This window comes from Streptomyces sp. NPDC048270, assembly GCF_040652335.1.
GTDB lineage: Bacteria > Actinomycetota > Actinomycetes > Streptomycetales > Streptomycetaceae > Streptomyces.
The window spans coordinates 1-55917 of record NZ_JBEZLV010000008.1; the positions used below are offsets into that span (position 1 = coordinate 1).

Genomic DNA, 55917 nt, shown 5'->3' on the forward strand with positions numbered 1-55917 from the left:
GCCGTGAGGCTGCTCCAGTGGGCGTCGCGGGCGAGGCCGACGAGGCTGGTGGCGGGCGGCAGCGGAAGCAGGGCGGGCGCCCACTGGCGGGTGGTCGGGGGCATCAGGTGCGCCTCCGGGTGGTCTGGCGGGAGATGGTCCGGGCGTCGAGGCCCGAGAGTCCGCGCACGGCGACGTACGCCTTCTCGTGCGGGGGCAGCGAGACGCGGCCGCGCAGGACCGCCTCCGGCTCCCGCTCGATGCGGTCGAGCAGGCGGCGGTAGATGCCGGCCATGGCGGCCACGCAGGCGCCGCTGCGCCGGTCGAGCATCGGCAGCAGCCGGTAGCCCTCGGCGAACAGCGCCCGGGCGCGCCGTACTTCGTGGTGGACGAGCCCGGCGAAGTCGGACCCCAGGGGGGCCCGGTCCGCGTGGAAGCCCTCGGAGCAGCCGAACTTGGCCAGGTCCTCGGCCGGCAGGTAGGTGCGCCCGTTGACGGCGTCCTCGCGAACGTCCCGCAGGATGTTGGTGAGTTGCAGGGCGAGGCCGAGCGTGTCGGCGTACTCGGCGGCGCGGGCTGCGTCCGCGACCCCCGGCGCGGTGCCGAACACGCCGAGCGAGAGCCGCCCGATGGCCCCGGCGACGCACCGGCAGTAGGCCTTGAGGTCGTCCCAGGTCTCGTACGTCTCGCCGCGCACGTCCATCAGGACGCCGTCGATGAGCTCGTCGAGGCCGCCGAGCGGGATGGGGAAGCGGCGCGCGGCGTGTGCGAGGGCGACGGCGACGGGGTCGGTGTCGTCCTCGTCGACCTGCTCGGCGCGGATCCGCCCGAGCAGGGCGCGGGTCTCCTCCAGCCGTACCAGCTTCGCCTCGGGCGCCAGCGCGCCGTCGCCGATGTCGTCGACCCGCCGGGAGAAGGCGTACAGCGCGGACATCGCCTGCCGCTTGTCGGTGGGCAGCAGCCGGATGCCGTACGCGAAGTTGCGCGCCTGCGATCCGGTGACGGCCTCGCAGTAGCCGTATGCCGCCAGGACCGGCGCGGACACGTGTGTGGGGCCCTCCACGGTCGGGCTCACCCCTTTCTCGGCGCAGTGCGCAGGACGGCGGCCACCTCGCGGATCAGGCCGCTCTTGGTGGGCTTGGGCGGGCCGGGCAGTACGTCGAAGCCGGCGGCGGTGACGGCTCTCAGGGCGGCACGTCCCCCTCCCACGAAGCCCGCGAGCAGCAGCCGGAGCCTGCCGTGCACGCTGCCCACGAGGGGGGTGCCCTCATCCAGCAGCTCCCGGGCGCGTTCGGTTTCGTAGGCGATCAGGGAGCGTACGGACGCGCCGGCGGACGGGGCCTTGAGGTCGGGCTCGGCGACGTGGAAGCGGCGCATGTCCTCGGCGGGCAGGTAGATCCGGTCCCGGGCGAGGTCCTCGGTGACGTCCTGGAGGTGCTCGGCGATCTGCAGGGCCGTGCAGACCGCGTCGGAGCGGCGGATCCGCTCGGGGGTGGAGGTGCCGGTGAGGGAGAGCACGAGGCGGCCCACCGGGTTGGCGGACAGCTCGCAGTAGGCGAGGAGGTCCCCGTACGTCCCGTAGCGCGCGATCCGCTGGTCCTGGCGGTTGGCCTCGATGAGCCCGAGGAACGGCTCGGGGGTGAGCCGGTGGGCGCGGACCACGGGCTGCAGGGCCCGCATCAGCGGGTGGCGCGGCGGGCCGTCGGGACCGCCGAAAACGCGCCACAGGTCGGCCTCGAAGGCGTCGAGCATGGCGAGCCGGTCGTCCACCGCGGCCGGGCCGAGGCCGAGGAGCACGGCGTCGCGTCCGCCGGGGACCAGGTCGCCGTCGCCGATGTCGTCGACGAGGCGGGCGTAGCCGTAGACCGCCGTCAGGCCGTCCCGCCAGGCGCGGGGCAGGAACGCGGGGGCCACGGGGAAGTTCTCCGCGGCGGCCTTTCCGAGGGTGGCGCGTGCGTGGACGGTGTCGGACAGGGGGCGGATGCCGTCCCCCGGGGTCACCGCCCGCCGCCCGGGGCGGGGACGGCCGTCGCGCCCGGGGGCCGGAGAATTCCCATAGCCATTGCCGTCACATCTCCCGTTCTACACTGCCGACCCAATACATCCTATTTCGGACACGCCGCCCGGGTTTCCCCGGGGTGCGCCAGGCCGTTCACCTGCGGGGAATCGTCCCCTCTTGCCGCGATTCAGGACTGCTTCAGCTTACGCTGTACAACGCCTCGAAGACCGCTGGGGTATTCACCGCGCCCTCGAATGTCGCCGCCGAATGTCACCACCCGATAGCGGCGGAAATTGCCGCGACACGCCGAGGCCCCCGCCGCGCTGAGCGGCGGGGGCCTCGGCGGTCCGGCCGGGGACCGCGGGCGGCGGTGATCAGCCGTTGGACGCCTTCTCGTATGCCGAGACGACTTCGTCCGTGGGCCCGTCCATCAGGAGCTCGCCCTTTTCCAGCCACAGCACCCGGTCACAGGTGTCGCGGATGGACTTGTTGTTGTGGCTCACCAGGAAGACGGTGCCGGCCTTCTCCCGCAGTTCGCGGATGCGGTTCTCGGAACGCACCTGGAAGCTGCGGTCACCGGTGGCCAGGGCCTCGTCGATCATCAGGACGTCGTGGTCCTTGGCCGCCGCGATGGAGAAGCGCAGGCGGGCCGCCATGCCGGAGGAGTAGGTGCGCATCGGCAGGGAGATGAAGTCGCCCTTCTCGTTGATCCCCGAGAAGTCGACGATGCCCTGGTAGCGCTCCTTGATCTGCTCGCGGCTCATGCCCATGGCGAGACCGCCGAGGACGATGTTGCGCTCGCCGGTCAGGTCGTTCATCAGGGCCGCGTTGACGCCCAGGAGCGAGGGCTGGCCGTCGGTGTAGACCTTGCCGGACTCGCAGGGCAGCAGGCCCGCGATGGCCCGCAGCAGGGTCGACTTGCCGGAGCCGTTCGAGCCGATGAGGCCGATCGCCTCGCCCCGGTACGCGGTGAAGGTGACCCCGCGCACGGCGTGGACCCGGCGCACGCCCGGAGCGTCGCCCTTGCCCCGGCGGATTATCTTGCTGAGCGCCGCGGTGGCGGCGCCCTTGCCGGCGCTGCCGGTGTTGACGCGGTAGACGATGTGGACATCGTCCGCGATCACGGTGGGGACGCGCCCCTGGGTACTGTCAGCCACGGCCGTAACGCTCCTCAGCCTTCCAGAAGTACACGAACCCGCCGATGCCGATCACCACGGCCCAGCCGACGGCGAAGAGCCAGACGTGCGGAGGCAGGTTGCTGCTGCCGTAGTCGTCGATCAGCGCGAACCGGATGAGGTCCATGTAGATCGCCACCGGGTTCCACAGCAGAACGTCGCTGATCCACTGCGGCTGGTCCTTGAGGTAGATCCCGATCGGGAACATGACGCCGGAGGCGTACATCCAGGTGCGCATCACGAACGGCATCAGCTGCGCCAGGTCCGGGGTCTTGGAGCCCATCCGCGCGAAGATCATGGCGAGGCCGGTGTTGAAGAGGAACTGCAGCGCCAGCGTCGGGATCACCAGCAGCCAGGAGAGGCGCGGGTAGTTGCCGAAGCTGACCGCGATGACGAAGACGACGACCATCGAGTAGAGCAGCTGCTGCAGCTGCTGCAGCGAGAAGGACACCGGGAGGGCGGCGCGCGGGAAGTGCAGGGCCCGCACCAGGCCGAGGTTGCCGGAGATCGCCCGGACGCCGGCCATCACCGAGCTCTGGGTGAAGGTGAAGACGAAGATGCCCATCATCAGGAACGGGACGTAGACGCCCTTGGGCATCTCCCGGCCCGCGCCGAGGATCAGGCCGAAGATCAGCCAGTAGACGGCCGCGTTCAGCAGTGGGGTCGCCACCTGCCAGACCTGGCCGAGCTTCGCCTGGCTGTACTGCGCGACCAGCCTGGCCCGCGAGAAGGCCAGGACGAAGTGGCGCCGGCCCCAGAGCTGCCGCACGTACTCGACCAGACCGGGCCGGGCGCCGCTGACGGAGAGGCCGTACTTCCTGGCGAGCTCCGCGGGGCTCAGCCCCGCGTCTTCGGACGGCGGCCTGCTCGTGGCGAGGGCGCCGTCGTGGGTTGTGTCACTCACAAGTTGAAACTTTCGTCTTCAAGATGCGGCAGGAGGGGCATCAGGCTGGTGGCGCGAAGCCCGTGATCGCGCCATGTTCCCAGACGCGGGCTCGTCAGATGACAGGAGGTCGGCCCAGCCGGGTCAACCGCCAGACCGTACGCCATCTCATGGGGCGGCGGGGACCGCAGGGAGTGGTCCACCCCTCCCTGAATCCGCCGAACCAGGCCTTGAGCGCGGGCGCGGACGGCCTGCGCAGGAGCGTCAGCAGGAGCCAGACGCCCAGGTAGACCGGGACCAGCGGAGCGGGCAGGTTGCGGCGGGCGAGCCACACCCGGTTACGAGCCACCATACGGTGGTAGACCGCGTGCCGGGAGGGGGCGGTGGTCGGGTGCAGCAGCACCATGTCCGCCCGGTAGTCGATCAGCCACCCTGCGTCGAGCGCCCGCCAGGCCAGGTCGGTCTCCTCGTGCGCGTAGAAGAACTCCCCGGGCAGCGGGCCCACCTGCTCGAACACCTTGGTGCGGACGGCGTTGGCGCCGCCCAGGAAGGTGGTCACCCGCGAGGAGCGCATCGGGTCCGAGGCGCGCAGCCGCGGCACGTGCCGGCGCTGCGTGATACCGGTCTCAGGGTCCGCGATCCGGAAGCTGACGATGCCGAGCTCCGGATCCTCCGCGAAGGCCTGCCGGCACAGCTCGGCGGTGTCGGTGCGCTCGAGCAGGCCGTCGTCGTCCAGGAAGAGCAGGGCGTCGACCTCGCTGCCGCCGGGGCCGAAGGCCTCGATCCCGACGTTGCGTCCGCCGGGGATGCCCAGGTTCTCGGGCAGGTCGACGGTACGGACGCCGGGCGGCAGGTCGGTGAGGCCCGTGACCTGCACGCCTTGGCCCACCACGACCACCTCGACGGGGTCGCCCTCCTGCCGGGCGACCGAGTCGAGCAGTGCCTTCAGCTCGTCCGGGCGGTTGCCCATGGTGATGATCACGGCGCCCAGCCGCATCGGCGTACTCACTTGAGCCTGCTGGAGGCCAGGATCGACACCAGGTGCAGCACGGTCTGGAGCAGTGCGATGGCGGCGAGGACGGCCACCCCGACCCGGGAGTAGAACAGGTCGCCGCGGATCTGGTCCACGACGGCCAGCGCCAGGATGAGCAGGGAGGCCTCGATGCCGAGGACGAGGCGGTGGAACTTGAGCGCGGCGGCGGCCCGGCGGGCGAGCGCCATGCCGGACGAGCGCGGCTCGGCGGCCGCGTCCTTGACCACGGGCTTGCCCGCCTGGTGGCGGGCGACGCCGACCAGGTCGGTCTCGGCCTTGATCAGGATCGCGCCGAGCGCGGCCAGGGTGCCCAGGAAGGCCCACAGCCAGTCGATCCGGCCGCCGCCCCACAGGTCCGCGGCGCGCAGGCCGAAGCCGACGAGCACCGCCGCGTCGCACAGGTACGCGCCGACCCGGTCGAGGTACACGCCGGACAGCGAGAACTGCTTCTTCCAGCGGGCGACCTCGCCGTCGACGCAGTCGAGCAGCAGGTAGAGCTGGACCGCGACCACGCCGAGGACGGCGCCCCAGACGCCCGGCACCAGCAGGGCCGGGGCGGCGAGGACGCCGGCGAGCGTCATCAGGTAGGTCAGCTGGTTCGGCGTGACCTTGGTGGTGACCAGGTAGCGGGTGATGCGCAGGGAGATCTCGCGCATGTAGAGGCGACCGCCCCAGTGCTCGCCGCTGACCCGGTCCTTCACGCCCGCCGGGTGAACGACGGGCCGGAGTTCAGCTACGGATGGTCTTGGCATAGTCGGCGTAAGCGTCCCTGATCTCGGCGGCGGACAGGTTGAGGTGCTCCAGGATCGTGAAGCGTCCCGGGCGGGTCTGCGGGGCGTACTCGACGGCCGTGACGAACTCGTCGATGCTGAAGCCGATCTCCTCGGGGGTCACCGGCAGGCCGTGCCGGCGCAGCACCTCGATGAAGAGCCCGGACAGCTCGCCGGCACCGCGCAGGTGCATCGCGAAGGCGGCGCCGATGCCGACCTGCTCGCCGTGGAGCGCGGAGCGCCCCGGGTAGAGCAGGTCGAAGGCGTGGCTGATCTCGTGGCAGGCGCCGGAGGCGGGGCGGGTGTCCCCGCTGATCGACATGGCGATACCGGTCAGGACCAGGCCCTCGGAGAGCACGGTGAGGAACTCGTCGTCGCCGCATCCGCCGGGGTGGCGCAGGACCGACTGGCCCGCGGTGCGGGCCATGGCGGCGGCCAGGCCGTCGACGGGCTCGCCGGTGATCTCGTGCGAGAGCTCCCAGTCGGCGATCGCCGAGATGTTGGAGATCGCGTCGCCGACGCCCGCGCGGATGAACCGCACCGGGGCTTCCTTGATCACGTCGAGGTCGATCACCATGGCGATCGGCGTGGGCACGCCGTAGGAGCCGCGGCCGTTGTCGTTGTCCAGGATGGACACCGGCGAGCAGATGCCGTCGTGCGAGAGGTTCGTGGCGACGGCCACCATGGGCAGCCCGACCCGCGCCGCGGCGTACTTCGCCACGTCGATGATCTTGCCGCCGCCCAGGCCCACGACGGCGTCGTAGCGGCGGCCCTTTATGTCGTCGGCCAGCTTGACCGCGGAGTCGATGGTGCCGTCGACGACGGCGTACCAGTCGGCGTGCGGCAGCACGGGCTCCAGCTTGGCGCGCAGCGCCACGCCCGAACCCCCGCTGATCGCGATCGCGAGCTTGCCGGAGGCGGAGATCCGCTGGTCGGCCAGCAGGCCGGCCAGGTCGTCCATCGCTCCGCTGGCGATGTCGACGACGACGGGCGAGGGGATGAGCCTCGTCAGTACTGGCATGCGATCGTCCGGCCCTTGGCGAGGTCGTCGTGGTTGTCGATCTCGACCCACTTGACGTCGCCGATGGGAGCCACGTCGATGGTGAAGCCGTCGTTCACGAGCTGCTGGTAGCCGTCCTCGTAGTAGAGGTCGGGGTCGCGCTCGAACGTGGTCTTCAGGGCCTCGGCCAGCTGCTCGGCGGCCTCGGCCTCGATCAGGGTGACACCGATGTACTCGCCCGTCGCGTCGGCCGGGTCCATCAGCTTGGTGATCTTGCGGACGCCCTGGCCCTCGGCGGTGACGACCTTCATCTCCTCGTCGGCCAGGCTCTTGACCGTGTCGAGGGCGAGGATGATCTTCCGGCCGTTGCCGCGGGCGGCGAGCAGGGTCTTCTCGACGGAGACCGGGTGGACGGTGTCGCCGTTGGCGAGGATCACGCCCTGCTTGAGGACGTCACGCGCGCACCACAGGGAGTAGGCGTTGTTCCACTCCTCGGCCTTGTCGTTGTCGATCAGCGTGATCTTGACGCCGTACTTGGCCTCCAGGGCCTCGCGGCGCTCGTAGACGGCCTCCTTGCGGTAGCCGACGACGACGGCGACCTCGGTGAGGCCGACCTCGGCGAAGTTGCCCAGGGTCAGGTCGAGGACGGTGAGGCTGTCCTCCTGCCCTTCGGGGCCGACGGGCACGAGGGCCTTGGGCAGGGTGTCGGTGTAGGGACGCAGACGGCGTCCGGCACCGGCAGCGAGTACAAGGCCGATCATGCTGGTTCTCCTTCGTCATGTACGGCGGGTGCTCCGGAGGAGACCCAGAAGCGGATGCTCTCCACGAGCACCACGAGTGCCACGGCCACGGCCATGGCCGTGAGCGCGACGGGGAAGTCCGAGGCGCGCGTCGCGAGGAGGGCGGCCAGCACCGTGGCCAGCAGGACCCGGCCCTCGTGGCCGCCGATCGTCCGCACCAGCCAGTGCGGCGGCGCGCCGGTGCCGCCGCGGATGCGGTACACCGTGTCGTAGTGATGGTAGGCGACCGCCGCGATCAGGCCGAATGCCGCGGGAAGGGCCCCGGGGACGTCCGCCTTGGCGGCGAGCACCAGGATCGTGACGTATTCGGCGGCCCGGAACAGGGGCGGGATCAGCCAGTCCAGGGCGCCCTTGAGGGGGCGGGAGACGGCCTCGCCGGCGGCCACGGCGTAGAGCACGGCGGCGGCGATCAGCGTCGGGTCTCCGAACGGGCGGCTCAGCGCGAAGCCGATCAGGGCGACGGCCGCGAAGGCGGCGATCCACACGGAGCTCGCGGCGGGCCGGCGGGCTCCCAGCAGCCGGCGCGGCAGCTCGGCGAGCGGGCCGGAGTCGGTGAGGTCGTACAGGGCCTGCGCGGCCCGGTCGGTACGCGTCGCCTTGCGGGTCAGGGAGCGCAGGACCCGGCCGGCGGTCGTGTAGAGCGCACCGAAGGCGCAGCCGACGAGCAGGGCGTAGAAGACGATCCGGGGAGTGGTGACGGCGGTCAGCACCGCGATCATCGCCCAGCGCTCCCCGATCGGCAGGATGATCATCCGGCGGACCCAGACGGTCCAGCCGACGCTGTCGAGCCGGTCGGAGAGGGCGGCCGTGGGGCTCGTGTTGGCCGTCGCGTCGTGGTTGGCCTCGTTGAAGGAGAAGTCCACCACGTGCCGGCAGGTCATGAGGATCATCGCGCCGAGGGCGAGCGCCCAGACGTCGTCGCCGTGGCGGGCCGCCCCGAGGGCGAGTCCCGCGTAGAAGGCGTACTCCTTGGCGCGGTCGAAGGTCGCGTCGAGCCAGGCGCCCATCGTCGAGTACTGGAGCGAGTAGCGGGCGAGCTGCCCGTCGGTGCAGTCCAGGACGAAGGAGAAGAGGAGCAGCACCCCGGCCGCGACGTAGCCCCAGCGGTCGCCGGTGGCGGCGCAGCCGGCCGCGATCAGAGCGGTGACCAGGGAGGCGGTGGTGACCTGGTTCGGGGTCAGGCCGCGGCGCGCGCACCAGCGGGCGATGTAGCGCGAGTACGGGCTGATGAGGAAGGTGGTGAAGAAGCCGTCGCGGGACTTCACGGCGGTCCGCAGGCGCACGGCCTCGTCGTCGACGGCGGCGACGGCGGCGACGGCCGCGTCGCGGTCCGCCGCGGTGGCGGGGACGGCGGCGACGAGGGTGCCGAGCTCGGGCCGCTGGACGGCCGTGCCGGCGGCCTCGACCGCGGCGGCGAGCCGGTCGGCGTAGGGGCCCGCGCCGTCGTCCGGGGCGGCGGCGGCCTTGTCGAGCGCCTCGCGGGCGCCGGGCTGGACGGCGAGGGCGCCGGTGACCGCGCAGGCGTCGAAGCGGGGGTCGGTCAGCGCGAGGCGCAGCGTGTGCACGTGCCCGACGAAGGCGCTGTCCACCACGGCCACGCGCTGGTCCGCGGGTACGGCGGCCAGGGCGGCGGCCGCGTCCTGGGGACCGGCGGCGGGGCGGACCTCGAACCCGAGGGAGCGCAGCTCGTCGGCGAGCGGTGATCCGGGGACCGGCAGGCCGGTGAGGATGACGGTCGGCAGACGAACTCACTCCTTGTAACGAAGTCCGGACTGGCTCCGGACGGGCGCCTCATGGGGCGGCGGCACGTCGGCAGAGGCTATCGGATGAATGGAAGCAGGGGTTCACCACCCGTTTACGCCCTGATAAGCCGCATACCCCCGGCCCCCGGGCCGGGGCGTGATCATCATTGACGATCACGCGCGGTACCACAAACGGCCCGGATGTTACGGTGGACACGCCCCTGATCGTGTCGAGTGGAAAGAGGTGGGTTGATGACCGTCGCAGTGGTCGCGGCCATGCGCAGCGAACTCCGGTGCATCCCCCATCTCCCCCGGGCGACCGGCCGGGCCTGATCACACACGCTGAACGGCCCCGTCGGCCGGTGCCCCCGTTTTCAAGGGTTCACGTTGACCGACAACACCAACACCTTCGAGCACGCCTTCTTCGCCCTGCACCACGGCCTGCCCCGGCAGGCTCCCGGTTCCGACGCGAGCACCCGGCGCCTGCTCTCCCTGTGCGGACCGCTGCCCGAGCGGCCGCGCGTCCTCGACCTGGGCTGCGGTCCGGGCCGCAGCGCCCTGCTGCTCGCCGCGGAAGCCGGTCGGCACGGCGCCGAGGTGACCGCCGTCGACCTGCACGCACCGTTCCTCGAGGAACTGCGCGCGGCCGCCGGGGCCCGCGGGCTCGGCGACCGGATCCGCACCGTCAGGGCGGACATCGGAGACCTCCCGCAGGAGGCCGCCGACGGCTCCGAGGGCTTCCCCGACGGCTCCTTCGACCTCGTCTGGGCGGAGGGCTCCGCCTACCTCATCGGCTTCGACACCGCGCTCGCGCGGTGGAAGCGGCTGCTCGCCCCCGGCGGCACCCTGGTGCTGACCGAGTGCCAGTGGACCGTCGGGGAGCCGTCCGCCGGCGCCCGCGCCTTCTGGGACGGGCAGTACCCGCTGCGCACCACCGCCGGCCATCTCGCGGCCGCCCAGGCCGCCGGGTACCGGGTGCTCGGCGTGCACGACCTGCCCGACTCGGACTGGGCCGAGTACTACGGCCCGCTCGCCGAGCGGGTCGCGGCCCACCCGGGCGGTGCCGGTCCCGCGATGGCGGCCGCCCTGGCCGGCGCCCGCGAGGAGCTCGCCCTGCGCGCCCGGCACGGGCACGAGTACGGGTACACGGGCTACGTCCTGCGCCCGGTGACCGCCGGGGACGGCGGCGCCTGGCCGGCCCGGCCGGAGGCCCCGGCCGACGCGGCCGCCGTACGGGCCGTCAACCTCGCGGCGTTCGAGACCCCGCTGGAGGCGGATCTCGTGGACGCGCTGCGCGCGGACGAGGCCTGGGTGCCCGGGCTGTCGTACGTGGCCGAGGCCCCGGACGGCTCGGTGGCGGCGCACGCGCTGCTCACCGTGTGCCGGGTGGACGGGGCACGGGCCCTCGCGCTCGCCCCGGTGGCCGCGGACCCGGCGCTCCAGCGCTCGGGCGCGGGCAGCTCGGTCGTCCGGGCCGTGCTGGCGGCGGCCAAGGAGCGCGGGGAGTCCCTGGTCCTGGTGCTGGGCCACCCGGAGTACTACCCGCGCTTCGGTTTCGTGCCGGCCTCGCGCTTCGGGATCCGGGCGCCCTTCGAGGTTCCGGACGAGGCCATGATGGCGCTGGTACTGGACGATTCCGTTCCGGTGCCTGCCGGCACGATCGGGTACCCGGCGCCTTTCGGGGTCTGACACCGCGGTCGCGGGTGGTGAAGTGATCTGCCCCTCGTCGCTTATCACGCGACGGGGGGCAGACATGCGCGGATCTCCGAAGTGGGGACAAGCCTCTTTTGTACGGCAGACTGAAGGCCGGAGTCCGAAGCGAAGGATGGGTATGCCGACACCACCAGCCACCGCCGCGAACAGCGCGACCAACGGCACCGGTACTCAAGAACCGATCATGCTCGAACTGGTCGACGAGTCCGGCAACACCATCGGCACGGCGGAGAAGCTCTCCGCTCATCAGGCACCCGGGCAGCTGCACCGGGCGTTCTCCGTGTTCCTCTTCGACGAGCAGGGCCGCCTGCTGCTCCAGCAGCGGGCCCTCGGGAAGTACCACTCCCCCGGCGTCTGGTCGAACACCTGCTGCGGTCACCCCTACCCCGGGGAGTCGCCGTTCGCGGCCGCGGCCCGGCGGACCCACGAGGAGCTGGGGCTGTCGCCCTCGCTGCTCGCGGAGGCGGGGACGGTCCGCTACAACCACCCGGACCCCGCGTCGGGTCTGGTGGAGCAGGAGTTCAACCACCTTTTCGTGGGACTGGCCCAGTCGGCCCTGCGGCCGGATCCGGAGGAGGTCGGGGACACCGTCTTCGTCACCGCCGGCGAACTGGCGAAGCGGCATGCCGAAGTGCCGTTCTCGGCGTGGTTCATGACGGTCCTGGACGCGGCACGGCCCGCGATCCGCGAGCTGACCGGCGACGCCGCGGGCTGGTAGCCGGCCCGGACGGTTCACGCGCCGAGGTTCACACGACGGGTGGCTCACACGACGGGAGTCGCGGGGTGGGGCGGGGCCGTGAGCGGCAGGGCCGCCCAGATGACCTTGCCGCCCGTGGACGTGTGCTCCACGTCGCAGACCCCGCCGGCCTCCAGCGTGATCTCCCGTACCAGGAGCAGCCCCCGGCCGCCGGTCTGGCCGAAATCGGCCTCCAGCGCCTTGGGGCGGTACGGGTGGTTGTCCTCGACGGCCACCCGTACCCACTCCCGGCCGATCGCGACCTCGACGGCCACTTCCGGAGAGAGCAGGGCGGCGTGCCGGACCGAGTTCGTCACCAGCTCGGAGACGATCAGCAGCAGCGAGTACACGAGGTCCTCCCGGCCCGCCACCCCCTGCCGCCCGAGCAGGTCCCGCACGGCGCGGCGCGCCTGCGGAACGGATTCTTCTACCGCGGGAGCCGTGAACCTCCACACTCCCTCGTACGCGAGGGGGTCGGCCGGAGCCTCTGGCTCCGCCTCCCGGGCTGGCGGGACATTCCCGCTGACATCCATCTTCCGTCCCCCGTCTTCGCGCTCGATCGTCTCCACGCGTCAAGAGTGGGGAACAGCCTGATCCGGGCCGCGCCGCTGACCATAAGTCAGCGCCTATCGGACACTTTCTGACCAATGGCGTATGACAGAGTCAGTTGTTCGACTGTTCCTGATCTTCTACGGGACGCTTCTCGGCCGCCGCTCCGGTCCTGTCCGCGGCGGCGGACCCCGGCTCGGCCGCGTCGTCGCTGACCAACCCCAGGATGCGCCGGGCTCCCATGCCCACGGCGATCAGGCTCAGGCCGTCGAACAGCAGGGCGAGGGAGAAGAACGCTCCGATCACGTAGCGGCTGCTGCCGGGCCAGCTCGACAGGATCAGGATGCCCAGCAGGACCCCGAAGGCGCCCTGGACGAGCGAGAGCCCGAAGTTCGCCCCCCGCACCACGAGGGCGCCCGCGAGCCGGAACAGCCCGCCGGTGAGGAAGAGCAGCGCGGCGAACATGGTCAGCGCCTCGGCGCTCGCCTCGGGCCGGCGCAGGATGACGAAGCCCGCCGCCAGATTGACGGCGGCGACGATGACCGCGAGCCAGAAGTAGTTGCTCTTGCGGGACTGGACCGCTTGCAGCAGCCCGACCAGACCGCCGATCAGCAGCAGCCAGCCGAAGAGGAACATCGAGGTCAGGGTGGCCACACCGGTGTAGACCAGACCCACCAGGCCGGCCAGCACGAGGATCACCCCGAGCGCGGCGAGCAGCCCGAAACTACGGCTGAGCTGCTTCTTCTCCCGCTGCGGCGCCCGGCCCCTGCCCTCGGTACGGTCTGCCTCCATGGACGTGCCACCTCCTCGCACCCCCCGGACGGACTCCCCTTGATCATAGGGAGGACACCCCGGGATAGCATCCGGCGCATGGACGCAGCCCCGGACGCAGCCCTCCGCCACACCATCGCCGACGGGGTCGCCACCGTCGTCATCTCGCACCCCGCCAAGCGCAACGCCATGACGGCCGCCATGTGGCGGGCCCTGCCGGAACTGCTGCCGGGGCTGGCGGCCGATCCGGCCGTCCGGGTGCTCGTCCTGACCGGGGCGGGAGCGACCTTCTGCGCGGGCGCGGACATCTCCTCGCTGACCGGGGACGAGGACCCGCAGGCGCTCGCCGTGGCGGCGGAGGAGGCGCTGGCCGCCTTCCCCAAGCCGACGCTGGCCGCGATCCGCGGGTTCTGCGTGGGCGGCGGCAGCCAGCTGGCGGGCGCCTGCGATCTGCGGTTCGCGGAGGAAGGGGCCTCCTTCGGCGTCACCCCGGCGAAGCTGGGCATCGTGTACCCGGCGTCCTCGACCCGGCGGCTGGCCCGGCTGGTCGGCCCGGCCGCCGCCAAGTACCTGCTCTTCTCCGCGGAGTTGGTCGACGCGGACCGGGCGCTGCGCACCGGCTTCCTGGACGAGCTGCTGCCGGCGGGCCAACTGGACAAGCGGGTGGCCGAGTTCACCCGGACCCTCGTCACGAGGTCGCAGCTGACACAGGCGGCGGCCAAGGAGTTCGCGGACGGGCGGACCGACCGGGACGCCCACTGGGCCGCGCAGGCGGCCGGGAGCGGCGACACCGCGGAGGGCGTCGCCGCGTTCCTCGAGCGCCGGGCGCCCGTCTTCCGCTGGCCTACAGCGGATTGACCGCCCGCAGCCGCGCGACGAGCTCGGCCGGAGCCTTGTCCGGGGAACCGGCGTCGTAGGGCGGCTGGGGGTCGTACTCCGTCATCAACTGGACGGTCTGGGCGAACTCGTCACCGGCGATCCTGCCGAGCAGCGTGAGGCCCATGTCGATCCCGGCGGAGACACCCGCCGCGGTGACGTACTTCCCGTCGAACACCACCCGCTCCCCGGTGGGCTCCGCCCCGAACCGCGGCAGCTGGTCCAGGTACAGCCAGTGGCCGGCGGCCCGCCGCCCGTCGAGCAGCCCGGCGGCGGCGAGCAGCAGGGACCCGGTGCAGACGGAGGTCGTCCAGGTGCTGGTCGCGTCGACGTCCCGCAGCCACTGCAGCACGGCGGGGTTCTCCATCTCCAGCTCGGGGTGCGGCCCACCGGGCACGAGGACGATGTCGGGCCGGGTCACCTCGTGGAGGGCCTTGTCGGCGACGAGCGCCAGGGACCCGTTGTCGGTCCGCACGGGCCCGGGGCGCTCGGACACGAACACCGTCTCGGCCTCCTGGAGCCGGCCGAGGGTGTCGAAGGGACCGATGGCATCGAGGGCGGTGAAGCGGTCGTAGAGCAGTACGGCGATCTGCATGGCTCCTCCGGAGCGTGGGGACGGTGCCGCTCCCTGCCGGGGCGGCTGGTCTGTACGGCGGTTCGGTGCGGGCCGGTCGCGGCCGTGGTCACGCGCCGAAGCGGCGGCGGTACTCGGCGGGGGGCCGGCCCAGGGTCCTGACGAAGGCGCGGCGCAGGGCCTCCGGCGTGCGGTAGCCGCAGGCGCGGGATACCCGGGCCACGCCCTCCCGGCTGTCCTCCAGCAGCCGCCGCGCGTGCTCCACCCGCACCCGCTCGACGTAGCGCCGGGCGTGACCCCCGTCTCCGCCTGGAAGGCGCGGGCGAAGTGGCGCGGTGAGAGCCGCGCCCGGGCGGCGAGGGCCTCGACGCCGAGGTCGCCGCCCGGGTGCTCCGTGATCCTTCCCCTGCCTTCGGCCGAGGTGGCGACCGGCCCGTCCCGCACGTAGATCGGGTCCGGCTCCACCACCACGTCCGGGTAGTCCTTGGCCATCTGCTCGCACCCGTACCAGTGCGTCGTCGCCCGCCGCCCGGCCAGCACCCCCGCCTCGGCCGGCAGCAGCCCGCCCGTGCAGACGGACACCAGCCGCTCCGCGCCACCCCCGTAGGCGCGCAGCCAGTCGGTGAGCCGCGGCTCGAAGTCGGCCGTGTACCGGCCGCCGGGCACGAGCAGGGTGGTCCCCCGGCCGGGCCGGGCGGCGTCCAGGTCCCCGTCCGGGACCAGCGTCAGCCCGCTGCTCGTACGGACCGGACCGCCGCCCGGGGACACGGTGCGGATCTCGTACGGGGGCCTCCCCGGGAACCGGGCCGCGGCGGCGAACACCTCGACCGGCCCGGTCACGTCCAGGCTCTGCACCCCGTCGTAGAGGACGAGCACGTGTGGCGACGACATGGCCTCATGGTGTGACGCCGCACCCGGTGGCCGCAATGACGCCCCTCCCACCTATCCGGCCATCGCCGGAGGCCCGCACCTGCCCGGATAGGATCGGCGCATCATGACTGCAACCCTCGTCGCCAAGAAGCTCACCGCCGCCCACGGTGAGCGCACGCTGTTCGCCGATCTCGACCTCGTCGTCGCACCCGGCGACGTCATCGGCCTCGTCGGCGTGAACGGCGCCGGCAAGTCCACCCTGCTGCGCCTGCTCGCCGGGCTGGACACCCCCGAGACCGGTGAGCTGCGGCTCTCGCCGCCCACCGCCGCCGTCGGCCACCTGCCGCAGGAGCCGGAGCGCCGGCCCGCCGAGTCGGTCCGGGAGTTCCTGGCGCGGCGCACCGGGGTGGCCGCCGCGCAGGCGGAGCTGGACGAGGCGACGCAGGGCCTGGTGGACGGGACGCCCGGCGCGGACGACGCGTATGCGACGGCGCTGGACCAGTGGCTGAACCTCGGCGGCGCCGATCTCGACGAGCGGGCGGAGGAGGTCGCGGCCGAGCTCGGCCTCACCGTGGGCCTGGACCTGCCCATGACGGCGCTGTCCGGCGGCCAGGCGGCCCGCGCGGGCCTCGCCTCGCTGCTGCTGTCCCGCTACGACGTCTTCCTGCTGGACGAGCCCACCAACGACCTCGACCTGGACGGTCTGGAGCGGCTGGAGCGGTTCGTCACGGGGCTGCGCGCCGGCACGGTCGTGATCAGCCACGACCGCGAGTTCCTGGCCCGGACCGTCACCAAGGTCCTGGAGCTCGACCTGGCGCAGCAGCAGATCAACCTCTACGGCGGCGGGTACGACGCCTACCTGGAGGAGCGCGAGCGCGCCCGCGACCACGCGCGCGAGGAGTTCGAGGAGTACGCGGACAAGAAGTCGGCCCTCGAAGGCCGGGCCCAGATGCAGCGCAACTGGATGGACAAGGGCGTGCGCAACGCCCGCCGCAAGGCGACCGACAACAACAAGCTCGGCAGGAACCTGCGCAGCGAGTCCAGCGAGAAGCAGGCCGCCAAGGCCCGCCAGACGCAGCGGGCGATCGAGCGGCTGGAGGTCGTCGACGAGCCGCGCAAGGAGTGGGAGCTGCGCATGGAGATCGCGGCGGCGCCGCGCTCCGGCTCGGTGGTGGCCACCCTGCGCGAGGCCGCGGTCAGGCGGGGGGACTTCGCCTTCGGGCCGGCAAGCCTGCAGATCGACTGGGCGGACCGGGTGGCGATCACCGGGGCGAACGGCGCGGGCAAGTCGACCCTGCTGGCCCTCCTGCTCGGCCGGGTGGCTCCGGACTCCGGCTCCGCCACTCTCGGATCGGGCGTGCTGATCGGCGAGGTGGACCAGGCCCGCGGCCTGTTCCTCGGCGACGAGCCGCTGCTGGAGGCGTTCTGCGCGGCCGTCCCGGACACCGAGCCGGCCGAAGTCCGCACCCTGCTGGCCAAGTTCGGCCTCAAGGCGGCGCACGTGCTGCGTCCTGCGGCCACGCTCTCCCCCGGCGAGCGGACCCGGGCGGCGCTGGCCCTGCTCCAGGGCCGCGGGGTCAACCTGCTGGTCCTGGACGAGCCCACCAACCACCTCGACCTCCCGGCGATCGAGCAGTTGGAGTCCGCCCTGGAGGCGTACGAGGGCACCCTGCTGCTGGTCACCCACGACCGCCGCATGCTGGACGCCGTTTCGGTGACCCGCCGCCTGCGGGTCGAGGACGGCAACGTCACCGAGCTCTAGCCGCGGGGGCGCGGGGCCCGCCCTCCCAAGGTGCCGACCCGCTCGTGCACGACTAGCCTTTGTGGGTGAGAGCCGCAACCGCGGAGCACGCCTCCATGGCCGAAGTGCCGCGTCAGCAGGGGTTGCACCTCTGACGCGCGCCCGCTTCGGAACTCGTGTGGGGGCCTGGGCCCCCTGTGCCCGGACCTGTGCTTCCGCACTTCCAGCGGCCCTGTATCCGACCCGCGCTGCGCATTCTGTTTTGCGGCCGCGGTTCTGCTCCTCCGTACCCCGTGAGAGGTGCGGGCGGGTGGAAGGAAAGGGAATCTCCATGCGTGCACAGAGAGCGAAGCGCCTCTTCGTGGTCTCCGCCGCCGGGCTTCTGATGGCCGGTGGAGCCGCGTTCGGTACGGCGGGCACCGCCTCGGCGGCAACCCCCACCCAGACCGTCAGCTACGTCACCGGCGGCTGGGACCACGACGATGACGACGACTACGGTGGCCACGGCGGCTGGCGACACGGCGGCTGGGACCACGACGACGACGACAACGGTTACGGAGGACATGGCCACGGCGGGTACGGCCACGGCCGAGGAGGCTGCTGACTCGCCCCCTTCACGGCACACCGTGCGCGGACCCGGTCACCGGGCCGCGCACCGGTCTGCCGCGGTGGCGTCAGCGCTCCGCCGGAGCGCTCCTCTTGCGGGCCATCCTGCGTGCCACGAAGGCGCGCGGGAGGTGCCGGGCGGCCAGGGCGTACGCCCGGTAGCGGCGGCCCGTGATACTGAGCGGGCGGCGCAGTGCCAGATCGCGCAGTGCCTGGTCGACCACGGCCCGCGGGTCCAGCCAGACCGCCTCGCGCAGGGCGCTGACGTCCATCCCGGCGCGCTCCTGGAACTCGGTGCGGGTGAATCCCGGCACCACCGCCAGGACCCGGACGCCGTACGGCTCCATGTCCACCCGCAGTGACTCGCTGAACGCGGTGACCCAGGCCTTGGCCGCCCCGTAGGTGCCGGTCGGCAGCAGTCCGGCCACCGAGGAGACGTTGACCACCGCGCCCCGGCGGCGCTCGCGCAGGCCCGGCAGCACGGCGTGGGTGAGCCGCAGGGGCACCTTCACCAGCAGGTCGAGCATCCGCTCCTCGTCCTCGACCGGGCTGTACGGGAAGGGCGCGGGCAGTCCGAAGCCCGCGTTGTTGACCAGGATGTCCACGGGGCGGACCCGGTCGGCGAGGCGTGCGGCGACCGCCGCGCAGTCCGCCGGGTCCAGCAGGTCGGCGGGCAGCACCTCGGCGGCCGTGCCGAACTCCCGGCCGAGGTCGCGCGCGACGGACTCCAGCCGCTCCTTGTCGCGGGCCACGAGGACCAGGTCGGCGCCCTTGGCCGCGAAGGCCCGGGCGAAGGCGGCGCCCAGTCCGGCGCTGGCCCCGGTGATCAGTACGGTGGTCACGACGGCTTCACTTCCCGGGTGTACGCGTGGGCGACGTCGACGAGGAACCGGGCCTCCTGCGCCAGGTCCCCGCCCTCGGCGGAGGTCTGGATGGCGGCGGGCAGCTCCAGTCCGGCCGCCTCGCCCTGCTGCCCGGGGGCGCCGGCGAGCTTCGCCCGCCGCGCGTCGAGCAGTACGGAGGCCAGCGCGGCGGCGGTGCGCCGCTGCTCGGGGACCCCGCGTCCGGCGACGCGGCCGCGGGCGTCCTCCAGGGCGCCGGGGGCGACGTACTCGCCGAGGATCAGGATCGCGTCGCGCGTCTCGATCACCTTGCGGTACACGAGCAGGTTGCGCGGGACCGGGGGCCACAGCAGCTCCACCATCCGCCCGGCCCGCGGCTTGTTCAGGGCCACGTGCGGGACGGCCTGGACCAGGTCGCGCCACAGCGGCCACAGGCGCCAGGCGGTGGCGATGTCGGAGGCGGTCCGGCGGAAGGTGAACAGGGTCGGCACGAGGATCGCGGCGGCCCGCAGCAGCCCGTGCAGGTTCATCAGCAGCGGCAGGGCGGGCATCGCCCAGGTGCTGCCGAACAGGGCCTTGAGCAGGTAGGCGAGCCAGAACAGGCCGGCGAGCGCGGTACCGAGGCCGAAGAGGCGCAGACCGGCGGCCAGCCCCCGGCTCTCGGTGCGGCGGCTGTAGCGCCAGCACAGGGCCACGCACACGGTGTTGGCGACCACGTGCGCGGAGATCAGCACCAGCCAGTACGCGAGGGAGGGCACCGGGTCGCCGACCGGCGGCATCGCGTGCGTGCCGTGCGCGGGCGCCGCGGCGTCCAGCGCGACCAGTGCGGCCAGCCACCCGACCGTGGCGGTCCAGGAGACGAGCCGCAGGCGGCGGCCGCCCGCGGCGGCGGCCACGAAGAACAGGACGGCGCCGGCGGAGAAGACCCCGATGAGGTTGCGGACGAGGCCGATGCTGTGGGCGTAGCCCGCGCCGCGGTCCATCGCGTACGCGACGACGTCGGGGAGGTTGAGGGTCATCGCGGCGGCGGCGGTGGCCACGGCCAGCCACAGGCCGCGCTGCTGCGGGGAGCGCAGGGCGCCGGGGGCGCGGAGCAGGACCGCGAGCCAGAGGCAGACCACGCTGGGAACGGCGAGCCAGTTGCCGAAGTCGGTCAGGTCAGCTGCCATCGTTCCCCCGCTCGTAACCCATGGCGGACTCGAGCCGGGCCAGGGTGCCCCGGGCGCGGGCCGCGGACGGCGGGCCGGCGTTCGCCGTGCGGATGCGGATCATGCTGGCGAGCATCTCCGCCTCCTGCTCCTGGCGGGTGGTGTAGTTGGTGCGCCCGAGCACGACCGGGGCGCGCCCGTCGGTCTCCTCCCCCTCCAGGGAGTGGTGCCCGAAGAGGATGTGGCCGAGCTCGTGGAGCACGATGTGCTCCCGGTGCAGCGGGGTGGTCTGCGCCTCGTAGAAGACGTAGTCGACGCTGGCCGTGCCCACCCACAGTCCGCACACGCCCGACTCCGCGGCCTCCTTGGGCAGCGGGTGGAGCTTGATGGGGCGGCCGCGCTGCTCGGCCATGCGGCTGCACAGCGCGTCGAGGGAGAACGGATGGGTCAGATCCAGTTGGCCGAGAATGTTCTCGCACCGTTTGCGCAGGCTGAGTTGCCGGTGGGGCATGTGATCCCTCTTCGGACCCTTTCTCGGGCAGCGTCGGTAGGCGTGTGCTGGCATGGGCATGGCGTCCTGTGCCTTCGAAGGCGGCCTCGGGGAATGCGGTCCTGAGGGGAAATGCGGAAGCCCGTCCGCCTGGGTGACGAACGGGCGTTCCACCATGCCTACAGATCTTGTACGGGAGTTGGCAAGGCAGGTCTCCGGCCGGGGGACCTATTCGGCCACCGCACGCGCGGTCCCCGCGCGCCGGAGTGGCCGCAAGTCTCCCCTGCCGCCCTGCCGTCCTACCGCTTGCGGCGCTCCTCGGGCCCCGTGAGGCCGGCGCGGCGCAGTGCGTCGGCCATCGCGCTGTTGGCGGGCGCCGGAGCGGAAGCGCCGCCGCCGTGCCGCTGGCCCTGCCCGCGCTGGCCGCCGCCCTGGCCGCGCTGGCCCTGACCGCGCTGGCCCTGGCCCTGACTCCGCTGGCTCTGACCCTGACCCTGACCGCCCTGGCCCTGACCGCGCTGGCCCTGACCGCGCTGGCCCTGGCCCTGGCCGTCCTGACCCTGATCGCGCCGGCCCTCGCCGCCCCCGCCGCGCTGCTGCGGCGGACGGCCGCCGCCCCGGCGCTCCTGGCCCGGGGCGCCCGCGCCGCGCTCCGCGCCCGCCTCGTCCTCCAGCCGCAGGGTCAGCGAGATGCGCTTGCGCGGGATGTCCACGTCCATGACCTTCACGCGGACGATGTCGCCCGGCTTGACCACGTCCCGGGGGTCCTTGACGAAGGTCTTCGACAGCGCCGAGACGTGCGCCAGCCCGTCCTGGTGGACGCCGATGTCGATGAAGGCGCCGAAGGCGGCCACGTTGGTGACCACTCCCTCCAGGATCATCCCGGGGGCCAGGTCGCCGATCTTCTCCACGCCCTCCTTGAAGGTGGCGGTCTTGAAGGCCGGGCGCGGGTCGCGGCCGGGCTTCTCCAGCTCGCGCAGGATGTCGGTCACGGTGGGCAGGCCGAAGGCCTCGGTGACGAAGGACTCCGGGCGCAGGGAGCGCAGGACGCCCGTGTTGCCGATCAGCGCCGCCACCTCGCCGCCGGCCGTCTTGCCCATCGCCCGGACCACCGGGTACGCCTCGGGGTGCACCGCGGAGGCGTCCAGCGGGTCCGCGCCGCCGCGGATCCGCAGGAAGCCCGCACACTGCTCGTACGCCTTGGGCCCCAGCCGCGCCACGTCCTTGAGGCCCTTGCGGCTGTGGAAGGGGCCGTTGGCGTCGCGGTGGGCGACGATGTTCTCGGCGAGTCCGCCGCTGATGCCCGACACGCGCGAGAGCAGCGGCGCGGAGGCGGTGTTGACGTCCACACCCACGCCGTTCACACAGTCCTCGACCACCGCGTCGAGCGAGCGGGACAGCTTCACCTCGGACAGGTCGTGCTGGTACTGGCCCACGCCGATCGACTTGGGGTCGATCTTGACCAGCTCGGCGAGCGGGTCCTGGAGGCGGCGGGCGATGGAGACCGCGCCGCGCAACGACACGTCCATGCCGGGGAGTTCCTGGGAGGCGAAGGCCGAGGCGGAGTACACGGAGGCGCCCGCCTCCGAGACCATCACCTTGGTGAGCTCGAGCTCGGGGTGGCGGGTGATCAGCTCCCCGGCGAGCTTGTCGGTCTCGCGGGAGGCCGTGCCGTTGCCGATGGCGACCAGCTCGACCGCGTGCTCCTTCGCGAGGCGGGCGAGCTTGGCGAGGGACTCGTCCCACCGGTTGGCGGGCACGTGCGGGTGGATGACGTCGGTGGCCACGACCTTGCCGGTGGCGTCCACGACGGCGACCTTCACACCGGTGCGGAAGCCCGGGTCCAGGCCGAGCGTCGCCCGCGTGCCCGCCGGGGCGGCGAGCAGCAGGTCGCGCAGGTTCGCGGCGAAGACCCGTACGGCCTCGTCCTCGGCGGCGGCGCGCAGCCGCGTCCGCAGGTCGATGCCGAGGTGCACCTGGATCTTCGTGCGCCAGGCCCAGCGGACCGTGTCGGCCAGCCACTTGTCGCCGGGGCGGTCGCGGTCCGCGATGCCGAAGCGGCGGGCGACCATGCCCTCGTACGTGGACGGGCCGGGGGTCTCGGCCGGCGGCTCCGGCTCCAGCGTGAGGTCGAGGACCTCCTCCTTCTCGCCGCGCAGCATCGCGAGGACGCGGTGCGAGGGGAGGGCGGTGAAGGGCTCGGCGAACTCGAAGTAGTCGGCGAACTTGGCGCCCGCCTCCTCCTTGCCCTCGCGGACCTTCGCGGCGAGCCGGCCCCGGCCCCACATGCGCTCGCGCAGTTCGCCGATCAGGTCGGCGTCCTCGGCGAACCGCTCGGTGAGGATGGCGCGGGCGCCCTCCAGGGCCGCGGCCGGGTCGGCGACACCCTTGTCGGCGTCGACGAACGCGGCGGCCGCGGCGGCCGGTTCCACGGAGGGGTCGGCGAGCAGCCCCTCGGCGAGCGGCTCGAGGCCGGCCTCGCGGGCGATCTGCGCCTTGGTGCGCCGCTTGGGCTTGAAGGGCAGGTAGATGTCCTCGAGCCGGGCCTTGGTGTCGGCCGCGTTGATCCGCGCCTCCAGCTCCGCGTCGAGCTTGCCCTGCTCCCGTACGGAGTCCAGGATCGCGGCGCGCCGGTCCTCCAGCTCGCGCAGATAGCGCAGCCGCTCCTCGAGGGTGCGCAGCTGCGCGTCGTCGAGCATCTCGGTCGCTTCCTTGCGGTAGCGAGCGATGAACGGCACGGTGGAGCCGCCGTCGAGCAGCTCGACGGCGGCCTTGACCTGCCGCTCCCGTACGCCGAGCTCCTCGGCGATCCTGCCTTCGATGGACGTCGTCACGATCGGGTCCCGCCTGCCTTCGTTTGCACTGGAAGGCTGCCAATTGTGGCAGGTGGCCGTGACAAGGCGCGGTAAGGGCGGCCCGGGGTCCCTCAGGCCTTGCCGCGCAGGTCCGCCGGGAAGGCTCCGGCGGTCATCGCCTTCAGCACGAATCCGCCGCCGAGTTCCGCGAGGCGGGCCAGGCCCTGCGCGCCCAGGTGCTCGTACGGGGCGGCGTCGAGGCGGTCGGTGTCGGTCTCGAGGCTCTCGCGGACGGCCTTGCCCTCCTCGGTGAGCTCGCCCGCCGCGTCGAGGACGCCGCGCGCGCGGAGCCGGTCGGCCGCGGCGTCCAGGTCGGACTGCTCCCAGCCGCGGCTGGCCTTGAGCCACTTCGGGGCCATGCCCTTGCCGGTGGCGGTGTGGCTGACCAGGGCCTCGAGCGGGTCCAGGCCGGCGATGAGCAGGGCGGCGAGGTGGCCGTCGCCGCGGTGTTCGCGCAGCAGGGTGGTCGCGTGCCACAGGCGCAGGTGGGGCGCCTCGGGTACGGGGAGGTCGGCGTGGGCGGAGTAGAGGGGGCGGGCGTGCCGGGTGCAGGCCTCGGCGGCGCGCATGGCCAGGTCGGCGGCCTCCGCGAGCTCGGGCGACTCGACGGTCTCGTCGCCGAGGAGCCGGCGCAGGGTGGCGTCGGCGGCGCGCAGCCGGGCGGCGAGGACCTCCTCGGGCGCGGCGGTGTCCCAGACGGCGGGGAGGTGCCGGGCGACGAAGTCGTGGCGGTAGTTGTAGAACGTCGCGGTCACCGTGCCGGCCCCGACGACGCCCAGGGCTGCGGACCGGGCAGCGAGGTTGACGGCGACGGGGTGGGTGATCCCGAGGCCCGCGAACTCCTTGGGGGTGTCCGGGGAGAAGTAGACGGTGGAGTGCAGCGGGTTGATCGCGGAGTGCCAACAGTGCCGGGCGGCGAGCGGAGGAAGGGTCATGGAGGGCAGGTTACCGACTGCTCAGTATGTCGGGAAGGCCAGGCCCGCCGGCCGCCGCCCGCACCCCGCGGGGCCCGCCCCTTTCCGGACTTTCCTCGGCTGTGACGGCCGAATGGCGATCGTGTGACAGCAGGGGCCATGGACATGACGTGGGGCACCAAGGGTGAATACGGTCGAGCGACAAGCGCTTGAACCGATCTGTCTCCTCTCCCACTTGGAGCCCTTCGTGCACCGCAAAGTCATCGCCCCGAGCGTGCTCGCCGCCTCCCTGCTGCTGGTGATCCCGGCCTCGGCGGCGAGTTCCGGTCCGGGCGCCCCGGGTATCGGCGATCCCTACTACCCGGCCAGCGGCAACGGCGGATACGACGTGTCCCACTACGACCTGCGCCTGCAGTACCAGCCGAAGACCGACCTCCTGGAGGGCACCGCCACCCTCCTCGCCACCGCCAAGCAGGACCTGTCCCGGTTCAACCTGGACTTCGGCCTCCAGGTCAGCGAGGTCCGGGTCAACGGGGCCAAGGCGAAGTTCGCCGCCTCCGGCAGCCACGAGCTGGAGGTCACCCCGGCGAAGCCGCTGGCGCGCAACACCCCGCTGACCGTCGTCGTCAAGTACGCCGGGAAGCCCTCCGAGCTCAAGGTGGACGGCTGGACGGCCTGGCAGCGCACGCCCGACGGCGGGGTGGCGGCGCAGGAGCCCGACTCGGCGGTCTGGTGGTTCCCGAGCAACGACCACCCGCTCGACAAGGCCACCTTCGACGTCTCGGTCAACGTCCCGGACGGCACCCAGGCGATCAGCAACGGCGTGCTCCAGTCGCAGACCTCGCGGCTGGGCTGGACCCGGTACAACTGGCGCTCCAACAAGCCGCAGGCCACCTACCTGGCCACCCTCGCGGTCGGCAAGTTCGACATCACCACCGACAAGACGGCGAGCGGCCTGCCCGTCCTCAACGCCTACAGCAAGGACCTCGGCGACAACGCGGGTGCGGCGCGGGCGAGCGTGGAGCGGACCGCGGAGGTCGCCGACTGGCTGGAGGGGGTCTTCGGCCCGTACCCCTTCAACGCGCTGGGCGGATACGTCCCGAACGTGACGGCCGGCTTCGCGCTGGAGACCCAGACCCGCCCGTTCTACGGCCCGCGCCAGTTCCAGAACGGCGCGAACGTCTCGGTGGTCGTGCACGAGCTGGCCCACCAGTGGTACGGCGACAGCGTGTCGGTCGAGGGCTGGAAGGACATCTGGATCAACGAGGGCTTCGCCCGCTACAGCCAGTGGCTGTGGTCGGAGAAGGAGGGCGAGGGCACCGCACAGGAGCTGGCCGACTGGGCCTACTCCGTCCGCCCGGCGGAGGACCCGTTCTGGCAGGTCAAGCCGGGTGACCCGGGTCCGGAGAACCAGTTCCACGGAGCCGTCTACGACCGTGGCGCCATCGCCCTGCAGGCGCTGCGCAACGAGATCGGCGACGAGAAGTTCTTCGAGATCCTGAAGGGCTGGCCGGCCGAGCGGGCCTACGGCAACGCCAAGGTCGGCGACTTCGTCCGCTACGCGGAGAAGGTCTCGCGCAAGCCGCTGGCCCAGTTGTTCGAGACCTGGCTGTACACGCCGGGCAAGCCGGAGGCCTCCGCCCTGAACCCGGCGTCCGCCGGAGCCGCGGCCCGGTCCTTTTCGGCCGCCCCGGCGCAGAAGTCCGAGCCGAAGTCCTGGAAGAAGATCGCGCAGACCAACACGATCCACCAGCACGACGAGCACGCCGGACACGCCGGCCACTGAGGGTCCGTCAGCGGGCGGCGGCGTGCCATCGGGCGCGCGCCGCCCGCGCGACGGGCAGGTACCGCAGCCGCTCCGGCAGCACCGGTACGAGGAGCCGCAGGGCCGTGCTGAACCGCCGGAGCCTGCGCTCCTGGGCCGGGCTCCACTCCAGCCCGACGGCCGCGCGCGCCTCGGGCGGCATGTAGCCGGCGGTGACGAAGGCGCGCAGGCGCAGGAAGAGCGCCCGCAGCGCGGGCCAGGTGAGCCGCAGCAGCAGCCGGACCACGGGCCCGCCGGCCTCGGGGCAGGGCAGGCGCACGTCGGTGGCGACCAGCTCGCGGGCGACCGCCGTGGGCTCGATCTCCTCGGCGAGCATCCGGGCCCAGTAGACCCAGTACTCCTCGATGGTCTGGGGCATGTCCCGGTCGTGGAGGCCGAGGATCCGGCCGACCTGGAGCCACTCCCGGTAGAGCTGCCGCTCCTGGGCGGGGGTGAAGCCGCGCAGCAGGTAGCGCCCGGCGTAGAGGTAGACGGGGAACCCGGTCGCGTGCACCCAGGCGTAGCAGGCCGGGTCGAGGGAGTGGTAGCGCCGGCCCCGGGTGTCGATGCCCTGGATCTCCTTGTGCAGGCGGCGCACCCGGCGGCCCTCTTCGGCGGCGCCCTCCCCGCCGTACACCCACAGCTGGACCGAGCGCAGCGAGCGCTCGCCGCGGCCCCAGGGGTCGGTGCGGAAGACGGAGTACTGGTCGACTCCGGCCGCGATGGCGGGGTGGGCCACCTGGAGGGTGAAGGCGGCGGGCAGCATGAGCAGGGCCCGGACGTCGCCGGCGATGGTCCACAGCACGCCGCCGGGCGGGGGCGGCTCGGGGTCGCTCCTGCGTACGGCACCCGCGGCCGGGTGTTGCGTCGTGGTCATGCGCGTGCCCCCAGGTGTCGAACTCGCCGTACGTCCAGTATGACCTGCGGTTCGGGCCTCCGGCCGGGCCGGGGAAAGCGGGCGGGGTTTCGGCGTCCGGGGGGTGCTGGCGGCGGAGTGGCCGGCTCCGTTCCCGGCGGCCTCCCCACGTTGTCGTGGCCTGGACAGAAAGTCGCTGCACGGGTGTTACCCAGAGGTAACCGTGGCTGCTTGGATGGCGGAGCCGATCCGGTCTTCCCCCGCAGGACGATGGAGTCCCCCATGCCGCAGACCTCCCCCCGCCGCCACCGGGCCGCCGCCGCTGCCGTCGCCGCGGTCGCCGCGGGCGCCCTGGCCGCCACCACCGCGCCGGCCGCCACGGCCGCGGAGTCCGCCGCCGCCCCGCGGCTCAGCGTGCTCTCGTACAACGTGTTCCTGATGAGCAAGAGCCTGTATCCGAACTGGGGCCAGGACCACCGGGCGGCGGAGATCCCCAGGACCTCCTTCTACCAGGGCCACGACGTGGTCGTGCTCCAGGAGGCCTTCGACAACGCGGCCTCGGACGCCCTGAAGGCCAACTCGGCGGCCCAGTACCCGCACCAGACCCCCGTCGTCGGCCGCAGCAAGTCCGGCTGGGACGCCACGGGCGGGGCGTACTCCTCCACCACCCCGGAGGACGGCGGGGTCACGATCCTCAGCAAGTGGCCCATCGTCCGCAAGGAGCAGGTCGTCTACAAGGACGCCTGCGGCGCCGACTGGTGGTCCAACAAGGGCTTCGCCTACGCCGTGCTGAACGTGAACGGCGCCAGGGTGCACGTGGTCGGCACGCACGCGCAGTCCACCGACCCGGGCTGCGGCGCCGGCGAGGCGGCGGAGATGCGCGCCCGCCAGTTCCGCACCATCGACTCCTTCCTGGACGGCAAGAACATCCCGGCGAACGAACAGGTCATCGTGGCGGGCGACCTGAACGTCGACTCCCGGACCCCGGAACTCGCCTCGATGCTGGCCAACGCCGACCTGGCGGACTCGGACACCCGCACGGGCCACCCGTACTCCTTCGACACCGCGCTGAACTCGATAGCGAACTACCGCTACCCGAGCGACCCGCGCGAGGACCTGGACTACGTCCTGTACCGCAAGGGCAACGCCCGTCCGGCGGGCTGGGAGAACAACGTGGTGAAGGAGCAGTCGGCGCCCTGGACGGTCTCCAGCTGGGGCACCTCGTACACCTACACCAACCTCAGCGACCACTACCCGGTCATCGGGCGCTAGCACCCGCAGGCCGTGCGGCCCGGCCCGTCCGGACCGCACGGCCCCGCCCACCGCGGGCCGGGGAGCCCGCCCGTCACGCCTTCGAGCGCTCCCCTTCCGACCAGGGCCGTCCGGTTACGGAGCCTGGTACAGGGCGTCGATCAGGGAGCCGTACTTCTCCCGGACCACCCGCCGGCGGAGCTTCAGGGAGGGGGTCAGCTCCCCCGATTCGGGTCCCCACTCCTCGGTGAGCACCCGGTACCGCTTGATCTGCTCGGTCCGGTTGAGCCGCGCGTTGGCCGCCTCCACCGCGCGGGCGATCTCCGCCCTGACGTCGGGGTCCTCGGCGAGCGCCTCGAGGGAGGCGGCCCCGATGCCCCGGGCCGCCGCCCAGGCCGGGGCCAGCTCCGGGTCCAGGACCAGCAGGGCGACCAGGTAGGACCGGCCGTCGCCGTGGACCAGGGCCTGCCCGATCAGCGGATGCTCCTTGACGGTGTTCTCCACCAGGGCCGGGGAGACGTTCTTGCCGTTGGAGGTGATGATCAGCTCCTTCTTGCGGTCGGTCAGCCAGAGGAACCCGTCCTCGTCGAGCCGGCCGATGTCCCCGGTCGGGAACCAGCCCTCCTCGTCGGCCGCGCTCTCCACCGTGCCGTCGGGCCGCAGGTAGCCGCCGAACACGGTCGCGCCGCGGGTCAGGATCTCCCCGTCCTCGGCGAGCCGCAGCTCCAGTCCCTCGATGGCGCGGCCCACCGAGCCCAGCCGGAAGCCGTCGGGGCTGTTGACCGTGCACACCCCGGAGGTCTCGGTGAGGCCCCAGGCGTCCATGATGGTGATCCCCCAGCCCGCCCAGAAGCGGACCACGTCGATCGGCATCGGGGCGGTGGCACTGGCCGTCCACACGAGCCGGTCCAGGCCGGCCAGGCCCAGCAGCGGGTCCAGCACCCGCTCCTTCGCCGCGGCGTACGAGGCTTCGAGCGCGGCCGGCACCTCCTCCCCCCGCTCCCGGTGGCCGGCCCGCGCACGGGCCAGGTCGTTCGCGGCCTCGATGGCCCCGCGCTGCTCCTCGGGCAGCGTCCCGAGGACCGCCTTGACCCCGGCGGCGAGCTTCTCCCACACCCGGGGCACGCCGAAGAACTGCACCGGGCGCAGTTCGCGGACCGCCCCGGCCACCGCGGCCGGGTCGGCGCACAGCCGTACGTGGGCGGCGCGCAGCAGCGGCAGGTAGATGCCGAGGACCCGCTCCGCGATGTGCGCGAACGGCAGGTAGCAGATGTGCTCGGCGTGCTCGGGCAGGTCCACGTTCCGGTCGAGGCGGACCGACTGGAGCATGATGTTGCGGTGGGTGAGCCGGACGCCCTTGGGGTCGCCGGTGGTGCCGGAGGTGTAGACGACGGTCAGCGGGTCCTCGGGGCCGGTCTCCTGCCAGGTCTTCTCGAAAGCCTCGGCCCGGTGCAGCCGGGCCCCGCTCGCGTACAGGGAGCCGTAGCTGCGGTGCGGGCCGGCCTGCGAGGCCTCGGCGACCACCAGCCGTTCCAGGGGCACGCCGGCGTCAGCCAGCAGCGGCTCCCACCGGACGAGTTCGCGGGCGCCCTCGATCACGGCGACCCTGGCCCGGCTGTGGCGGGCGATGTGGGCGATCTGCTCGGGCGCGGAGGTCCCGTACACGGTGACGGGGACGGCGCCGAGGTGGACGAGGGCGAGGTCGCTGAGCCAGTGCTCGGGGCGGTTGCCCATCATCATGAGGACGTGCTCGCCGCGCTCGACTCCGAGGGCGGCGTAGCCGGAGGCGAGGACGGCGACCTGACGGCGCACCTCGCTCCAGGTGAGGGTCGTCCACGGGGCCGCCTGGGGGCCGGCGCGCCACGAGAGGGCGGGCAGGTCGCCGTGCTCGGCGGCGTTGCGGGCCAGCAGGGCGGGGAGCGTGAGCTCCTCGGGTCGTCCGGGCAGTCGCAGGTTCGTGGTCATGGGCAGCTCCTGGCCGTTTCACATCGTTGGTGCGACAGCAATACTGTTGAACCCAAGCTGTGGAGCAGAGAGCGAGGCGCAGACGATGGCCGACCGGGCACCCGAGCCGATGCTCACCGTGGACGAGCTGGCGGCCCGGGCGGGCGTCACCGTCCGCACCGTACGGTTCTACAGCACGCGCGGGATTTTGCCCCCTCCCGTGATCGGCCCTCGTCGTGTGGGCCACTACGGACCGGAGCACCTGTCGCGGCTGGCGCTGATCGAGGAGTTGCAGCACCAGGGCATGACGCTGTCCGCCATCGAGCGCTATCTGGACGCCCTGCCCGACGACCTGAGCGCGCACGATCTGGCGATCCACCGGGCCCTGGTGGCGAGTTGGGCACCGGACGCGGCCCAGGAGGTCTCGCGGGCGGAGCTGGAGAAGCGGGCCGGGCGGGGCCTGTCGGACACCGATGTCCGGCGGCTGGCGGCGATGAACGTGCTCGCCCCCTCGGGCGACGGCTTCCGGGTGGACCTGGGGCTGCTGCGGCTGGGGGTGGCACTGCTCGACGTGCCGATCGCGCACGAGACGATCCTGGCGGCGCGCACGGTGCTGATGGAGCACACCCGGTCGGCGGCGCACGAGCTGACGGCGCTGTTCCGGGACGAGGTGTGGGGTCCGTTCACCGAGGGCGAGAGCGACCCGGAGCGGGTGGAGTCGATGAAGGCGCTGTCGGCGCACATGCAGCCGATGGTGGTGCAGGCGCTGGTGACGGCCTTCCAGCGGTCCCTCCGGGAGGAACTGCGGGCGGCCTTCGTCTCGGGCGAGGAGTCCTGACCGAGCGGCGGCGGCCCCCTCTGGGTACGCTGGATGGGAATCTCCGCGCCGGGCCGGTCCGCCCCCGAGCAGTTCACGAACGCCTTCGTGAGGGAGATCGATTCCCATGGACCTCAACACCATCACCGAAGTCGTGCGGCGACCGCCCGGCCGGCCGGGGGCGGACTGGCGCGAAGGTGACGCCTGGCTCGCCGGCGGCACCTGGCTGTACTCCACCGAACAGCCCGCCGTGCGGCGCCTGGTCGACCTGACCGCCCTGTCCTGGGAGCCCCTCGTCCCCAGCGACGCCGGCCTCGAGATCGGCGCCACGTGCACCATCCGCGAGCTGTACGCCTACGCACCGCCCGCCGACTGGCCCGCGGCCGGCCTCGTCCCGGTGGCCTGCGAGGCGTTCCTCTCCTCCTTCAAGGTGTGGAACGCGGCCACCGTCGGCGGGAACATCTGCATGTCCCTGCCCGCCGGGCCGATGATCACGCTCACGGTGGCGCTGGAGGCGCGCTACGAACTCTGGGCACCCGACGGGTCGGTGCGCACCGTCGACGCCCTGGACTTCGTGACCGGCGACCACCGCAACGTCCTCGCGCCCGGGGAGGTCCTGCGCCGCGTGGACGTCCCGGCGCACGCCCTGCGCAAACGCGCCGCGCACCGCCGGTTCACGCTGACCCGCCTGGGCCGCTCGACCGTGTTCCTCATCGGCACGCACACCCCCGGCACCGGCAACCTGCTGCTCACCGTCACCGCCGGCACCACCCGGCCGGTGCGGTTCGCCTTCGACTCCATGCCCGACGCCCACACCTTGCGGCAGAGCATCGACGCCGTTCCCGCCGACGTCTGGTTCGCCGACCCCAACGGGACCCCCGACCACCGTCGCCACCTGACACGGCACTTCGCCGAAGAGATCCGCGGCGAACTCATCGCTGGGGGCCCGGCATGACCTACCTGGTGAACGGACGGCGCTTCGACGAGGAGCCGGAGCCCGGCCAGTGCCTGCGCACCTTCCTGCGCGCCCTGGGCCACTTCGGCGTCAAGAAGGGCTGCGACGCGGGCGACTGCGGTGCGTGCACGGTGTGGCTGGACGGCACGCCGGTCCACAGCTGCATCACCCCCGCCTTCCGTGCGGACGGCCGCGCGGTGACCACGATCGAGGGCCTCGGCGCGCCCGGCGACCTGCATCCGGCGCAGCGGCGGTTCCGCGACGCCCCGGGGTTCCAGTGCGGCTTCTGCACCGCAGGGATGATCATGACCTCGGCGGCGTTGACCGAGGAGCAGAAGGCGGACCTGCCGCGGGCGCTCAAGGGCAACCTCTGCCGCTGCACCGGCTACCGGTCGATCGAGGACGCCGTGCGGGGCGTCGCCTCCGTGCAGGACGCGCGGCCCGGCAGGGCCGTCGGGACGAGCGTCGGCGCGCCGGCGGCCGAGGACGTGGTGACCGGCCGGGCCGAGTTCACCATGGACACCCGCATGGAGGGCATGCTGCACCTCAAAGTGCTGCACTCGCCCCACGCGCACGCCCGGATCGTCTCGGTCGACAAGTCCGCCGCGCTCGCGGTCCCCGGCGTGCACCGCGTCTACACCTGGGAGGACGTGCCGCGCCGGCGGTTCACCACGGCGATCCACACCGACCACCTGGTGGATCCGGACGACACGTACATCCTCGACGACACGGTCCGCTTCGCCGGCCAGCGCGTCGCCGCCGTCCTCGCCGACACGGCCGGGGCGGCCGAGGAGGGCTGCCGGAAGGTGGCCGTGGAGTACGAGGTGCTGCCCGCGGTCTTCGACCCCGAGGAGGCCATGGCCGAGGGCGCCCCCCAACTGCACGGCTCTGAGGACCCGTTCGTCCGCGACAGCGTCCACAACCTGCTCCTGGAGATCCACTCGCACATCGGCGACGTCGACGCGAGGTTCGCCGCGGCCGACGTGGTCCACGAGGCGACCTACGTCTCGCCGCGCGTGCAGCACGCCCACCTGGAGACCCACGGCTCGATCGCCTGGATGGAGGACGGCCGGCTGAACGTCCGCACGAGCTCGCAGTCCCCGTCGATCGCGAAGGTCAAACTGGCCTACCTGTTCGCGCTGCGCCCCGACCAGCTGCGCGTGTTCTGCAAGCGCGTCGGCGGCGGTTTCGGCGGCAAGCAGGAGGTCATCTCGGAGGATCTGGCGGCGCTCGCCGCCCTGGACACCGGGCGGCCCGTCTGCTTCGAGTACACGCGCGAGGAGGAGTTCACCACCGCCTCGCCCCGGCACCCGATGAAGCTGACGGTCAAGCTCGGCGCGAAGGCGGACGGCACGCTCACGGCCTTCCAGGTGCGCAACGTGTCCAACACGGGCGCCTACGGCAACCACGGCGGCGAGACGCTGTACGCGGGCGGCGCCGCCGTCATGGTCTACCGCTGCCCCAACAAGAAGTACGACGCCTTCTCCGTCTACACCAACACCGTGCCCAGCGGCGCCCTGCGCGGCTACGGGATGACCCAGCCGGCCTTCGCCGTGGAGTGCGCGATGGACGAGCTGGCGCTCGCCCTGCACATGGATCCGCTCGAACTGCGCCGCCGCAACATCGTGCGCCCCGGCGATCCGCTCGTCGCGATGCACGACGGGCCGGACGACGTGGCGTTCAACGAGGACGGGCTCGCCAAGTGCATCGACCTCGTGGCCGGCGCCCTGGCCCGGACGGCCGACCAGCACTCCCCCGGCCCCGGGTGGCTCGTCGGGACCGGCGTCGCGAGCTCCCTGCACGAGACCGCGCCGCCGACCGAGCACATCTCCGAGGCCTGGCTCACCCTGGGCGACGACCTCGTGTACGAACTGGCCGTCGGGACCGTCGAGTTCGGGGAGGGCACCTCGACCGCGCACGTCCAGATCGCCGCCAACCAGCTGGGGACGACGCCGTCGCGCATCCGCCTGGTGCAGTCCGACACCGACCGCACGGGGTTCGATACGGGAGCCTTCGCCAGCGCCGGGCTCTTCGTCGCGGGCAACGCGGTGCTCCGGGCCGCGGGCGCGGTGCGCGACCGCATCCTGGAGTTCGCGGCCGCGCACACGGGCGTCCACCCCGTGATGTGCTCGATGGACGACGAGCACGTCGTCTGCGGGGACGAACGGGTCCCGCTGGCCGAGCTGGTCGCCCTGGCCCGGGCCCGCGGCATCCGGTTCACCGCCGCCCGCAAGGCCTACGGCTCGCCCCGCAGCGTCACCTCCAACACCCAGGGCTTCCGCATCGCGGTCCACCGGGTCACGGGCGAGATCCGCGTCCTGTACAGCGTGCACGCCGCCGACGCCGGTGTGGTCATCAACCCCGAGCAGGTCCGCGGCCAGGTGGAGGGCGGTGTCGCCCAGGGCATCGGATTCGCGCTGACCGAGAACTACCAGGTCGGCGCGGACGGGGTGATGGCCAATCCGAACCTGCGCAACTACCGGATCCCCGCCTACGCGGACGTGCCCCGCACCGACCTCCTCCTGGTGGGCTCCGCGGACTCCGTCGGGCCGATGCGGGCGAAGGGGATGGCGGAGTGCTGCATCAACCCGGTGGCCCCGGCCCTCGCGAACGCGCTCCGCGATGCCACGGGCGTGCGCTACCGCGAGCTTCCCCTCACCCCGGAAAGGATCTACAGCCGGCTGGGTGAGAGCCAGTCGGCGTCGACGGGCGGAAGACGATGACCACCGACCGGCAGACGCAGGCCGCGGCGACGGTCATCATCGGCCGCAAGGTCCGGCGCGGCATGGAGGCGGAGTACGAGAAGTGGCAGGAGGGCGTCAACGCCGCCGCCGCCCGGTACCCGGGCCATCTCGGCGCCGAGGTGACCGCGCCGACGGAGCGCCAGCCCGACTGGGTCGTCGTCTACCGGTTCGACTCGGTGGCCCACCTCCAGGCGTGGATCAACGGCGCGACCCGGCAGCGGCTGCTCGACGTCGGCGAGCAGTACTTCGACGGCCCCGCGACCCAGCAGGTGATCAGCGGCGGCTCCCAGCCCGCGGACCCGCTGGTGACCGTGGTGGTCACCCACCGCGTGCACCCCGGCCAGATCGACGACTTCCTCGCGTGGCAGGCCCGGATGAGCCGCGAGGAGGGCCGGTTCGCGGGGTTCCGCGGCACCGAGATCTTCCGCCCCATCGAAGGCCTCCAGGACGAATGGACCACCCTGTACCGCTACGACAACGCCGAGCACCTCGACGCCTGGCTGACCTCGGACGAGCGGCGGGAGCTCCTCGCCGAGGGGGAGCGGTTCAACGACTTCAAACTGCGCACGATCGACAACTCCTTCGGCAGCTGGTTCGCCTTCGAGGAGAACGGCAAGGAGGTGCCGCCGCCCTCGGAGACCAAGACCTCCATCGCGGTCTGGGTCGGCCTCTATCCGACCGTCGTGCTGCTGACGCTCGCGCTGCACCCGCTGGGCATGCCGCTCTGGCTCGGGCTGCTCGTGGGAAACCTGTTCTCGAGCTTCATCATGAGCTTCCTGACCATGCCCCACTACGTGAACCCGCTGCTCAAGCGCTGGCTGTGGCCCGCGCCGGACGAGTCGCCGGTGCGCGGCAACCTCGTCGGCCTCGGGATCGTCGCCGCGGCGCTCGGGTTCTGGGTCGTCGTCTTCTACCTCGTGACGCAGCAGTTCTGGACCCTGCCCTGACCCGGCGCCGGGGCGCGGGACGGCCGGCCGGGAGCGTCCCGGCCGGCCTTCCCCGTCGCCGCGCTAGTCGGCGTACGTCTCGCCGCGCTCGGCCTTCGCCACGAGGGACGCCGGCGGGGTGAACCGCTCGCCGTAGCTGGTGGCGAGTTCGCGCGCGCGGGCCACGAAGCCGGGCAGGCCGCCCTCGTAGCCGTTGATGTACTGGATCACGCCGCCGGTCCAGGCCGGGAAGCCGATGCCCATGATGGAGCCGATGTTGGCGTCGGCGATGGAGGTGAGCACGCCCTCGTCGAGGCAGCGGACCGTGTCCAGGGCCTCGGAGAAGAGCATCCGCTCCTTCATGTCCTCGAAGGGGATCTCGTACCCCGGCTTGGTGAAGTGCTCGCGCAGGCCAGGCCAGATGCCGGCGCGCTTGCCCGCCTCGTCGTAGGCGTAGAACCCGGCCCCGCCGCTGCGTCCGGGGCGGTCGAACTCGTCGACCATCCGGTCGATGACCCCGTCGGCGGGGTGCTCGGCCCACGCGCGGCCCTCGGCCTCGAAGGCCTTGCGGGTCTCGTTGCGGATCTTGCGCGGGAGGGTGAGGGTGAGCTCGTCCATCAGCGAGAGCACCTTGGCCGGGTAGCCGGCCTGGGCGGCGGCCTGCTCGATCGAGGCGGGCTCGATGCCCTCGCCGACCATGGCCACGCCCTCGTTGATGAACTGGCCGATGACGCGCGAGGTGAAGAACCCGCGGGAGTCGTTGACCACGATCGGGGTCTTGTTGATCTGGCGGACCAGGTCGAAGGCGCGGGCGATGGCCTCCTCGCCGGTGCGTCCGCCCTTGATGATCTCGACCAGCGGCATCTTGTCGACGGGCGAGAAGAAGTGCAGCCCGATGAAGTCGGCGGGGCGCGAAACGCCCTCCGCGAGACCCGAGATGGGCAGGGTGGAGGTGTTGGAGCAGAGCAGCGCGTCCGGTGCGACGACGTCCTGGACCTCCTGGAACACCTTGTGCTTGAGGGCGGTGTCCTCGAAGACGGCCTCGATGACGGCGTCGCAGCCCGCCAGGTCGGCCGGGTCGGCGGTGGGGGTGATCCGGGCGAGCAGCTCGGCGCGCTGCGCCTCGGTCGTCCGGCCGCGGGAGAGGGCCTTGTCGAGCAGCTTCTCGGAGTACGCCTTGCCCTTGGCGGCGGCTTCGGCGCTGACGTCCTTGAGCACCACCTCGATGCCCGCGCGGGCGCAGGAGTAGGCGATGCCCGCGCCCATCATGCCGGCGCCGAGGACGGCGACCCTGCGGACCGTGCGGGGGGTGACGCCCTGCGGTCGGCTGCGGCCCGCGTTGACGGCCTGGAGGTCGAAGAAGAACGCCTGGATCATGTTCTTGGCGGTCTGGCCGGTGACCAGCTCGGTGAAGTAGCGGGCCTCGATGGTCAGCGCGGTGTCGAAGTCCACCTGGGTGCCCTCGACGGCGCAGGCCAGGATGTTGCGCGGGGCCGGGTACGGGGCGCCGTTCAGCTGCTTCTTCAGGTTGGCCGGGAAGGCCGGGAGGTTGGCGGCGAACCGCGGGTTGGACGGGGTGCCGCCCGGGATCCGGTAGCCGGGCACGTCCCACGGCTGCTTCGACTCGGGGTTCGCGTCGATGAAGGCCCGGGCCTTGGCGATCATCTCCTCGGGGGTGGCGGCCAGTTCGTGGACCAGGCCGTTCTCCAGGGCGCGCCGCGGGTTGTACTGGGTCCCCTGGAGCAGCACCTTGAGCAGCGCGTCGGCGATGCCCATCAGGCGCACGGTGCGGGTGACGCCGCCGCCGGCCGGCAGGAGGCCGAGGGTGACCTCGGGCAGGCCGATCTTGGAGCCGGGGGCGTCGAGGGCCACACGGTGGTGGGAGGCCAGGCAGATCTCGTAACCGCCGCCCAGGGCGGCGCCGTTGATGGCGGCGACCACGGGCTTGCCGAGGGTCTCGATACGGCGCAGCGAGCGCTTGATCTCGGTGCCGGTGTCGAAGGCCAGCCGCGCGTCCTCGGGGCGCAGCCGGATCATGTCCTTGAGGTCTCCGCCCGCGAAGAAGGTCTTCTTGGCGGAGGTGAAGATGATGCCCCGGATGGAGTCCTTCTCGGCCTCGGCGCGGTCGGCGACGGCCGCGATGGAGTCCTTGAAGGCCTGGTTCATGGTGTTGGCGGACTGGTCGGGGTCGTCGAGGACCAGGGTGACGACGCCGGTCTCGTCCTGTTCCCAGCGGATCGTGGTGGACTCGCTCATGTTCGCTACTTCCGTGTGAGAGGGGATCGGGATCAGGACGGAATCAGATGCGCTCGACGATGGTGGCGACGCCCATGCCGCCGCCGACGCAGAGGGTGACGAGCCCGTAGCGCTTGTCCTGGCGCTCCAGTTCGTCGACGATCGTGCCGAGGATCATCGCGCCGGTGGCGCCGAGCGGGTGGCCGAGCGCGATGGCGCCGCCGTTGACGTTGACCTTGTCGAGGGAGACGCCCATGTCCTTGACGAAGCGCAGCACGACACCGGCGAAGGCCTCGTTGATCTCGATGAGGTCGATGTCGTCGATGGTCAGCCCGGCCTTGGCCAGGGCCTTGCGGGTGGCCGGGGCGGGGCCGGTGAGCATGATGGTGGGCTCGGAGCCGGAGACGGCCGCCGAGACGATCCGGGCGCGGGGGGTGAGGCCGGCCCGCTCACCCGCCTCGCGGGAGCCGATCGCGACGAGGGAGGCGCCGTCGACGATGCCCGAGGAGTTGCCCGCGTGGTGGACGTGGTCGATCTTCTCGACCCAGTGGTACTTCTGCAGGGCGACGGCGTCGAAGCCGCCGAGCTCGCCGATGTCCGCGAAGGAGGGCTTCAGCTTGGCGAGGGTGTCCGCGGTGGTGCCCGGGCGGACGAACTCGTCGTGGTCCAGGACGACCAGGCCGTTGCGGTCGGTGACCGGGACCACGGACTTGGCGAAGCGCCCGTCCTTGATGGCCGCGGCGGCCCGCTCCTGGGAGAGCGCCGCGTACTCGTCCACGTCGCGCCGGGAGAATCCCTCGATGGTGGCGATCAGGTCGGCGCCGATGCCCTGCGGGACGAAGTTGACGTCCCAGTTGGTCATCGGGTCGTTGAACCAGGCGCCGCCGTCGGAGGCCATCGGGACGCGGGACATGGACTCCACGCCGCCCGCCAGGACCAGGTCCTCCCAGCCGGAGCGGACCTTGGCGGCGGCCAGGTTGACGGCCTCCAGGCCCGAAGCGCAGAAGCGGTTCTCCTGTACGCCCGCCACGGTGTCCGGGAGTCCGGCGGCGATGGCCGCGACCCGGGCGATGTCGGAGCCCTGGTCGCCGACCGGGCCGACGACGCCGAGCACGATGTCGTCGATGGCGGCGGGGTCCAGCCCGGGGTTGCGCTCGCGCAGGGCGTGGATGAGGCCGACGACCAGGTCGATCGGCTTGGTGCCGTGCAGGGCGCCACTGGCCTTGCCGCGGCCGCGCGGGGTGCGGATCGCGTCGTATACGTAAGCTTCGGTGCTCACTGGTCAAGCCTTTCGGGAGGTCTGGGTCTTAGCCGAGGAGGGAGCGGCCGATGATCTCTTTCATGATCTCGGTCGTGCCGCCGTAGATGGTCTGGATGCGGCCGTCGGTAAAGGCCCGCGCGACCCGGTATTCGGTCATGTATCCGTAGCCGCCGTGCAGTTGCAGACAGCGGTCGGCGACCCGCTTCTGGAGCTCGGTGGCCCACCACTTGGCCATCGAGGCGTGCACGTGGTCCAGCTCGCCGTTCGCGTGGTCGGTGATGCAGCGGTCGAGGAACGCGCGGGTGACCGCGCACTCGGTGGCCATCTCCGCTATTTCGAAGCGGATGTGCTGGAGCTTGGACAGCGGCCGCCCGAAGGCCTCGCGCTCCTTGACGTACCGGGTGGTGATCTCCAGCAGGTGCTCGGCGGCGGCGATGCCGGCCATCGCGATGCCCATCCGCTCCTGCGCGAGGTTGGTCATCAGGTGGACGAAGGCGCCGTTCAGCTCGCCGAGCAGGTTCTCCTTGGGGACGCGGACGTCGTGGAAGAAGAGTTCGGCGGTGTCCTGGGCCTTCTGGCCGATCTTGTCGAGGTTGCGGCCGCGCTCGAAGCCCTCCGCGCCGCGCTCGACGACCAGCAGCGACAGGCCGTGCGCCCCGCCCTCCGGCGTGGTCTTGGCGACCACGATCACCAGGTCGGCGAGGATGCCGTTGGAGATGAAGGTCTTGGAGCCGTTCAGCACCCAGTGGTCGCCCCGGTCCTCGGCGCTGGCGCGGATCCCCTGGAGGTCGGAGCCCGCGCCGGGCTCGGTCATCGCGATGGCGGTGATCGTCTCGCCCGAGCAGAAGCCGGGCAGCCAGCGCCGCTTCTGCTCCTCGGTGGCCAGCGAGGTCAGGTAGGGGCCGATGATGTCGTTGTGCAGGCCGATGGCGAGCCCGGGGGCGCCCGCCCGGGTGAACTCCTCGGCGATCACGGCGGCGTAGCGGAAGTCGGGGTTCCCGCCGCCGCCGTACTCCTCCGGGACGGCCAGGCCCAGCAGGCCCTGCCGGCCGGCGGCCCGCCAGGCCTCGCGGCTGACGATGCCGTCCTTCTCCCACTGCTCGTAGTGGGGCAGCACCTCCTTGGCGAGGAAGGTGCGGACGGTCTCGCGGAACGCCTCGTGGTCGGCGTCGAAGATCCGGCGTTGCATCAGCGGGCTCCCTAAAGCCAGTTCTTGACGGTCTCGATCAGGCGGGCGGCCTCGGGGCCGACGGGTGTGGCGTCGAGCAGCATGGACAGTTCCATCAGGCCCCTTCCGCCGGGAGCAGGGCCGGTACGCCCCAGTCGGCGGCCACCGACGCGGTGTCCGCACCGGGCTGGGCGGGGCCGCTCGCGACGGCGGCGGGGGTCGCCGAGAAGCGCGGCGCCGGGGCGGGCTGGGTGATCCCGCCGAAGTCGGTGAAGGTCCCGCGGGCCGCGAGGTGCGGGTGGTGCGGGGCCTCGCGCAGCGAGAGCACCGGGGCCACGCACGCGTCGGTGCCCTCGAAGACCGCCGTCCACTCCTCGCGCGTGCGGGACCTGAAGCGTGCGGCGACGGCCTCGCGCAGCTCGCCCCAGCGGGCCAGGTCCTTGCGGGCGGGGGCCTGCTCCCCGATGCCGAGCAGTTCCACGAAGGTGTCGTAGAACTGCTGCTCCAGGGCCCCGACCGCCATGTACTGGCCGTCGGAGGTCTCGTAGGTGCCGTAGAAGGGGCAGCCGCCGTCGAGCAGGTTGGCCCCGCGGCGGTCCTGCCAGCCGCCGGCCGCCACCATGCCGTGGATCATCGCGGTGAGGTGGGCGGTGCCGTCGACGATGGCCGCGTCGACGACCTGGCCCGCGCCGCCGGGGGTACGGGCGTGCTGGAGCGCGGCGAGGACGCCGATGACGAGGTAGAGCGAGCCGCCGGCGTAGTCGCCGACCAGGTTGGCGGGGACGGCCGGGGGCTGGTCCGGGCTGCCGATCATGCCCAGGGCGCCGGTGACCGCGATGTACGCGATGTCGTGCCCGGCGGTGTGGGCGAGCGGCCCCTCCTGGCCCCAGCCGGTCATCCGGCCGTAGACCAGCTTCGGGTTGCGGGCGTGGCAGTCGGCCGGTCCGACGCCGAGCCGCTCGGCGACCCCGGGGCGGAAGCCCTCGATGAGGACGTCGGCCCGCTCGACGAGGTCGAGGACGCGGGCGGGGCCCTGCGCGGACTTGAGGTCGACCAGGACGGAGCGCTTGTTGCGGTTGGTCAGGTCGTAGACCGGGTTCACCGCGAGCCCGCCGCCGCCCGGCCGGTCCACGCGCACGACGTCCGCTCCCAGGTCGGCGAGGAGCATGGCGGCGAACGGGCCGGGGCCGATGCCCGCCAGTTCGACGACGCGCACCCCGGCGAGCGGGCCGGTCCCTGTCACTGCCATCGAGCCCCCAGCATTCGTAGCCGCACGGTGTGACACAACTGATGTAACACCAGCGATGCTAGGAACGCGTTCCACTCAGCACAAGAGCAAGCGCTTAGCCATTTGCCTCGATCCGGGCGTCCAGCTCCCTGACGTGCCGCTTGAGGGCCACGGTGCGGTAGCTCTCCTCCACCCATTCGCACAGGATCTGCGCGGAGGGCGCCCCCTTCTCCCCCAGCGGGACGGAGACCCAGCCCGAGCGGCCGAGGCCGTAGCCGGTGGGCTCCGCCCCCGGTGCGGCCATCGCGTGCCCGTGCAGCGCCTCGTCCTTGAGCTTGACGGACAGGCCGGGCGGCTGGGGTCCGTCGGTGTTCCCGAGGAAGACGAAGATCTTCTTGTTGACCTTCACCACGCAGTCCTCGGGGCCCCACGGATACTCCTCCACGGCCTCCGGAAGCCCACGGGCAAACTCCCGCACCGTCTCCCACGTGCGCACCGCAGCCTTCATCAACGCCTCCCGCGACGAGTCGATCCTCACGCTAGCCCCCGCCCCCTGATCAAAGTCCTTTCGGCACGGCAGACGGCTATGTACTCTGATCACGCTTCAAACCTGAGCGAGTTCAAAAACGAAAATCGGGGGGGTTCGGTGCGCAATCGCCGACTCGTAATTTCCGCTGCCGTCGTGGCCGCGGGCGTGGGTCTCATACCGGGTGTGGCGCAGGCCGATCCGGCCGCGCCCGCCAAGCAGGGGGTGTCGGTGCCCGACGCGGAGCTGAAGAAGTCCGCGGCGGAAAACTTCAAGACCTTCAAGAGCTCAGCCGAGCGCTCGGTCCGCGCCTCCGGCGACAAGGCCGCCGCGCAGTCGGCGGCCGCCAATCCCAACCTGGCCGTCGGCCTGGCGGCCTACAACGTGTCCGCCCACGCCCTGGAGCTGGACACCACGGTCACCAGCGATCCGAACCGGTACGTCGACGCCGTCATCGACTGGGGCGACGGCACCACGAGCAACGAGACCGCCTACGGCAGCGCCACGATGACCACCGCGCACAACTACGCGGAGCTGGGCACCTACACCATCACGGTCACCGCGAAGGACCGCGCCGACGGCACGACCGTCACCAACTCGGTGGAGATCCTCACCGCGGGCTCGGACTTCACCCCGTACAGCCCCACCCGTCTGCTGGACACCCGCAGCGGCATCGGCGGCGCCAAGGCGAAGATCGCCCCGTACACCACGGCCCGCGTGCAGATCGCCGGCAACGGCTCGATCCCGGCGGGCGTCACGGCCGTGGTCCTGAACCTCACGGTCACCAACACCACCAGCGGCGGCCACGTCACGGCGTTCCCCTCGGGCACCGAGCGTCCGATCACCTCGAACGTCAACTTCGTCCCCGGCCAGACCGTGCCGAACCTGTCGATCGTGCCGGTCGGCGCGGACGGCTACGTCGAGCTGTACAACGGCGGCTGGAACTCGATCGACCTGATCGCCGACGTCACCGGCTACTACACCAAGGCCGCCTCCAGCGGCTACACCCCCATCGCCCCGGTCCGCTTCGCCGACACCCGCGAGGGCCTCGGCACCTCGCGCGGCCAGCTCGCCGGCCAGTCCTCCTTCGGCCTGCAGATCGGCGGCAGCCGCGGCGTCCCCGCCGGCATCACCGCCGTGGCGCTGAACGTGACCGTCACGAACCCGCGCGAGGCCGGCCACCTGACCGCCTACCCGAGCGGCCAGGCGGCGCCGAGCGCCTCCAACGTGAACTTCACCGCCGGACAGACGGTCGCCAACTCGGTGATCGTCCCGGTCGGCGCCGACGGCAAGATCAACATCCGCAACGGCGCCTGGGCCGGGACCGACGTGGTCGTCGACGTCGTCGGCTACTACAGCGAGGCGAGCGAGGGCGCGTACCTGCGCCTCAAGCCCACCCGCGTGTTCGACACCCGCGACCCCGAGGACTCGGTCTTCGGACCGGTGTGGGGCCGCAGCTACATCTGGGTGGACTTCGCCTCGAAGTGGCCCAACGACATCGGCTACGTGCTGAACACCACCGCCACCAACACGGGCGGAGCCGGCTTCGTCGCGGTCGCCCCGGACCCGAACTACCGCTGGCAGTACGACAACGGCTCGGATTCCTGGCCCGCCGCGCCCACCTCCTCCACGCTCAACTTCACCGCGGGCAAGACCGTCCCGAACCTGGTGCAGGCCAGCACGGGCAACACGGGCATCGTCGACTTCTGGAACCAGTCGGACGACGACATCGACATGATCGTCGACATGTTCGGCTACTACGACAAGAACTGATCCCCGGCAGCCGGCGGATCCAGCGCCCCGGGAACGGCTCCGAGCCGTCCCCGGGGCGCTGCCCGTTCCCGCCGCACGCTAGCCTCGCCCCCAACACCAGCCGGGAGGAGCGGTCATGAACGCACAGGTTCAGCAGGACCATCCGCGGGAGCGGGCCCACGACATCGTGCTCTTCGGCGCCACCGGGTTCGTGGGGGCGCTGACCGCGGAGTACCTGGCCGCGCACGCGCCCGCCGGCTGCCGCTGGGCCCTCGCGGGCCGCGACCTCGCCAAGCTGGAACGGCTGCGCGAGCGCCTGGCCGCCGTCGACCCGGCCTGCGCCGCACTGCCGCTGCTGCGGGCGGACGCCTCGGACGCCCGGGCGGTGCGCGAACTGGCCGCCTCCACCCGGGTGCTGGCCACCACCGTGGGACCGTACGTCTGGTACGGGGCGGAGCTGGTCGCCGCCTGCGCCGAGGCGGGCACGGACTACGTGGACCTCACCGGGGAGCCCGAGTTCGTGGACCGGATGTACGTCGAGCACGACGCGCGGGCCCGGGAGACCGGCGCCCGGATCGTGCACGCCTGCGGCTTCGACTCGATCCCGGCCGACCTCGGGGCGTACTTCACGGTCGGGCAGCTGCCCGAGGGGGTACCGCTGCGGGTCGACGGGTTCATGCGGTCCAACGCCCTGTTCTCCGGCGGGACCCTGGCCTCGGCGCTGACCGCGCTGGGCCGCGGCCCGCAGACCGCGGCCGCCGCGCGGGCGCGCCGGCTGCACGAGCCCCGGCTGCTGGGGCGGCGGGCGCGCGGGCCGGTGGGCGCGCCCCGGTTCAGCCGGGAGACCGGCGCCTGGGCGCTGCCGCTGCCCACGCTGGACCCGCGCATCGTGGCCCGGTCGGCGGCCGCGCTGGAGCGCTACGGCCCGGACTTCCGCTACCGGCACTACGCCTCGGTCAAGCACCTCCCGGTGGCGGTGGGCGGCGCCGCGGCGGTGGGCGCGACGGCGGCCCTGGCCCAGGTCCCGGCGGCTCGCCGGTGGCTGATGGGCCGTTGGGAGCCGGGCCGGGGGCCGGACGCGGAGCGGCGGGCGCGCAGCTGGTTCACGGTGCGGTTCGTGGGCGAGGGCGGCGGCCGGCGCGTGCTCACCGAGGTGTCGGGCGGCGACCCGGGGTACGGGGAGACGGCGAAGATGCTCGCCGAGTCCGCGCTCTGCCTGGCCTACGACGCCCTGCCGCAGGCCGCCGGGCAGCTGACGACGGCCACCGCGATGGGCGGGGCGCTGATCGCCCGCCTCCAGAAGGCCGGGATCGCCTTCCGGGTGGCGGACGTCCGCTGAGGAAGCCGGACGCCCGCCGAGCGGGGGTCACCCCGCGGCCTCCCGCAGGGCGCGCCGGCACAGGGAGTCCGCGTGCCGGGTGGTCTCGGGGATCCGGAAACGGGGGCTGAGGGCGAGGACGTGGGCACAGGCGTTGTCCAGCGACACCCGGTGCCCGACGGAGACGAACACCGGCTTGATCCCGCCCTGGGTCCGCAGCGCCCGGCCGACCTCCGCTCCGTCGGCGGCGACCAGCGGGGCGGACTCACCGCGCCCGGCGCCCGGTGCCGCGTACGTGAAGGTGAACGGGTTCTTCGCGACGCCGATGGCCGGGAGGCCGGTGACCACGCCGAGGTGGCAGGCGAGGCCGAAGCCGCGGGGGTGGGCGAGCCCGTAGCCGTCGCAGACGACGAGCCCGGGCGCGGCGGACAGCGAGTCGAGGGCGGCCAGTACGGTCGGCAGCTCTCGGAAGGCGAGCAGCCCGGGCACGTACGGGAAGCTGACGCGGCCCACGGCGGTGGCCTCCTCGACGACCTCGAGGGTGGCGGCGTCCAGCACCACGGCCGCGGCGGCGACCAGGTCCCGCTCGTCGTCGTAGGCGACGTCCACCCCGGCGACCAGTCCGCGGCCGGGGGGCGGGCCGGGCTCGGTGAGCACGACCTGATGGCGTAGTTCGTCCTGTATCGCCCGGGCCTCGGCCTCGTCGGCGGGGGTCTTCGCACTCGTCATGATGGAGCGAGAGTAGCCTGGCGATCATGTTCGTCATGGAGCTCACCTACACCGCGCCCCTGGAAGCCGTAGAGGACCACATGGACGCCCACATCGCCTGGCTGGACGGCCACTACGCCGCGGGGGTCTTCCTCGCGTCGGGCCGCAAGGTCCCGCGCGAGGGCGGCATGATCCTGGCCGGCGGGGTGTCCCGCGCCGAGATCGAGGAGATCGCGGCCGGGGACCCCTTCGCGGTGGCGGGCGTCTGCGCCTACCGCATCACGGAGTTCCTGGCGACGAAGACCTCGGCCGACCTCGCGACGGTCCGCGAGAACCCGGCGGTGTAACCCCGGCCCGGCACGTCCCGCCGGGCAGCGGCCCCGCCCCGGCACGCCCGGCAGGACCCCGGCCCCGCCCCCGGCCCGCCCGGCAGGGCCCCGGCCCCGCCGGCCTCAGGACCGGCGGGGCGGCACGCGGCCGGCCGGGTCGGTCAGCGGCGTTCCAGCCGGGCCACCCGGCCCTTCTCCCCCGAGGCCCAGCAGCCCCGGTCCGGGGCGCAGTCGACCGTGTCGAAGGAGCCGCCGTCCAGCGGCCGCCAGCTGCGGCCGCCGTCCAGCGTCACGTCCGTGCCCGTCGGCCCGACCGCCAGCGCCGTGCCGCGGCTGTACGGGTACCAGGCCGCGCCGGACCGGTAGGCCGGCGGCGGGGTGGCCGCCTGGCGCCAGCTGCGCCCGCCGTCCGCGGATACGGCCGCCGCCTGCGGCGAGGCCTGTCCGGTGCGGTAGTCGCCGCCGACCGCGAGGCCCTTCGTACGGTCCCGGAAGGCCAGGGCGAAGACCCCCCGTGCCGGGTCGCCCGCCGGGACGGTGGACTCGGCGGCGCGCCAGGTCAGCCCGCGGTCCGCGGAGTGCAGCACCCGCGCGGCCGCCCCGCCGCCCGTCGCCAGCCAGACGTCGCGCGGGCCCGAGCTGACCAGGCACTGACCGCTCGCCGCGAAGCCCGCCTCACCGGGCAGGGCCTGCGGCATGCCGGCGTCCGGCAGCACCCGCCAGCTGCGCCCGCCGTCGTCCGTGGACAGGATGCGGAACCTGCCGTCCACCGGATCGCTCATCGCCAGCCCGTGCCGCGCGTCGAAGAAGGTGAGGCAGTCGTAGAAGGCCCGCGGATCCGGGTTGCGGAAGGTCTCGGTCCAGGTGGCGCCGCCGTCTTCGGTGCGCAGCACCCGGGAGGCCTCCCCCTCGCCGATCGACAGGGCCACCGCACGCCGCGCGTCGAAGGCCTCGATGTCGCGCAGTTCCAGCCCCTCCGCCACCGCACCCGGCGGCGAGACGTCCTGCCAGCTGCGGCCGCCGTCCACCGTGCGCAGGACGGTGCCCTGGGAACCGGCGGCCCAGGCCGTGCCGCGGCTGACCGCCGCCAGCCCGCGGAAGCGGACCTCCTTGCCGGTGTCCTTCAGCGCCCAGCCCGCGCCCGCGCCATCCGGTCCCGCCGGCTCTCCCGCCGAGGACGCGTGGGCGGGCGCGGCCAGTAAGCCCACCGCCAAAGCTGCCGCGCACATGCCAATTCCCAGAAGTCTCATGGCGCCGGAAGCTAACGCACGCCCGATGCCCCGTCCAGGGCGCCTCCCCTCCGGCACGTCCCCCGCCCGGGCCTGAGCGCAGGCCCCCTTGGGCCTGTGGAGTGAGCGGTAACCAGCCCTTCTGCGACCCGCCCGGAGCGTGCGGCCCGCACCGGCTCTCCTGCCGTCGCACCTCCCCGACGGTCACTCTGTGCGATCACACAGGCGGCTTCCGGCCAATCGGTGACACAGCTCACGTCAGCTCCCATGCACGGATTTGCCGATTCGGGCGTCTATCGGGTTGCCGGGTTCCACCCCACAGCCCGGCAGCAGATCCGCCGCAAGGGAGTGAGCCTTGATCACTGTCATCGAGCAGGCCGCACAGGCCCGTCTGGTCGCCACCGCGCCGAAGGTCGAGACCGTTCCCGTCACCCTCTGCTACGACCGTGCGGATCCGTTCGCCGTACGGATGGCCTTCCCCGCCCCGGCCACGCTGGAGGGCGTCGAGGTCTCGTGGACCTTCTCGCGCGAGCTGCTCGAATCAGGGCTGGACCGCCCGTCCGGCTGCGGCGACGTGCGCGTGCGACCGTACGACGGCGACCGCACCACCATCGAGTTCCACGCACCCGAAGGCGTCGCGATCATCCTCATGCTGACGGCCGAGCTGCACCGGTTCCTGGAGCGGGCCTCCACGGTGGTCCCGCCCGGCCTGGAGCACCTGTACCTCGACATGGACCACAGCCTGGCCGAGCTGATGCGCGACACCTGCTGACCGGCCGCCGGAGGGGCCCGGCCGGGGCGGCCCCGAAATTCGATTGCGGGCGGCTCCGGCCGCCCGTAGCTTCGTTCACGCCCCTTGCACACTGCGCACGCCCTTGACAGCCGCGTGCCGCCGAAACGGAGCAGGACATTGTTCGTCTGAGGTCCGAGACACCGGCCACCGCCATCCGACAGCCGGCCCGTCTCCCCGCGTTGCACGTACCACTCACGCAACCTGGAGGCCTCCATGAGCCATGCCCCCGCATTCGTCACCTGCTCCGCACTGTCCTTCGACTGGCCCGACGGCACCCCCGTGTTCGACGGGTTCCAGCTGACCGTCGGCCCCGGCCGCACCGGCCTGATCGGTCTCAACGGCTGCGGCAAGTCCACCCTGCTGAAACTCCTCGCGGGTGAACTGACCCCGTCCGAGGGCCAGTTGTCGGTCGCCGGCAGCATCGGGTACCTGCCGCAGAACATCACCCTCGACACCGCGCTGCGCGTGGACGAGGCACTCGGCATCCGGACCGCCCGCGAAGCCCTGCACGCCATCGAGGCCGGCGAGGCCACCGAGGCGAACTTCACCGCCGTGGGCGACGACTGGGACGTGGAGGAGCGGGCCCTGGCCACGCTCGACCAGCTCGGGCTCGCCCGGATCGGCCTGGACCGGACCGTCGGCGAACTCTCGGGCGGTGAGTGCGTCCTGCTGCGGCTGGCCGCCCTGCTGCTCGCGCGGCCCGACGTACTGCTGCTGGACGAGCCCACCAACAACCTCGACCTGCGGGCCCGCGGCCGCCTGTACGCGGCGGTGGAGTCCTGGACCGGGGTGATGGTCCTGGTCAGCCACGACCGGGAGCTGCTGGAGCGGGTCGACCAGATCGCCGATCTGCGCGACGGCGAAGTCCGGTGGTACGGCGGGAACTTCACGGACTACGAGGAGATGCTCGCGGCCGAGCAGGACGCGGCCGAGCGGATGGTCCGGGTCGCGGAGGCCGACGTTCAGCGACAGAAGCGCGAACTGGCCGACGCACACGCCAAGTTGGCCCGGCGCAAGCGGTACGGGCAGAAGATGAACGACACCAAGCGCGAACCGAAGATCGTGATGGGGGCCCGCAAGCGGGCCGCGCAGGAGTCGGCCGGCAAGCACCGCATCCTGCACACCGAGAAGCTCGCCGAGGCGAAGGAGCGGCTCGACCACGCGGTGGAGGCGGTCCGCGACGACGACGCGATCCGCATCCAGCTGCCCGCCACCCAGGTCCCGCCGGGCCGGCGGGTGCTGACCCTGAGCGATCTGCGGCTGGCGCACGGGGCGTCCGTACCGGGCGAGTGGGAACTGCGCGGCCCGGAGCGGATCGCGCTGGTGGGCCGCAACGGATCGGGCAAGACCACGCTGCTGCGCACGGTCGCGGGGCTGCTCGCGCCGGAGTCCGGGGAGGCGGTGACCCATGTGACCACGCGGTTCCTGCCCCAGCGGCTGGACGTGCTCGACGAGAGCCGTTCGGTGGTGGAGAACGTGGCGCGGTTCGCCCCGCAGGCCACGAACAACCTGATCCGGGCCCGGCTGGCGCACTTCCTGTTCCGGGGCGGTCGGGCGGACCGGGCCGCGGGCACCCTGTCCGGCGGCGAGCGCTTCCGCGCGGCGCTGGCGGCACTGCTGCTGGCGGAGCCGGCTCCGCAGCTGCTGATGCTGGACGAGCCGACGAACAACCTGGACCTGGCGAGCGTGCGGCAGCTGACGGACGCGCTGGAGTCGTACGAGGGGGCGCTCGTGGTGGCCAGCCACGACGTGCCGTTCCTGGAGTCGATCGGCATCACCCGGTGGCTGATGCTGGACGGCGAGCTGCGCGCGACCACCCCCGAGGAGGTGCGGGAGACCCTCTGGCACGGCTGACCCGACGGCCGACCCGGGGGTTCGGCGCCCGGCGGCGCCCGGAGCGGCGGCGATCCGACCCGGTCGCCGCCCTCCGGGCGCCGCTCCCGCCGCCCGCCGCTCCCGAAGCTCCCGCCGCTCCCGGCCGTCAATGCGGAAGCGACGGACCACCTGGTGGCATGACTTTGACCCCTGGGTTCCCCCTCAGCACGCCCCCAAACTGCATAGATAACGGGACGTAACCGGTCATAGCCCTACCTGGGGCTTGGCTGGTCTTGATGTCGGGCTTAACCTACGACTCCGTAGGCTACGGAACCGTAGGTAATTCGCTTTGCACCCAGGAGTACCCGTGACGATCACCTCTCCCCACCTCGGCAGCTCTGAGGCGTGGACCGACGCCAAGCTGCTGTTCGCGCTGGAAGAGGTGGTGGAGAAGGAACTCAACCGCCATCTGAAGGTCACCAAGGACTGGATGCCCCACGAGTACGTCCCGTGGAGCGACGGCCGGAACTTCCCCGGCTTCTTCGAGGACGGCGAGGCGTGGGACCCGCAGCAGTCCAAGGTCACCGACATCGGCAAGATCGCGCTGGTCGTGAACCTGCTGACCGAGGACAACCTCCCCAGCTACCACCACGAGATCGCCACCCTCTTCGGGCGCAACGGCGCCTGGGGCACCTGGGTGCACCGCTGGACGGCCGAGGAAGGCCGCCACGGCATCGTGATGCGCGACTACCTGCTGGCCTCGCGCGCCGTGGACCCGGACAAGCTGGAAGCGTTCCGGATGCAGCACATGTCGGAGGGCTTCGAGTCCGACAACCGGCACTCCATGCTGCACTCGGTGGCGTACGTCGCCTTCCAGGAGCTCGCCACCCGCATCTCGCACCGCAACACCGGCCACCAGTCCGGTGACCCCGTGTGCGACCGGATGCTGGCGCGCATCGCGCAGGACGAGAACCTGCACATGGTCTTCTACCGCAACCTGCTGGGCGCGGCCTTCGAGCTCGCCCCGGACCTGACCATGCAGGCCGTGCGGGACGTCGTGGTCAACTTCCGGATGCCCGGACACGGCATGCCCGGTTTCGAGCGGATGGCCGCGCAGATGGCGATCGGCGGGGTGTACAACCTGCGGATCCACCACGACGACGTGCTGAGCCCCGTGATCCGCTTCCTGAAGATCATGGACATCGACGGCCTGGGCCCGGAGGGCCAGAAGGCCCAGGAGGAGCTCGGCCTGTTCATGAACGGCCTGGACTCCGAGGCCCGCAAGTTCGACGAGCGGCTGGCCGCCCGCGCGGCCCGCATCGCGGCCCGCAAGGGCTGACGCCCGCCCCCTCGCTCACCGGAGCGAGGACGAAAGCCCTGGCGGAGCAGCGCTCCGCCAGGGCTTCGGGCTGTCGCCCCTTCAGCCGCGGCGGGGCCGCAGGGCCTGGCGCTCGGACTCCGAGAGGCCGCCCCAGACGCCGAAGCGCTCGTCGTTGGCCAGGGCGTACTCCAGGCACGCCGCCCGCCCCTCGCACGCCCCGCACAGCCGCTTCGCGTCGCGCAGCGACGATCCCGGCTCCGGGAAGAAGAAGCCCGGGCCCGTCTGGGCGCACAGGGCGAGTTCGTACCAAGCGGTGGTGGCGGTGGCGTCAGCGGTGTTCATCGACATGCCGGTGATCCTGGTTGCCCTCGATGGACGTCCGATCAACGGTCCATCAACACCGGGCGCCGGGGCCGGCCGGCCCCGGCCCGTCAGTCCTCGTGCTTCGCCCGGCTCGGCTGGACGCGCTTGGGTTCGCCCGGCATCTTCGGGTAGTCCGGGGGATAGGGCATGTCGCCCAGGCCGTGATCGTGCTCGTCGCGGGCGGCGAGTTCGAGGACGGTGTCCAGGGTGAAGGCGTGGTCGTCCATGTCGGCGTGCAGGTCGCCCAGTTCGGCGAAGCGGGCGGGCATGGTCACGATGTCGAAGTCGCGCGGCTCCGCGTCGTCCACCTCGTCCCAGCGCAGTGGCGCCGACACCGGGGCGTGCGGGCGGGGGCGGACCGAGTAGGCGGAGGCGATCGTGCGGTCGCGGGCCGTCTGGTTGTAGTCGACGAAGATCCGCTCGCCGCGCTCCTCCTTCCACCAGGCGGTCGTGACCTTGCCCGGCATGCGGCGTTCCAGTTCCCGGCCCAGCGCGATGGCGCACTTGCGGACCTCCGTGAAGGTCCAGCGCGGCTCGATCGGGACGAACACGTGCAGGCCCCGGCCGCCCGAGGTCTTGGGCCAGCCCCGCAGCCCCAGCTCCTCCAGCAGGGCGCGCAGTTCGTGCGCGGCCGCCACGGCGTGGTGGTAGTCGGTGCCCGGCTGGGGGTCGAGGTCGATCCGCAGCTCGTCGGGCCGGTCGGTGTCCTCGCGGCGCACCGGCCACGGGTGGAAGGTGAGGCAGCCCAGGTTGGCGGCCCACAGGACGGCGGCCGGCTCGGTCGGGCAGATCTCGTCGGCGCTGCGCCCGCTCGGGAAGGCGATGTGGGCGGTCGGGATCCAGTCGGGCAGGTTCTTCGGGGCCCGCTTCTGGAAGAAGGACTCGCCCTCCACGCCGTCCGGGTAGCGCTCCAGCGTCGTCGGCCGGTTGCGCAGGGCGCGCGTGATGCCGTCCGCGACCGCCAGGTAGTACTCGGCCACGTCCCGCTTGGTGAGGCCGCGCTCGGGGAAGTACACCTTGTCCGGACTGGACAGCCGTACCGTCCGCCCGCCCGCGTCCAGCTCGATGGCATTGCCGGCAGCACCCATGTGCGCCACGGTAGGCGGGTCCGGCCGGGTGCGCACACCGGGCGGTCGCGGACGCGCCACCGCAGAATCGAAGACATGGACCTGCCGGTGATGCCGCCCGTGAAACCGATGCTCGCCAAGTCCGTGACGAGGATCCCGCCCGGAATGCAGTACGAGGCGAAGTGGGACGGCTTCCGGGCCCTCGTGCACCGCGACGGCGACGAGATCGAGATCGGCAGCCGGACGGGCAAGAGCCTGACCAGGTACTTTCCCGAACTGGCGGCGGCCCTCAAGGAGAACCTGCCCGACCGCTGCGTCGTCGACGGCGAGGTCGTCGTCGTCACCGGCGGGCGTCTGGACTTCGACCGGCTGAGCGAGCGCATCCACCCCGCCGCCTCCCGCGTGAAAATGCTCGCCGAGACCACCCCCGCCAGCTTCGTCGCCTTCGACCTGCTGGCGCTCGGCGACGAGGCGCTCCTCGACACCCCGCTCACCGAGCGCCGCAGCGCCCTCGTCCGGTCCCTGTCCACCGCTCGGCCCCCCGTCCACCTCGCGCCCGCGACCACGGATCCCGCGCTCGCGCAGGAGTGGTTCGAGCGGTTCGAGGGCGCCGGGCTCGACGGGGTGATCGCCAAACCCCTCGATCTCCCCTACCGGCCCGATGCCCGCCTCATGTTCAAGATCAAGCACGAGCGTACGGCGGACGTCGTCCTCGCGGGTTTCCGTTTCCACAAGAGCGGTCCGATTGTCGGATCGCTGCTGCTCGGCCTGTACGACGGCCACGGCGCCCTCCAGCACGTGGGCGTGTGCGCCGCCTTCCCCATGAGGCGCCGCGCCGAACTGGTGGAGGAGCTCGAACCGCTGCGCGTGCCGGACCCCGCGGGCCATCCGTGGGCCGCGTGGGCCGAGGAGTCCGCCCACGAGAGCGCCCGGCTGCCCGGCGCACAGAGCCGCTGGACCGGCAAGAAGGACCTCTCCTGGGTGCCGCTGCGCCCGGAGCGGGTCCTGGAGGTGAAGTACGACCACATGGAGGGCGACCGCTTCCGGCACACGGCCCAGTTCGCCCGCTGGCGGCCCGACCGGGAACCGGAGAGCTGCACCTACGACCAGCTGGAGGAGGTCGTCGGCTACGACCTCGCCGAGGTGCTCGGCACTCCCCCGGCCGGGCTCAGACCGTCGTGAGCTTCTCCCACTCCGCCCGGTCCGGGCCCACCGTGTTCGGCTCGTAGTCCGGGCGGGCCGCCAGCCAGCGCGCCACCCGGGCCCGGATCTCCGGATCGGCGTACGCCCGCTCGGGCACGGCGGCCAGGTGCCGGACCCGGGCCCGGGCCCGCATCACCTCCGGGTCCTCCAGCGCGCAGTCGAACAGCGCCGCCACCTCGCGCGCCGTCCCCGTCCGCCCGGCCCGGGTCGCGAAGCGCTCCCCGATGGCCGCGTCGGCGACGACCTGGAAGTCGAACCACGGCTTGAGGGTGCGCACCGCCCAGGCGTGGTGGTCGGCGGCGAACCGCTCCGACCCCGGGTCCCGGTGCGCGGTACGGGCCACCCTGCGGGCCGCCCACAGGGCGAGCGAAGTGCCCTGCCCGAGGGTCGGGTTGGTGTGCGTGATCGCGTCCCCAACCGGCACCAGCCCGGTCACCACCGGCCCCCGCTCGTCGACCAGCGCGCTCCACCGGTTGTCCAGGCTCGCGGTGGCCAGCACCTCCGACAGCGGTTCGGCGCCGAGTGCCAGCCAGGCCGCGCCGGGCGGGAAGGAACGGGCCGCGGCCTCGAAGACGGCGGGGTCGCGCAGCGCCGAGCGCGTGGTGTCCGCGGTGTGGACGAACAGGGTGACGGCGAAGACCCGGTTGTCGGCGGGGAAGACCGCGCACCCCGCGAAGGCACCGCCCGTCACCGCCCAGGGCCGGCGCGGCCCCTCGTCCATGCCGTCGGGCAGCCGGTACCAGCGGCAGAAGTACGCGAGTCCCGTGCGGTGGCGTTCCACGACCGGCGGGCGGCAGCCCGCCGCGGTGAGCCATCGCTCGACGCCCCCGCGCCGCCCGCCGGCGTCCACCACGAGGTCCCCCGGGTGGCTCCCGGCCTCCGTGGCCACCCCCGTGACGCGGAACCCGGGGGCCGTGAGCAGCCCGGTGACCGGTTCTCCGTACCGCGAGACGACGCCCTGCTCGGCGCGCAGGGCGGTGGCCAGTGCGCTCTCCAGCAGGATCCGCCGGGCCTGGAGCATGACGAGGTCCTCGTCCCCGGGGCGTGCGGGCGGCCGTTCGTCGAACCAGTCCAGCTCGTGCCGCTCGCGCGCCCCGAGCCTGAGCATCTCCGCGTGGACATCGGGCAGTTCGTCGCGCAGCAGATTGCGCGCCGCCCCCAGCAGCGCGTGCGGCTGGTTCGCCTGCGGCACGGTGGGGCGCCGCCAGCCGAAGAAGTCGCGGTCGAGCGCGGTGCCGGGGGCGCGCGTATCGCGCTCGAACAGTTCCGCCGTGTGGCCCTGGCGTGCCGCGAGCAGCGCGGTGGCCAGCCCTCCGACGCCCCCGCCGATGACCAGTACATGTGCCATTGCGCCCCCTGAGCCGATGAACCGTACGACGATCACATCGGTCAGAGCCTGCGCGATCGGGCGCCGGCCGAAACCCGCACAATTGTGCGTACGCACCCCTAGCGCGGGCCCGCCGCCGCACGGTAGGCCGCCACCGCCCGCCGGGTCTCCGCCTCGACCAGGTCGGCGTTGACCGCGGCTCCCGCACGCACCCCCTGGGCGGCCGCGCCCGCGACCTGCTCCATCGGGGAGGCCACGTTGCCCGCCACCCAGACGCCGGGGTGGGCGGTGGCGCCGGTCAGCGGATCGGCCTCGACACAGGTGCCGACGACATGTCCCTCCCGCTCCAGGGAGGTCGTCGCCAGCCCCAGGCCGGTCAGGAGCCCGGAGCGGGCGGTGAACCGGGGCGCGACCACGAGCGCCGAACACCGGGCCGTGCCCCCGCCCGCCAGCGTCACCCCGGCCAGCCGGTCCTCCTCGACGAGCAGCCCGGTGACCTCGCCCTCCACGACCTCGACGCCCCGGGCGGCCAGCAGCTCCCGGTCCTCGGAGGTGAGCCGCCAGGTGTGCGCGAGGAGGGTGGTCCGGGCGGTCCACTGCCGCCACAGCCCGGCCTGGAACACGGCGAGGGGCCCGTCGGCCAGCACCGCCACCGCCTGGTCCCGCACCTCCCAGCCGTGGCAGTACGGGCAGTGCAGCACGTCCCGCCCCCAGCGCTCCCGCAGTCCCGGCACGGCGGGCAGCTCGTCCACCAGGCCGGTGGCGACCAGCAGCCTCCCCGCCCGGACGGTCGAGCCGTCACCGCAGCGGACCTGGAACCCTCCGTCGGGCAACCGCTCCGCGGCGACGACCGTGCCCGTCCGGATCCGCCCGCCGTAGCCGGTGACCTCCTCCCTCCCCCGGGCCAGCAG

49 protein-coding genes and 1 pseudogene (1 of these 50 only partly in view) are annotated in these 55917 nt (G+C 72.7%); 19 read left to right on the forward strand and 31 right to left on the reverse strand.

Annotated features, from left to right (window positions below):
- Window positions 1-103: 103 nt before the first annotated feature.
- The 9 genes from hpnD to AB0D66_RS09810 all read right to left on the reverse strand — a co-directional run bounded on the left by hpnD (window position 104) and on the right by AB0D66_RS09810 (window position 9204).
- Entirely contained in the window at window positions 104-1054 is a 951-nt protein-coding gene (gene hpnD, locus AB0D66_RS09770) for a presqualene diphosphate synthase HpnD (RefSeq protein WP_362299346.1), read from the reverse strand.
- Window positions 1051-1980, reverse strand: a complete 930-nt coding sequence (gene hpnC, locus AB0D66_RS09775) for a squalene synthase HpnC (protein WP_362299349.1) — start codon at window positions 1978-1980, stop codon at window positions 1051-1053. The genes hpnD and hpnC overlap by 4 nt, the downstream gene beginning before the upstream one ends.
- A gap of 372 nt (window positions 1981-2352) precedes the next feature.
- The gene (locus AB0D66_RS09780; RefSeq protein WP_362299352.1) at window positions 2353-3135 is read right to left on the reverse strand and encodes an ABC transporter ATP-binding protein; all 783 of its coding nucleotides are present in this window, start codon (window positions 3133-3135) and stop codon (window positions 2353-2355) included.
- Window positions 3128-4057 (reverse strand): ABC transporter permease, encoded by a 930-nt coding sequence (locus tag AB0D66_RS09785; RefSeq protein ID WP_362299355.1) that lies wholly within the window; start codon window positions 4055-4057, stop codon window positions 3128-3130. Before AB0D66_RS09785 ends, AB0D66_RS09780 begins: the two co-directional genes overlap by 8 nt.
- Window positions 4058-4151: 94 nt before the next feature.
- The gene (locus AB0D66_RS09790; RefSeq protein WP_362299814.1) at window positions 4152-5033 is read right to left on the reverse strand and encodes a glycosyltransferase; all 882 of its coding nucleotides are present in this window, start codon (window positions 5031-5033) and stop codon (window positions 4152-4154) included.
- Between the two features lie 8 nt (window positions 5034-5041).
- The gene (locus tag AB0D66_RS09795; protein ID WP_362299358.1) at window positions 5042-5821 is read right to left on the reverse strand and encodes a CDP-alcohol phosphatidyltransferase family protein; all 780 of its coding nucleotides are present in this window, start codon (window positions 5819-5821) and stop codon (window positions 5042-5044) included.
- Complete coding sequence (locus tag AB0D66_RS09800; RefSeq protein ID WP_362299361.1) at window positions 5799-6860, reverse strand: iron-containing alcohol dehydrogenase family protein; 1062 nt, start codon at window positions 6858-6860, stop codon at window positions 5799-5801. Before AB0D66_RS09800 ends, AB0D66_RS09795 begins: the two co-directional genes overlap by 23 nt.
- Window positions 6848-7600 carry a phosphocholine cytidylyltransferase family protein gene (locus AB0D66_RS09805; RefSeq protein WP_362299364.1) on the reverse strand — a complete coding sequence of 251 codons (753 nt, stop codon included), beginning with the start codon at window positions 7598-7600 and terminating at the stop codon, window positions 6848-6850. The genes AB0D66_RS09800 and AB0D66_RS09805 overlap by 13 nt, the downstream gene beginning before the upstream one ends.
- Window positions 7597-9204, reverse strand: a complete 1608-nt coding sequence (locus AB0D66_RS09810; protein ID WP_362299366.1) for a DUF5941 domain-containing protein — start codon at window positions 9202-9204, stop codon at window positions 7597-7599. The genes AB0D66_RS09805 and AB0D66_RS09810 overlap by 4 nt, the downstream gene beginning before the upstream one ends.
- Between AB0D66_RS09810 and AB0D66_RS09815 the strand changes: the two genes are divergently transcribed.
- The 3 genes from AB0D66_RS09815 (at window position 9205) to idi (ending at window position 11812) form a co-directional block, all read left to right on the forward strand.
- Complete coding sequence (locus AB0D66_RS09815) at window positions 9205-9342, forward strand: hypothetical protein (RefSeq protein WP_362299369.1); 138 nt, start codon at window positions 9205-9207, stop codon at window positions 9340-9342.
- A 426-nt stretch (window positions 9343-9768) separates the two neighbouring features.
- A complete protein-coding gene (locus tag AB0D66_RS09820) occupies window positions 9769-11070 on the forward strand; it encodes a bifunctional class I SAM-dependent methyltransferase/N-acetyltransferase (protein WP_362299372.1) in 1302 nt (433 codons plus the stop codon).
- 142 nt (window positions 11071-11212) lie between these two features.
- Window positions 11213-11812 carry an isopentenyl-diphosphate Delta-isomerase gene (gene idi, locus AB0D66_RS09825; RefSeq protein ID WP_361752795.1) on the forward strand — a complete coding sequence of 200 codons (600 nt, stop codon included), beginning with the start codon at window positions 11213-11215 and terminating at the stop codon, window positions 11810-11812.
- 44 nt (window positions 11813-11856) lie between these two features.
- Here the strand turns inward: idi and AB0D66_RS09830 are convergent, their stop codons facing one another.
- Both AB0D66_RS09830 and AB0D66_RS09835 read right to left on the reverse strand, forming a co-directional pair.
- The gene (locus AB0D66_RS09830; protein ID WP_362299816.1) at window positions 11857-12363 is read right to left on the reverse strand and encodes an ATP-binding protein; all 507 of its coding nucleotides are present in this window, start codon (window positions 12361-12363) and stop codon (window positions 11857-11859) included.
- A gap of 130 nt (window positions 12364-12493) precedes the next feature.
- On the reverse strand, window positions 12494-13171 hold the full coding sequence (locus AB0D66_RS09835; RefSeq protein WP_362299375.1) for a DUF308 domain-containing protein: 678 nt from the start codon (window positions 13169-13171) through the stop codon (window positions 12494-12496).
- 78 nt (window positions 13172-13249) lie between these two features.
- Here AB0D66_RS09835 and AB0D66_RS09840 point away from each other — a divergent pair, with 78 nt between their 5' ends.
- A complete protein-coding gene (locus AB0D66_RS09840; RefSeq protein WP_362299378.1) occupies window positions 13250-14008 on the forward strand; it encodes an enoyl-CoA hydratase/isomerase family protein in 759 nt (252 codons plus the stop codon).
- On the opposite strand, the gene AB0D66_RS09845 is transcribed toward AB0D66_RS09840, so the two are convergent.
- Both AB0D66_RS09845 and AB0D66_RS09850 read right to left on the reverse strand, forming a co-directional pair.
- The gene (locus AB0D66_RS09845) at window positions 13995-14621 is read right to left on the reverse strand and encodes a DJ-1/PfpI family protein (protein ID WP_362299382.1); all 627 of its coding nucleotides are present in this window, start codon (window positions 14619-14621) and stop codon (window positions 13995-13997) included. The genes AB0D66_RS09840 and AB0D66_RS09845 overlap by 14 nt on opposite strands.
- Before the next feature lie 88 nt (window positions 14622-14709).
- Window positions 14710-15491, reverse strand: a pseudogene (locus AB0D66_RS09850) (helix-turn-helix domain-containing protein).
- A gap of 103 nt (window positions 15492-15594) precedes the next feature.
- Between AB0D66_RS09850 and AB0D66_RS09855 the strand changes: the two are divergent.
- Together AB0D66_RS09855 and AB0D66_RS09860 are read left to right on the forward strand one after the other, a co-directional pair.
- On the forward strand, window positions 15595-17232 hold the full coding sequence (locus tag AB0D66_RS09855) for an ABC-F family ATP-binding cassette domain-containing protein (RefSeq protein ID WP_362299383.1): 1638 nt from the start codon (window positions 15595-15597) through the stop codon (window positions 17230-17232).
- Window positions 17233-17542: 310 nt separating this feature from the next.
- Window positions 17543-17815 carry a hypothetical protein gene (locus tag AB0D66_RS09860; protein WP_362299385.1) on the forward strand — a complete coding sequence of 91 codons (273 nt, stop codon included), beginning with the start codon at window positions 17543-17545 and terminating at the stop codon, window positions 17813-17815.
- 70 nt (window positions 17816-17885) lie between these two features.
- Here the strand turns inward: AB0D66_RS09860 and AB0D66_RS09865 are convergent, their stop codons facing one another.
- From AB0D66_RS09865 to AB0D66_RS09885, 5 genes are all read right to left on the reverse strand, one after another.
- Entirely contained in the window at window positions 17886-18659 is a 774-nt protein-coding gene (locus AB0D66_RS09865; RefSeq protein WP_362299388.1) for an SDR family oxidoreductase, read from the reverse strand.
- Window positions 18656-19828, reverse strand: a complete 1173-nt coding sequence (locus AB0D66_RS09870; RefSeq protein WP_362299390.1) for an MAB_1171c family putative transporter — start codon at window positions 19826-19828, stop codon at window positions 18656-18658. The genes AB0D66_RS09865 and AB0D66_RS09870 overlap by 4 nt, the downstream gene beginning before the upstream one ends.
- A complete protein-coding gene (locus AB0D66_RS09875; RefSeq protein WP_362299393.1) occupies window positions 19818-20318 on the reverse strand; it encodes a hypothetical protein in 501 nt (166 codons plus the stop codon). Before AB0D66_RS09875 ends, AB0D66_RS09870 begins: the two co-directional genes overlap by 11 nt.
- Before the next feature lie 278 nt (window positions 20319-20596).
- Window positions 20597-23131, reverse strand: a complete 2535-nt coding sequence (locus AB0D66_RS09880; protein WP_362299396.1) for a Tex family protein — start codon at window positions 23129-23131, stop codon at window positions 20597-20599.
- A 92-nt stretch (window positions 23132-23223) separates the two neighbouring features.
- The gene (locus tag AB0D66_RS09885; RefSeq protein ID WP_362299399.1) at window positions 23224-24087 is read right to left on the reverse strand and encodes a hypothetical protein; all 864 of its coding nucleotides are present in this window, start codon (window positions 24085-24087) and stop codon (window positions 23224-23226) included.
- 226 nt (window positions 24088-24313) lie between these two features.
- Between AB0D66_RS09885 and AB0D66_RS09890 the strand changes: the two genes are divergently transcribed.
- A complete protein-coding gene (locus AB0D66_RS09890) occupies window positions 24314-25852 on the forward strand; it encodes a M1 family metallopeptidase (RefSeq protein WP_362299402.1) in 1539 nt (512 codons plus the stop codon).
- Between the two features lie 7 nt (window positions 25853-25859).
- On the opposite strand, the gene AB0D66_RS09895 is transcribed toward AB0D66_RS09890, so the two are convergent.
- Window positions 25860-26747 carry an oxygenase MpaB family protein gene (locus AB0D66_RS09895; RefSeq protein ID WP_362299405.1) on the reverse strand — a complete coding sequence of 296 codons (888 nt, stop codon included), beginning with the start codon at window positions 26745-26747 and terminating at the stop codon, window positions 25860-25862.
- A gap of 261 nt (window positions 26748-27008) precedes the next feature.
- Here AB0D66_RS09895 and sph point away from each other — a divergent pair, with 261 nt between their 5' ends.
- Complete coding sequence (sph, locus tag AB0D66_RS09900) at window positions 27009-27998, forward strand: sphingomyelin phosphodiesterase (protein WP_362299409.1); 990 nt, start codon at window positions 27009-27011, stop codon at window positions 27996-27998.
- Between the two features lie 114 nt (window positions 27999-28112).
- Here sph and AB0D66_RS09905 read toward each other — a convergent pair whose 3' ends face one another.
- Window positions 28113-29942, reverse strand: coding sequence for a long-chain fatty acid--CoA ligase (locus AB0D66_RS09905; RefSeq protein WP_362299412.1), 1830 nt, complete (start codon window positions 29940-29942; stop codon window positions 28113-28115).
- An 85-nt stretch (window positions 29943-30027) separates the two neighbouring features.
- Here AB0D66_RS09905 and AB0D66_RS09910 point away from each other — a divergent pair, with 85 nt between their 5' ends.
- The 4 genes from AB0D66_RS09910 to AB0D66_RS09925 all read left to right on the forward strand — a co-directional run bounded on the left by AB0D66_RS09910 (window position 30028) and on the right by AB0D66_RS09925 (window position 35384).
- A complete protein-coding gene (locus AB0D66_RS09910) occupies window positions 30028-30759 on the forward strand; it encodes a MerR family transcriptional regulator (protein ID WP_362299415.1) in 732 nt (243 codons plus the stop codon).
- 106 nt (window positions 30760-30865) lie between these two features.
- Window positions 30866-31693, forward strand: coding sequence for an FAD binding domain-containing protein (locus tag AB0D66_RS09915; protein ID WP_362299418.1), 828 nt, complete (start codon window positions 30866-30868; stop codon window positions 31691-31693).
- Complete coding sequence (locus AB0D66_RS09920; RefSeq protein WP_362299420.1) at window positions 31690-34416, forward strand: molybdopterin cofactor-binding domain-containing protein; 2727 nt, start codon at window positions 31690-31692, stop codon at window positions 34414-34416. The genes AB0D66_RS09915 and AB0D66_RS09920 overlap by 4 nt, the downstream gene beginning before the upstream one ends.
- Window positions 34413-35384 carry an antibiotic biosynthesis monooxygenase gene (locus AB0D66_RS09925; RefSeq protein WP_362299423.1) on the forward strand — a complete coding sequence of 324 codons (972 nt, stop codon included), beginning with the start codon at window positions 34413-34415 and terminating at the stop codon, window positions 35382-35384. The genes AB0D66_RS09920 and AB0D66_RS09925 overlap by 4 nt, the downstream gene beginning before the upstream one ends.
- A 63-nt stretch (window positions 35385-35447) precedes the next feature.
- Here AB0D66_RS09925 and AB0D66_RS09930 read toward each other — a convergent pair whose 3' ends face one another.
- The 5 genes from AB0D66_RS09930 to AB0D66_RS09950 all read right to left on the reverse strand — a co-directional run bounded on the left by AB0D66_RS09930 (window position 35448) and on the right by AB0D66_RS09950 (window position 41763).
- Window positions 35448-37619, reverse strand: a complete 2172-nt coding sequence (locus AB0D66_RS09930; protein ID WP_362299426.1) for a 3-hydroxyacyl-CoA dehydrogenase NAD-binding domain-containing protein — start codon at window positions 37617-37619, stop codon at window positions 35448-35450.
- 43 nt (window positions 37620-37662) lie between these two features.
- The gene (locus AB0D66_RS09935) at window positions 37663-38877 is read right to left on the reverse strand and encodes an acetyl-CoA C-acetyltransferase (RefSeq protein ID WP_362299429.1); all 1215 of its coding nucleotides are present in this window, start codon (window positions 38875-38877) and stop codon (window positions 37663-37665) included.
- A 28-nt stretch (window positions 38878-38905) separates the two neighbouring features.
- Entirely contained in the window at window positions 38906-40048 is a 1143-nt protein-coding gene (locus AB0D66_RS09940; RefSeq protein WP_362299432.1) for an acyl-CoA dehydrogenase family protein, read from the reverse strand.
- A gap of 94 nt (window positions 40049-40142) precedes the next feature.
- Window positions 40143-41276: a CaiB/BaiF CoA-transferase family protein gene (locus AB0D66_RS09945; protein WP_362299435.1), complete on the reverse strand. Its 1134-nt coding sequence runs from the start codon at window positions 41274-41276 to the stop codon at window positions 40143-40145.
- Window positions 41277-41370: 94 nt separating this feature from the next.
- Complete coding sequence (locus tag AB0D66_RS09950) at window positions 41371-41763, reverse strand: MmcQ/YjbR family DNA-binding protein (protein WP_362299438.1); 393 nt, start codon at window positions 41761-41763, stop codon at window positions 41371-41373.
- A 204-nt stretch (window positions 41764-41967) separates the two neighbouring features.
- Between AB0D66_RS09950 and AB0D66_RS09955 the strand changes: the two genes are divergently transcribed.
- Together AB0D66_RS09955 and AB0D66_RS09960 are read left to right on the forward strand one after the other, a co-directional pair.
- Complete coding sequence (locus AB0D66_RS09955; protein ID WP_362299440.1) at window positions 41968-43554, forward strand: hypothetical protein; 1587 nt, start codon at window positions 41968-41970, stop codon at window positions 43552-43554.
- Between the two features lie 115 nt (window positions 43555-43669).
- The gene (locus AB0D66_RS09960; protein WP_362299443.1) at window positions 43670-44872 is read left to right on the forward strand and encodes a saccharopine dehydrogenase NADP-binding domain-containing protein; all 1203 of its coding nucleotides are present in this window, start codon (window positions 43670-43672) and stop codon (window positions 44870-44872) included.
- 27 nt (window positions 44873-44899) lie between these two features.
- Here AB0D66_RS09960 and AB0D66_RS09965 read toward each other — a convergent pair whose 3' ends face one another.
- Window positions 44900-45580, reverse strand: a complete 681-nt coding sequence (locus AB0D66_RS09965; protein WP_362299445.1) for an endonuclease V — start codon at window positions 45578-45580, stop codon at window positions 44900-44902.
- A 26-nt stretch (window positions 45581-45606) separates the two neighbouring features.
- Between AB0D66_RS09965 and AB0D66_RS09970 the strand changes: the two genes are divergently transcribed.
- Window positions 45607-45906 (forward strand): YciI family protein, encoded by a 300-nt coding sequence (locus AB0D66_RS09970; RefSeq protein WP_362299448.1) that lies wholly within the window; start codon window positions 45607-45609, stop codon window positions 45904-45906.
- A gap of 143 nt (window positions 45907-46049) precedes the next feature.
- On the opposite strand, the gene AB0D66_RS09975 is transcribed toward AB0D66_RS09970, so the two are convergent.
- Complete coding sequence (locus AB0D66_RS09975) at window positions 46050-47117, reverse strand: oxidoreductase (protein ID WP_362299450.1); 1068 nt, start codon at window positions 47115-47117, stop codon at window positions 46050-46052.
- 355 nt (window positions 47118-47472) lie between these two features.
- Between AB0D66_RS09975 and AB0D66_RS09980 the strand changes: the two genes are divergently transcribed.
- The 3 genes from AB0D66_RS09980 to AB0D66_RS09990 all read left to right on the forward strand — a co-directional run bounded on the left by AB0D66_RS09980 (window position 47473) and on the right by AB0D66_RS09990 (window position 51064).
- Window positions 47473-47889 carry an SsgA family sporulation/cell division regulator gene (locus AB0D66_RS09980; RefSeq protein WP_362299453.1) on the forward strand — a complete coding sequence of 139 codons (417 nt, stop codon included), beginning with the start codon at window positions 47473-47475 and terminating at the stop codon, window positions 47887-47889.
- Window positions 47890-48123: 234 nt separating this feature from the next.
- A complete protein-coding gene (locus tag AB0D66_RS09985; protein WP_362299456.1) occupies window positions 48124-49764 on the forward strand; it encodes an ABC-F family ATP-binding cassette domain-containing protein in 1641 nt (546 codons plus the stop codon).
- A 328-nt stretch (window positions 49765-50092) separates the two neighbouring features.
- Window positions 50093-51064, forward strand: coding sequence for an acyl-ACP desaturase (locus tag AB0D66_RS09990; RefSeq protein ID WP_362299459.1), 972 nt, complete (start codon window positions 50093-50095; stop codon window positions 51062-51064).
- 81 nt (window positions 51065-51145) lie between these two features.
- Here AB0D66_RS09990 and AB0D66_RS09995 read toward each other — a convergent pair whose 3' ends face one another.
- Together AB0D66_RS09995 and ligD are read right to left on the reverse strand one after the other, a co-directional pair.
- On the reverse strand, window positions 51146-51394 hold the full coding sequence (locus AB0D66_RS09995; protein WP_362299461.1) for a WhiB family transcriptional regulator: 249 nt from the start codon (window positions 51392-51394) through the stop codon (window positions 51146-51148).
- An 83-nt stretch (window positions 51395-51477) separates the two neighbouring features.
- On the reverse strand, window positions 51478-52497 hold the full coding sequence (ligD, locus tag AB0D66_RS10000; RefSeq protein ID WP_362299464.1) for a non-homologous end-joining DNA ligase: 1020 nt from the start codon (window positions 52495-52497) through the stop codon (window positions 51478-51480).
- Between the two features lie 75 nt (window positions 52498-52572).
- Between ligD and AB0D66_RS10005 the strand changes: the two genes are divergently transcribed.
- A complete protein-coding gene (locus tag AB0D66_RS10005; RefSeq protein WP_362299467.1) occupies window positions 52573-53658 on the forward strand; it encodes an ATP-dependent DNA ligase in 1086 nt (361 codons plus the stop codon).
- Here AB0D66_RS10005 and AB0D66_RS10010 read toward each other — a convergent pair.
- Together AB0D66_RS10010 and AB0D66_RS10015 are read right to left on the reverse strand one after the other, a co-directional pair.
- Complete coding sequence (locus AB0D66_RS10010) at window positions 53645-55027, reverse strand: NAD(P)-binding protein (protein WP_362299470.1); 1383 nt, start codon at window positions 55025-55027, stop codon at window positions 53645-53647. The genes AB0D66_RS10005 and AB0D66_RS10010 overlap by 14 nt on opposite strands.
- Window positions 55028-55125: 98 nt before the next feature.
- Window positions 55126-55917, reverse strand: partial view of an NAD(P)/FAD-dependent oxidoreductase gene (locus tag AB0D66_RS10015; RefSeq protein ID WP_362299473.1) — the 3' portion only. It continues 201 nt past the right edge of the window; only the last 792 of its 993 coding nucleotides appear in the window; the start codon falls outside the window, past its right edge; its stop codon occupies window positions 55126-55128.

Bases quoted from the DNA above. Each gene is read 5' to 3' on its own strand.
- AB0D66_RS09790 (WP_362299814.1), bottom strand. From the start codon at position 5,033: ATGCGGCTGGGCGCCGTGATCATCACCATGGGCAACCGCCCGGACGAG.
- AB0D66_RS09795 (WP_362299358.1), bottom strand. From the start codon at position 5,821: ATGCCAAGACCATCCGTAGCTGAACTCCGGCCCGTCGTTCACCCGGCG.
- AB0D66_RS09800 (WP_362299361.1), bottom strand. From the start codon at position 6,860: ATGCCAGTACTGACGAGGCTCATCCCCTCGCCCGTCGTCGTCGACATC.
- AB0D66_RS09805 (WP_362299364.1), bottom strand. From the start codon at position 7,600: ATGATCGGCCTTGTACTCGCTGCCGGTGCCGGACGCCGTCTGCGTCCC.
- idi (WP_361752795.1), top strand. From the start codon at position 11,213: ATGCCGACACCACCAGCCACCGCCGCGAACAGCGCGACCAACGGCACC.
- AB0D66_RS09830 (WP_362299816.1), bottom strand. From the start codon at position 12,363: ATGGATGTCAGCGGGAATGTCCCGCCAGCCCGGGAGGCGGAGCCAGAG.
- AB0D66_RS09835 (WP_362299375.1), bottom strand. From the start codon at position 13,171: ATGGAGGCAGACCGTACCGAGGGCAGGGGCCGGGCGCCGCAGCGGGAG.
- AB0D66_RS09840 (WP_362299378.1), top strand. From the start codon at position 13,250: ATGGACGCAGCCCCGGACGCAGCCCTCCGCCACACCATCGCCGACGGG.
- AB0D66_RS09845 (WP_362299382.1), bottom strand. From the start codon at position 14,621: ATGCAGATCGCCGTACTGCTCTACGACCGCTTCACCGCCCTCGATGCC.
- AB0D66_RS09855 (WP_362299383.1), top strand. From the start codon at position 15,595: ATGACTGCAACCCTCGTCGCCAAGAAGCTCACCGCCGCCCACGGTGAG.
- AB0D66_RS09860 (WP_362299385.1), top strand. From the start codon at position 17,543: ATGCGTGCACAGAGAGCGAAGCGCCTCTTCGTGGTCTCCGCCGCCGGG.
- AB0D66_RS09870 (WP_362299390.1), bottom strand. From the start codon at position 19,828: ATGGCAGCTGACCTGACCGACTTCGGCAACTGGCTCGCCGTTCCCAGC.
- AB0D66_RS09875 (WP_362299393.1), bottom strand. From the start codon at position 20,318: ATGCCCCACCGGCAACTCAGCCTGCGCAAACGGTGCGAGAACATTCTC.
- AB0D66_RS09885 (WP_362299399.1), bottom strand. From the start codon at position 24,087: ATGACCCTTCCTCCGCTCGCCGCCCGGCACTGTTGGCACTCCGCGATC.
- AB0D66_RS09895 (WP_362299405.1), bottom strand. From the start codon at position 26,747: ATGACCACGACGCAACACCCGGCCGCGGGTGCCGTACGCAGGAGCGAC.
- sph (WP_362299409.1), top strand. From the start codon at position 27,009: ATGCCGCAGACCTCCCCCCGCCGCCACCGGGCCGCCGCCGCTGCCGTC.
- AB0D66_RS09905 (WP_362299412.1), bottom strand. From the start codon at position 29,942: ATGACCACGAACCTGCGACTGCCCGGACGACCCGAGGAGCTCACGCTC.
- AB0D66_RS09910 (WP_362299415.1), top strand. From the start codon at position 30,028: ATGGCCGACCGGGCACCCGAGCCGATGCTCACCGTGGACGAGCTGGCG.
- AB0D66_RS09915 (WP_362299418.1), top strand. From the start codon at position 30,866: ATGGACCTCAACACCATCACCGAAGTCGTGCGGCGACCGCCCGGCCGG.
- AB0D66_RS09920 (WP_362299420.1), top strand. From the start codon at position 31,690: ATGACCTACCTGGTGAACGGACGGCGCTTCGACGAGGAGCCGGAGCCC.
- AB0D66_RS09925 (WP_362299423.1), top strand. From the start codon at position 34,413: ATGACCACCGACCGGCAGACGCAGGCCGCGGCGACGGTCATCATCGGC.
- AB0D66_RS09930 (WP_362299426.1), bottom strand. From the start codon at position 37,619: ATGAGCGAGTCCACCACGATCCGCTGGGAACAGGACGAGACCGGCGTC.
- AB0D66_RS09940 (WP_362299432.1), bottom strand. From the start codon at position 40,048: ATGCAACGCCGGATCTTCGACGCCGACCACGAGGCGTTCCGCGAGACC.
- AB0D66_RS09945 (WP_362299435.1), bottom strand. From the start codon at position 41,276: ATGGCAGTGACAGGGACCGGCCCGCTCGCCGGGGTGCGCGTCGTCGAA.
- AB0D66_RS09950 (WP_362299438.1), bottom strand. From the start codon at position 41,763: ATGAAGGCTGCGGTGCGCACGTGGGAGACGGTGCGGGAGTTTGCCCGT.
- AB0D66_RS09960 (WP_362299443.1), top strand. From the start codon at position 43,670: ATGAACGCACAGGTTCAGCAGGACCATCCGCGGGAGCGGGCCCACGAC.
- AB0D66_RS09965 (WP_362299445.1), bottom strand. From the start codon at position 45,580: ATGACGAGTGCGAAGACCCCCGCCGACGAGGCCGAGGCCCGGGCGATA.
- AB0D66_RS09970 (WP_362299448.1), top strand. From the start codon at position 45,607: ATGTTCGTCATGGAGCTCACCTACACCGCGCCCCTGGAAGCCGTAGAG.
- AB0D66_RS09975 (WP_362299450.1), bottom strand. From the start codon at position 47,117: ATGTGCGCGGCAGCTTTGGCGGTGGGCTTACTGGCCGCGCCCGCCCAC.
- AB0D66_RS09985 (WP_362299456.1), top strand. From the start codon at position 48,124: ATGAGCCATGCCCCCGCATTCGTCACCTGCTCCGCACTGTCCTTCGAC.
- AB0D66_RS09995 (WP_362299461.1), bottom strand. From the start codon at position 51,394: ATGTCGATGAACACCGCTGACGCCACCGCCACCACCGCTTGGTACGAA.
- ligD (WP_362299464.1), bottom strand. From the start codon at position 52,497: ATGGGTGCTGCCGGCAATGCCATCGAGCTGGACGCGGGCGGGCGGACG.
- AB0D66_RS10005 (WP_362299467.1), top strand. From the start codon at position 52,573: ATGGACCTGCCGGTGATGCCGCCCGTGAAACCGATGCTCGCCAAGTCC.
- AB0D66_RS10010 (WP_362299470.1), bottom strand. From the start codon at position 55,027: ATGGCACATGTACTGGTCATCGGCGGGGGCGTCGGAGGGCTGGCCACC.